The 55,708-nt window shown below is 68.5% G+C and carries 55 protein-coding genes (1 of these 55 cut by a window edge); 36 read left to right on the top strand and 19 right to left on the bottom strand.

Annotated features, from left to right (window positions below; genetic code table 11):
* Window positions 1–81, top strand: the end of a protein-coding gene (locus AXK60_RS10150; RefSeq protein WP_068571077.1) for a glycoside hydrolase family 3 N-terminal domain-containing protein. It extends 921 nt beyond the left edge of the window; the window shows 81 of its 1,002 coding nt (coding positions 922–1,002); the start codon falls outside the window, past its left edge; its stop codon occupies window positions 79–81.
* Window positions 82–118: 37 nt separating this feature from the next.
* Here the strand turns inward: AXK60_RS10150 and AXK60_RS10155 are convergent, their stop codons facing one another.
* The 4 genes from AXK60_RS10155 to AXK60_RS10170 all read right to left on the bottom strand — a co-directional run bounded on the left by AXK60_RS10155 (window position 119) and on the right by AXK60_RS10170 (window position 4,676).
* Window positions 119–2,347 (bottom strand): glycoside hydrolase family 3 C-terminal domain-containing protein, encoded by a 2,229-nt coding sequence (locus tag AXK60_RS10155; RefSeq protein ID WP_068571025.1) that lies wholly within the window; start codon window positions 2,345–2,347, stop codon window positions 119–121.
* 20 nt (window positions 2,348–2,367) lie between these two features.
* The gene (locus tag AXK60_RS10160) at window positions 2,368–3,234 is read right to left on the bottom strand and encodes a Sir2 family NAD-dependent protein deacetylase (protein WP_068571026.1); all 867 of its coding nucleotides are present in this window, start codon (window positions 3,232–3,234) and stop codon (window positions 2,368–2,370) included.
* A gap of 42 nt (window positions 3,235–3,276) precedes the next feature.
* Entirely contained in the window at window positions 3,277–3,528 is a 252-nt protein-coding gene (locus AXK60_RS10165; RefSeq protein ID WP_068571027.1) for a hypothetical protein, read from the bottom strand.
* A 107-nt stretch (window positions 3,529–3,635) separates the two neighbouring features.
* On the bottom strand, window positions 3,636–4,676 hold the full coding sequence (locus AXK60_RS10170) for a magnesium and cobalt transport protein CorA (RefSeq protein WP_244881085.1): 1,041 nt from the start codon (window positions 4,674–4,676) through the stop codon (window positions 3,636–3,638).
* A 116-nt stretch (window positions 4,677–4,792) separates the two neighbouring features.
* Between AXK60_RS10170 and AXK60_RS27620 the strand changes: the two genes are divergently transcribed.
* The 4 genes from AXK60_RS27620 to AXK60_RS10185 are packed head-to-tail and all read left to right on the top strand — an operon-like array spanning window position 4,793 to window position 8,301.
* On the top strand, window positions 4,793–4,948 hold the full coding sequence (locus AXK60_RS27620; RefSeq protein ID WP_244881086.1) for a hypothetical protein: 156 nt from the start codon (window positions 4,793–4,795) through the stop codon (window positions 4,946–4,948).
* A complete protein-coding gene (locus AXK60_RS10175) occupies window positions 4,942–6,162 on the top strand; it encodes an MFS transporter (RefSeq protein ID WP_244881087.1) in 1,221 nt (406 codons plus the stop codon). Before AXK60_RS27620 ends, AXK60_RS10175 begins: the two co-directional genes overlap by 7 nt.
* Before the next feature lie 25 nt (window positions 6,163–6,187).
* On the top strand, window positions 6,188–7,543 hold the full coding sequence (locus tag AXK60_RS10180) for an MFS transporter (protein ID WP_068571029.1): 1,356 nt from the start codon (window positions 6,188–6,190) through the stop codon (window positions 7,541–7,543).
* 44 nt (window positions 7,544–7,587) lie between these two features.
* Complete coding sequence (locus tag AXK60_RS10185; protein ID WP_139057866.1) at window positions 7,588–8,301, top strand: hypothetical protein; 714 nt, start codon at window positions 7,588–7,590, stop codon at window positions 8,299–8,301.
* A gap of 13 nt (window positions 8,302–8,314) precedes the next feature.
* On the opposite strand, the gene AXK60_RS10190 is transcribed toward AXK60_RS10185, so the two are convergent.
* Window positions 8,315–8,836 carry a hypothetical protein gene (locus AXK60_RS10190; protein ID WP_068571031.1) on the bottom strand — a complete coding sequence of 174 codons (522 nt, stop codon included), beginning with the start codon at window positions 8,834–8,836 and terminating at the stop codon, window positions 8,315–8,317.
* A 5-nt stretch (window positions 8,837–8,841) separates the two neighbouring features.
* Window positions 8,842–9,594 carry an isocitrate lyase/PEP mutase family protein gene (locus AXK60_RS10195; RefSeq protein ID WP_068571078.1) on the bottom strand — a complete coding sequence of 251 codons (753 nt, stop codon included), beginning with the start codon at window positions 9,592–9,594 and terminating at the stop codon, window positions 8,842–8,844.
* Between the two features lie 69 nt (window positions 9,595–9,663).
* Here AXK60_RS10195 and AXK60_RS10200 point away from each other — a divergent pair, with 69 nt between their 5' ends.
* Together AXK60_RS10200 and AXK60_RS10205 are read left to right on the top strand one after the other, a co-directional pair.
* Window positions 9,664–11,655, top strand: a complete 1,992-nt coding sequence (locus AXK60_RS10200) for an ATP-binding cassette domain-containing protein (protein WP_244881088.1) — start codon at window positions 9,664–9,666, stop codon at window positions 11,653–11,655.
* The gene (locus AXK60_RS10205; RefSeq protein WP_068571032.1) at window positions 11,652–12,422 is read left to right on the top strand and encodes a CbiQ family ECF transporter T component; all 771 of its coding nucleotides are present in this window, start codon (window positions 11,652–11,654) and stop codon (window positions 12,420–12,422) included. Before AXK60_RS10200 ends, AXK60_RS10205 begins: the two co-directional genes overlap by 4 nt.
* A gap of 76 nt (window positions 12,423–12,498) precedes the next feature.
* Here AXK60_RS10205 and AXK60_RS10210 read toward each other — a convergent pair whose 3' ends face one another.
* From AXK60_RS10210 to AXK60_RS10230, 5 genes are all read right to left on the bottom strand, one after another.
* Window positions 12,499–12,888 carry an ectoine synthase gene (locus tag AXK60_RS10210; RefSeq protein ID WP_068571033.1) on the bottom strand — a complete coding sequence of 130 codons (390 nt, stop codon included), beginning with the start codon at window positions 12,886–12,888 and terminating at the stop codon, window positions 12,499–12,501.
* Window positions 12,889–14,184 (bottom strand): diaminobutyrate--2-oxoglutarate transaminase, encoded by a 1,296-nt coding sequence (gene ectB, locus AXK60_RS10215; RefSeq protein ID WP_068571034.1) that lies wholly within the window; start codon window positions 14,182–14,184, stop codon window positions 12,889–12,891.
* 35 nt (window positions 14,185–14,219) lie between these two features.
* Entirely contained in the window at window positions 14,220–14,750 is a 531-nt protein-coding gene (gene ectA / locus AXK60_RS10220; RefSeq protein ID WP_068571035.1) for a diaminobutyrate acetyltransferase, read from the bottom strand.
* A 104-nt stretch (window positions 14,751–14,854) separates the two neighbouring features.
* On the bottom strand, window positions 14,855–15,364 hold the full coding sequence (locus AXK60_RS10225) for a Vgb family protein (RefSeq protein ID WP_068571036.1): 510 nt from the start codon (window positions 15,362–15,364) through the stop codon (window positions 14,855–14,857).
* The gene (locus AXK60_RS10230; RefSeq protein WP_068571037.1) at window positions 15,361–16,224 is read right to left on the bottom strand and encodes a ribokinase; all 864 of its coding nucleotides are present in this window, start codon (window positions 16,222–16,224) and stop codon (window positions 15,361–15,363) included. Before AXK60_RS10230 ends, AXK60_RS10225 begins: the two co-directional genes overlap by 4 nt.
* Window positions 16,225–16,264: 40 nt before the next feature.
* Here AXK60_RS10230 and AXK60_RS10235 point away from each other — a divergent pair, with 40 nt between their 5' ends.
* A complete protein-coding gene (locus AXK60_RS10235; RefSeq protein WP_068571038.1) occupies window positions 16,265–16,645 on the top strand; it encodes a VOC family protein in 381 nt (126 codons plus the stop codon).
* Window positions 16,646–16,719: 74 nt separating this feature from the next.
* Window positions 16,720–18,105, top strand: a complete 1,386-nt coding sequence (locus AXK60_RS10240) for an LLM class flavin-dependent oxidoreductase (protein WP_068571039.1) — start codon at window positions 16,720–16,722, stop codon at window positions 18,103–18,105.
* Here the strand turns inward: AXK60_RS10240 and AXK60_RS10245 are convergent.
* Window positions 18,092–19,702 carry an alkaline phosphatase D family protein gene (locus tag AXK60_RS10245; RefSeq protein WP_068571040.1) on the bottom strand — a complete coding sequence of 537 codons (1,611 nt, stop codon included), beginning with the start codon at window positions 19,700–19,702 and terminating at the stop codon, window positions 18,092–18,094. The genes AXK60_RS10240 and AXK60_RS10245 overlap by 14 nt on opposite strands.
* A gap of 262 nt (window positions 19,703–19,964) precedes the next feature.
* Between AXK60_RS10245 and AXK60_RS10250 the strand changes: the two genes are divergently transcribed.
* The 7 genes from AXK60_RS10250 (at window position 19,965) to mutM (ending at window position 25,521) form a co-directional block, all read left to right on the top strand.
* Entirely contained in the window at window positions 19,965–21,335 is a 1,371-nt protein-coding gene (locus AXK60_RS10250; protein WP_068571041.1) for an MFS transporter, read from the top strand.
* A 21-nt stretch (window positions 21,336–21,356) separates the two neighbouring features.
* A complete protein-coding gene (rsmD, locus tag AXK60_RS10255; RefSeq protein ID WP_068571042.1) occupies window positions 21,357–21,917 on the top strand; it encodes a 16S rRNA (guanine(966)-N(2))-methyltransferase RsmD in 561 nt (186 codons plus the stop codon).
* Complete coding sequence (coaD, locus tag AXK60_RS10260; RefSeq protein ID WP_068571043.1) at window positions 21,914–22,387, top strand: pantetheine-phosphate adenylyltransferase; 474 nt, start codon at window positions 21,914–21,916, stop codon at window positions 22,385–22,387. The genes rsmD and coaD overlap by 4 nt, the downstream gene beginning before the upstream one ends.
* A gap of 63 nt (window positions 22,388–22,450) precedes the next feature.
* The gene (locus tag AXK60_RS10265) at window positions 22,451–23,251 is read left to right on the top strand and encodes a DivIVA domain-containing protein (protein WP_068571044.1); all 801 of its coding nucleotides are present in this window, start codon (window positions 22,451–22,453) and stop codon (window positions 23,249–23,251) included.
* A 49-nt stretch (window positions 23,252–23,300) separates the two neighbouring features.
* Window positions 23,301–23,885: a YceD family protein gene (locus AXK60_RS10270; RefSeq protein ID WP_068571045.1), complete on the top strand. Its 585-nt coding sequence runs from the start codon at window positions 23,301–23,303 to the stop codon at window positions 23,883–23,885.
* Entirely contained in the window at window positions 23,882–24,661 is a 780-nt protein-coding gene (gene rnc, locus AXK60_RS10275; RefSeq protein ID WP_068571046.1) for a ribonuclease III, read from the top strand. Before AXK60_RS10270 ends, rnc begins: the two co-directional genes overlap by 4 nt.
* Entirely contained in the window at window positions 24,661–25,521 is an 861-nt protein-coding gene (gene mutM, locus AXK60_RS10280) for a bifunctional DNA-formamidopyrimidine glycosylase/DNA-(apurinic or apyrimidinic site) lyase (RefSeq protein ID WP_068571047.1), read from the top strand. The genes rnc and mutM overlap by 1 nt, the downstream gene beginning before the upstream one ends.
* A 27-nt stretch (window positions 25,522–25,548) precedes the next feature.
* Here the strand turns inward: mutM and AXK60_RS10285 are convergent, their stop codons facing one another.
* The gene (locus tag AXK60_RS10285) at window positions 25,549–26,787 is read right to left on the bottom strand and encodes an aminotransferase class I/II-fold pyridoxal phosphate-dependent enzyme (protein ID WP_068571048.1); all 1,239 of its coding nucleotides are present in this window, start codon (window positions 26,785–26,787) and stop codon (window positions 25,549–25,551) included.
* A gap of 93 nt (window positions 26,788–26,880) precedes the next feature.
* Between AXK60_RS10285 and AXK60_RS10290 the strand changes: the two genes are divergently transcribed.
* A complete protein-coding gene (locus AXK60_RS10290; RefSeq protein WP_068571049.1) occupies window positions 26,881–28,305 on the top strand; it encodes an aminotransferase-like domain-containing protein in 1,425 nt (474 codons plus the stop codon).
* A 135-nt stretch (window positions 28,306–28,440) separates the two neighbouring features.
* A complete protein-coding gene (locus AXK60_RS10295; RefSeq protein WP_068571050.1) occupies window positions 28,441–29,139 on the top strand; it encodes an LGFP repeat-containing protein in 699 nt (232 codons plus the stop codon).
* Window positions 29,140–29,169: 30 nt separating this feature from the next.
* Here the strand turns inward: AXK60_RS10295 and arr are convergent, their stop codons facing one another.
* The 3 genes from arr to AXK60_RS26360 are packed head-to-tail and all read right to left on the bottom strand — an operon-like array spanning window position 29,170 to window position 30,647.
* Complete coding sequence (arr, locus tag AXK60_RS10300) at window positions 29,170–29,592, bottom strand: NAD(+)--rifampin ADP-ribosyltransferase (RefSeq protein ID WP_068571051.1); 423 nt, start codon at window positions 29,590–29,592, stop codon at window positions 29,170–29,172.
* 15 nt (window positions 29,593–29,607) lie between these two features.
* On the bottom strand, window positions 29,608–30,102 hold the full coding sequence (locus tag AXK60_RS26355) for a DUF1648 domain-containing protein (protein ID WP_068571052.1): 495 nt from the start codon (window positions 30,100–30,102) through the stop codon (window positions 29,608–29,610).
* A 23-nt stretch (window positions 30,103–30,125) separates the two neighbouring features.
* On the bottom strand, window positions 30,126–30,647 hold the full coding sequence (locus AXK60_RS26360) for a hypothetical protein (RefSeq protein WP_139057867.1): 522 nt from the start codon (window positions 30,645–30,647) through the stop codon (window positions 30,126–30,128).
* An 89-nt stretch (window positions 30,648–30,736) separates the two neighbouring features.
* Between AXK60_RS26360 and AXK60_RS10315 the strand changes: the two genes are divergently transcribed.
* From AXK60_RS10315 to smc, 6 genes are read left to right on the top strand one after another with little or no spacing between them, the layout of a single operon-like run.
* The gene (locus AXK60_RS10315; protein WP_068571054.1) at window positions 30,737–31,174 is read left to right on the top strand and encodes an OsmC family protein; all 438 of its coding nucleotides are present in this window, start codon (window positions 30,737–30,739) and stop codon (window positions 31,172–31,174) included.
* Window positions 31,175–31,178: 4 nt separating this feature from the next.
* Window positions 31,179–31,460, top strand: a complete 282-nt coding sequence (locus AXK60_RS10320) for an acylphosphatase (RefSeq protein WP_269451180.1) — start codon at window positions 31,179–31,181, stop codon at window positions 31,458–31,460.
* Between the two features lie 3 nt (window positions 31,461–31,463).
* Window positions 31,464–32,291 (top strand): hypothetical protein, encoded by an 828-nt coding sequence (locus AXK60_RS10325; protein ID WP_068571055.1) that lies wholly within the window; start codon window positions 31,464–31,466, stop codon window positions 32,289–32,291.
* Window positions 32,291–33,496: a glutathionylspermidine synthase family protein gene (locus AXK60_RS10330; protein WP_068571056.1), complete on the top strand. Its 1,206-nt coding sequence runs from the start codon at window positions 32,291–32,293 to the stop codon at window positions 33,494–33,496. Before AXK60_RS10325 ends, AXK60_RS10330 begins: the two co-directional genes overlap by 1 nt.
* The gene (locus AXK60_RS10335; RefSeq protein WP_068571057.1) at window positions 33,493–33,942 is read left to right on the top strand and encodes a DUF350 domain-containing protein; all 450 of its coding nucleotides are present in this window, start codon (window positions 33,493–33,495) and stop codon (window positions 33,940–33,942) included. Before AXK60_RS10330 ends, AXK60_RS10335 begins: the two co-directional genes overlap by 4 nt.
* A 25-nt stretch (window positions 33,943–33,967) precedes the next feature.
* On the top strand, window positions 33,968–37,552 hold the full coding sequence (smc, locus tag AXK60_RS10340) for a chromosome segregation protein SMC (RefSeq protein WP_068571058.1): 3,585 nt from the start codon (window positions 33,968–33,970) through the stop codon (window positions 37,550–37,552).
* An 18-nt stretch (window positions 37,553–37,570) separates the two neighbouring features.
* On the opposite strand, the gene AXK60_RS25790 is transcribed toward smc, so the two are convergent.
* Entirely contained in the window at window positions 37,571–38,002 is a 432-nt protein-coding gene (locus AXK60_RS25790; protein WP_082777949.1) for a (deoxy)nucleoside triphosphate pyrophosphohydrolase, read from the bottom strand.
* A gap of 58 nt (window positions 38,003–38,060) precedes the next feature.
* Between AXK60_RS25790 and AXK60_RS10345 the strand changes: the two genes are divergently transcribed.
* From AXK60_RS10345 to gndA, 3 genes are all read left to right on the top strand, one after another.
* Complete coding sequence (locus AXK60_RS10345) at window positions 38,061–41,147, top strand: DEAD/DEAH box helicase (protein WP_068571059.1); 3,087 nt, start codon at window positions 38,061–38,063, stop codon at window positions 41,145–41,147.
* A gap of 319 nt (window positions 41,148–41,466) precedes the next feature.
* On the top strand, window positions 41,467–44,496 hold the full coding sequence (locus AXK60_RS25795) for a TrlF family AAA-like ATPase (protein WP_082777954.1): 3,030 nt from the start codon (window positions 41,467–41,469) through the stop codon (window positions 44,494–44,496).
* A gap of 153 nt (window positions 44,497–44,649) precedes the next feature.
* Entirely contained in the window at window positions 44,650–46,092 is a 1,443-nt protein-coding gene (gene gndA / locus AXK60_RS10350; protein WP_068571060.1) for an NADP-dependent phosphogluconate dehydrogenase, read from the top strand.
* Window positions 46,093–46,181: 89 nt separating this feature from the next.
* Here the strand turns inward: gndA and AXK60_RS10355 are convergent, their stop codons facing one another.
* Window positions 46,182–46,841, bottom strand: coding sequence for a hypothetical protein (locus AXK60_RS10355; RefSeq protein ID WP_068571061.1), 660 nt, complete (start codon window positions 46,839–46,841; stop codon window positions 46,182–46,184).
* A 166-nt stretch (window positions 46,842–47,007) separates the two neighbouring features.
* Here AXK60_RS10355 and AXK60_RS10360 point away from each other — a divergent pair, with 166 nt between their 5' ends.
* Genes AXK60_RS10360 through nicT form a run of 8 tightly spaced genes read left to right on the top strand, consistent with a single transcriptional unit; the run spans window position 47,008 to window position 53,196 of the window.
* The gene (locus tag AXK60_RS10360) at window positions 47,008–47,310 is read left to right on the top strand and encodes an urease subunit gamma (protein ID WP_068571062.1); all 303 of its coding nucleotides are present in this window, start codon (window positions 47,008–47,010) and stop codon (window positions 47,308–47,310) included.
* Between the two features lie 6 nt (window positions 47,311–47,316).
* Complete coding sequence (locus AXK60_RS10365) at window positions 47,317–47,670, top strand: urease subunit beta (protein WP_068571063.1); 354 nt, start codon at window positions 47,317–47,319, stop codon at window positions 47,668–47,670.
* Complete coding sequence (gene ureC, locus AXK60_RS10370) at window positions 47,667–49,394, top strand: urease subunit alpha (RefSeq protein WP_068571064.1); 1,728 nt, start codon at window positions 47,667–47,669, stop codon at window positions 49,392–49,394. Before AXK60_RS10365 ends, ureC begins: the two co-directional genes overlap by 4 nt.
* A 10-nt stretch (window positions 49,395–49,404) precedes the next feature.
* Entirely contained in the window at window positions 49,405–49,890 is a 486-nt protein-coding gene (gene ureE / locus AXK60_RS10375) for an urease accessory protein UreE (protein WP_068571065.1), read from the top strand.
* On the top strand, window positions 49,887–50,582 hold the full coding sequence (locus AXK60_RS10380; protein WP_068571066.1) for an urease accessory protein UreF: 696 nt from the start codon (window positions 49,887–49,889) through the stop codon (window positions 50,580–50,582). The genes ureE and AXK60_RS10380 overlap by 4 nt, the downstream gene beginning before the upstream one ends.
* Before the next feature lie 12 nt (window positions 50,583–50,594).
* Window positions 50,595–51,206, top strand: coding sequence for an urease accessory protein UreG (ureG, locus tag AXK60_RS10385; protein ID WP_068571067.1), 612 nt, complete (start codon window positions 50,595–50,597; stop codon window positions 51,204–51,206).
* A complete protein-coding gene (locus tag AXK60_RS10390) occupies window positions 51,203–52,039 on the top strand; it encodes an urease accessory protein UreD (protein WP_068571068.1) in 837 nt (278 codons plus the stop codon). The genes ureG and AXK60_RS10390 overlap by 4 nt, the downstream gene beginning before the upstream one ends.
* 11 nt (window positions 52,040–52,050) lie before the next feature.
* On the top strand, window positions 52,051–53,196 hold the full coding sequence (gene nicT / locus AXK60_RS10395) for a Nickel transporter NicT (protein WP_068571081.1): 1,146 nt from the start codon (window positions 52,051–52,053) through the stop codon (window positions 53,194–53,196).
* 120 nt (window positions 53,197–53,316) lie between these two features.
* Here the strand turns inward: nicT and AXK60_RS10400 are convergent, their stop codons facing one another.
* A complete protein-coding gene (locus tag AXK60_RS10400) occupies window positions 53,317–54,477 on the bottom strand; it encodes a cutinase family protein (RefSeq protein ID WP_068571069.1) in 1,161 nt (386 codons plus the stop codon).
* 348 nt (window positions 54,478–54,825) lie between these two features.
* On the opposite strand from AXK60_RS10400, the gene AXK60_RS25800 reads away from it, so the two are divergent.
* Window positions 54,826–55,708 (top strand): IS5 family transposase gene (locus AXK60_RS25800; RefSeq protein ID WP_425315212.1). Its coding sequence is split into 2 segments (ribosomal slippage), with 882 coding nucleotides annotated over them: window positions 54,826–55,254 and window positions 55,256–55,708; the frame shifts between segments, so codons are not numbered across the junction. This gene is flagged as partial in the annotation.

The following is a 55,708-nucleotide window of genomic DNA, read 5'->3' on the forward strand; positions in this document are numbered from 1 at the left end:
GCCGACCTGCTGTGCTGCTCCGCGCGGGACGTGGCCCAGGGCGACGAGGCCGCGCAGGCGCTCGCGCGCGCCGGCCTCTGACCGCACGCCCGCGCTGCGCGCGATGCACGGTCCGCGGTCACTGTGCAGCGATCGCGGCCTCCAGCCCGGCGCGGGCTTCGGCGCCCGCGGGACCGGGCAGCATGTCCAGCGCCTTGCCCAGGGGCATCGAGCCCGCGAGTTCCAGGAGCTGGTCGACGGACATGCCCCCGACGGATCCGGTGAGCGCGGCCCGGAAGCCCTCCCCGGCCACGGGGTGCGCCGCCCACTCGGCGATCGTCGAGTCCATGTCCAGGCGTTCGACGATCACGTCGCCGTCGAGCTCGATCTGGGCGGCACCGTCGATGTCCTCGCTGCTGCGGCCCACCTCGATGCGGTAGGCGCCGCCGGCGACGACCCAGTCGTTCCGCCGTGCGTCCCAGTACGCGAACGCGCGGCGAGGCAGGTCGAGCTCGACCGTCGTCGATTCACCGGGCCCGAGCGCGACCTTGCGGAAAGCGGCCAGGGACCGTCGGGGCCGGAAGACCGGACCGGCCTCCCCGCCGACGTAGAGCTGCACCACGTGCTTTCCCGCGCGGTCGCCGGTGTTGCGCACCCGCACCCGAGCGGTCGCGGTGTCGGGGCCGGTGACCGCCACTGCGAGGTCGTCGACGACGACGTCCGTGTAGCTCAGGCCGTGCCCGAACGGGTAGCGCGGCGTGATCCCACGGGTGGTGTACCAGCGGTAGCCCACGAGCAGGCCCTCGCCGTACCGGACGGTGCCGAGCTCGCCGGGGAAGTTCCCGAACGCCGGGGTCTGCTCGATGGTCCGGGGGATGGTCTCGGCCAGGCGGCCCGACGGTTCCGCCAGTCCGAACAGCAGGTCGGCGATCGCTGCGCCGCCGCCCTGGCCGAGCAGGAAGGCCTCGAGGATGGCGTCGACCTCGTCGTGCCACGATTCGAGCTCGACCACGCCGCCGCCCACGAGGACCACGACGGAGCGGGACGCCGCGGCCGCGACCGCGCGGATCAGGTCCACCTGGCGCGACGCGATCCGCAGGTCCGGGCGGTCGAAGCCCTCGGACTCCTCCGCCTCGGTGAGCCCGGCGAAGATCACCGCCGTGCCGGCTCGGGCGGCCGCACCGATGGCCTCCGCATGGAGCGCGTGGTCGTCGCCGTGCCCGGCGTCGTCACCGTCGAGCGTGTAGCCGGCCGCGAACTCGGTCGGGATGCCGAGTTCTCCTGCGCGCGCGACGATCTCGTCGAGCGGGACGTCGACGCGGGTGGCGTTGATGTGACTCGATCCGCCGCCCTGGTATCGCGGGGTCCGGGCGAGCTCGCCGATCACCGCGACGGACCCGGAGCCCGCGCCGAGGGGGAGCGCGGCGTGCTCGTTGCGCAGCAGCACGGCGCACTCCGCCGCGACCTCCCGGGCCAGTCGGTGGTGCGCCTCGAGGTCGGGCGCGGGCTCGTCGTCCGACGGTGCCCACCGCGCCAGGTCGATCACGCGCTGCGCGGCCCGGGTCACGGTCCCCTCGTCGAGGTCGCCCGCGGCGACGGCGGCGAGCACGCGCTCGGTACTGGTGGGGCCGTGCGGCATTTCCAGGTCCAGGCCCGCACGGACCGCGGCGACGGGGTCGTGCACCGCGCCCCAGTCGCTGACGACGAGCCCCTCGTACGCCCACTCCTCGCGCAGCAGTGAGGTCAGCAGCCAGTGGTTCTGCGAGGCGTAGACGCCGCCGATCCGGTTGTACGAGCACATCACGGTGGCGGGAGCGGCCTCGCGGACGATCCGCTCGAAGGCGGGGAGGTAGATCTCGCGGACGGTGCGCGGGTCCGCGTCGACGCTGACCCGCATCCGTTCCGTTTCCTGGTTGTTGAGCGCGAAGTGCTTGACGGAGGCGCCGGCCCCGCGGCTCTGCTGCCCCTGCACGAGCGCCGCCCCGAGCGCACCGGCGAGCAGCGGGTCCTCGGAGTAGTACTCGAAGTTCCTGCCGCACAGCGGGTGCCGCTTGATGTTCACGCCGGGGCCCAGGATCACCGAGACGCCCAGGGCGCGCCCCTCGACGGCGACCGCCTCGCCGATGCGCCGCGCCACCTCGGGGTTCCAGCTCGAGCCGACGGCCACGGCGGGTGGGAAGCAGGTGGCGGGGGCGGACGCGTTGAGGCCCAGGTGGTCCGACGCCCCGAGTTGGCGCCGCACGCCGTGCGGGCCGTCGGTGAGCACGATCGACGGCACCCCGGGGGCCGCGGCGGTGGTCCAGAAGTCCGCGCCCGTGAGCAGGCGGGCTCGGTCCTCGAGCGGGAGATCGGCGGCGTCGGTGCTCACGGGGTCCTCTCGGTCGGCGATCAGGGCAGGGCGAGACGCTGCAGGGCGGTGGCGACGTCCACGTCGACGGTGACGTCGGCGAGCTCGTCGCCGCGGGTGCGGCCGCGGTTCACGATGACGATCGGCTTGCCCTGCTTGTGCGCATGCCGCACGAACCGCAGCCCGGACATCACGGTCAGTGAGGTGCCGAGCACGAGGAGGGCCTCGGCATCGTCGACCATGGCGAACGCGCGGGCGACGCGCGGCTTGGGCACGGACTCGCCGAAGTAGACGATGTCGGGCTTGAGGACGCCGCCGCAGGCGCCGCAGTCGACCATCGTGAAGTCGCCGGTGTCCTCGATGACGACATCGGCGTCGGGGGCGACCTCGAGGGCGCCGCGCCCGGCGATCCGCGCGACGAAGCCGGCGTTGAGGGGTTCGAGCTGTGCGTGCAGACGGTGCCGGCTGATCCGGTTCTCGCAGCTCAGGCACCGCACCTGCGCGTAGTTCCCGTGCAGGTCGACGACGCCGCGCGAGCCGGCTTTGAGGTGCAGGAGGTCGACGTTCTGGGTGATCACGCCCGTCACACCGGGCAGCGCTGCGAGGCCGCGGTGCGCCGCGTTGGGCAGCGCCGCGTCCATGTGCCGCCAGCCGAGGTGGTTGCGCGCCCAGTACCGTTTCCGGAACTCGGCGGAGCCGAGGAACTGTTGGAGCGTCATCGGGGTGCGACGGGGCGCGTCCGGGCTCCGGTAGTCGGGGATGCCGGACGCGGTGGAGATCCCGGCGCCGGTGAGCGCGACGGTGCGGCGCCCCTTCAGCAGCTCCCGCGCCCGGTCGAGCCGGTCGGCCCAGTCCGCGTCGGGTGCGGTGGCCTCCGCGGGCTCCCAGGCGGGTATCGCAGTGCGCACGTCGTCCAGGCTACTCGCGGTCGCGAGGCGGACGGGGCGGTCTCACCGCGGCTGGTCGTCGGCCCAGGAGTGGCTCGGCCGCTGGCCGTGATCGACGACCCACCGGTACTCGCTGCACAGGATCCGGGTGCCGTCCGCGGTCACGGCCCGCTTGCCTACCTCGGCACCGATGCACGAGTCGCCGAGCCCGGGGCCCGCTGCCTGCGCGGTCGCGGCGCCGACGGTCGCGGCACCGCCGGCCAGGGCGAGGCCGAGCAGGGCGGTGGCGGTCAGTCGGCGCGGTGCGAACGACATTCGGGTCTCCTCCGTGGGGGCGCACGACGATCCGGTGCGCGTTCGAGCACAGTCTTCCCGGCGCGGGTTGGCGGCGGGTTGGCCCGCGCTTGCGCGGCGCGGATGCGTCAGGTGTGGGCTTCGCCCTTGTGCTGCCCGTGGTGCGTGCTGGCGAACGGATCGACCTCGGGCGCCTTGTTGCGGCGCAGCCACAGTGCCAGCGCTGTCAGCGGGATCAGGAGGCCGCCGATGCCGAGGATCATGAAGTGCCAGAAGCCGTCGATGTGCGAGGTCAGCCACTCGAAGTTCTGCCCGAAGAAGCCCGTGATGAAGGTCAGGGGCAGGAAGATCGTGGCCAGCACCGTGAGCTGCTCCATGGTGCTGTTCTGGCGGGCCGCCGAGTTCGCCTGCTGGACCGAGACGACGGCGATGTTGGCCTGGAGGATCGTGCCGAGGAGGTCGCGTTGGGCGGAGACCTCCTCGTTGATCAGTTGGAGCCGGTCGTAGACATCGCGCAGGTAGGGGGAGAGGCGCTCCTCGTCGAGGCTCTTCCCGACGGCGTTGACGACCGCGAGCAGGGGGTGCGCGGCGCGGTAGAAGTTGGTCACCTCACGGCGGAGGAGGTAGATCCGTTCCGTGGGGGCGACCGCACCGGAGAACACCGTCGCCTCGATCTGCTCGATGTCGTGCTCGAGGCCCGCGACGACGGGCTCGTAGCCGTCGACCACCTGGTCGAGGATGGCCCACAGCACCGCGTCGGTCCCCAGGGCGAGGAGCTCCGGTTTCTGCTCGAGCCGGGCCCGGGCCCGATGCAGCTCGCTCGCCACGCCCTGCCGCACGGTGATGACGAAGTCACTGCCGACGAAGACGCTGATCTCGCCGAAGTCGACCTCCTCGCGGTCGTCGTCGTAGCGTGCGGTCCGGAGGATGACGAGCTTCACCGAGGCGTCGAAGTCCTCGACCTTCGGTCGCAGGTGGTAGTCCTGGGCATCCTCGACGGCGAGCTCGTGCAGGTCGAAGGCCTGCCGGACGGACTCCATCTCCTCGGGCGTCGGTTCGAACAGCCCGAGCCAGACGAAGCCGCCGCCGCCGCACAACCGGGCGGCGTCGAGGGGAGGGAGGGCCGCCTCCGCCTGCCGGGCACCGTCGACGTAGTGAGCACAATCCACGATCACGGTTGGATTCAACCGCATCCGCGGCCCGCGTGCGGGGGTTCGCGCCGTGCGTTCGCCGATCGGACATGCTCGGTCCACATGAATTCGTACACCGAAGTATATTTCGACGGGTGACGACCGAGACCACGCAGGAGCCGTCGATCGCGGCACGGCTCGACAGGCTGCCGATGACGCGGCTGCATTTCGCCGCAGTGGGGGTGATCGGGCTCGGGCTGTTCTTCGATCAGTACGAGAACTTCCTGCCGCGACCATCGCGACGGTGCTGAAGAAGGACTTCGCGCTCGGCGCCGACGAGCTCAAGCTGCTGCTGGCCTCCGCGTTCATCGGCCAGTTCATCGGCGCGCTGTTCATGGGCCGCCTGGCCGACCGGTACGGCCGGCGCACCGCGTTCATGCTCAACCTGGCGCTGTACTCGGCGGCCTCGCTCGCGGGCGCGTTCAGCCCGAACGCGGCCTTCCTGGTGGTGACCAGGTTCATCGCGGGCATCGGCATCGGCGGCGAGTTCGCGCTCGCCGACTCCTACCTGTCGGACGTCCTGCCGAAGAACGTGCGCGGCAAGTACATCTCCCTGGCCTACGTCGTGTCCTTCCTCGGCGTGCCGGTGGTGGGCTTCGCCGCGCGCTGGCTCACGCCGCAGGTCTTCGAGATCGGGGGAGTCGAGGTTCAGGGGTGGCGGCTGCTGTTCGTGTTCGGTGCGTTCGGTTCGCTGCTGGTCTGGCTGGTCCGACGGGGCCTCCCCGAATCGCCCCGATGGCTCGAGGCGCAGGGGCGTTCCGACGAGGCCGACGCCATCGTCCGCCGGTTGGAGGCGCAGGCCGTGAAGGAGGGCGCGGTGCTGGCGGAGCCCGACGCGGCGCTGCGCCCGGTACGGTCGCGGTCGATCACGATCCGCGCGCTGTTCCGCCCGCCGTACCGGCGGCGCACCGTCATGATGTGGATCGTCTCCGCCCTGGAGGTGTTCGGCTACTACGGCTTCGGCACCATCGCGCCGCTCGTGCTGCTGGCCAAGGGCTACTCGATCCAGACCTCGCTGCTGTTCGTGGCGCTGTCGTACATCGGCTACCCGCTCGGTGCCGCGCTCGCACTGCCGATCGTGGAGCGGATCGAACGCCGCTACCTCGTCATCGGTTCGGCGGGGCTGATGGCCGTCTTCGGCCTGTGGTTCGGTTTCGCGGGCAGCCCCGCGCAGATCGTGGCGGCCGGCTTCTGTTACACCCTGGCCTCGAACCTGTTCTCCAACGCCTATCACGTCTACCTCGCCGACTCGTACCCCACGGCGATCCGCGGCACCGCGGCCGGCGCCGCCTACTCGCTCTCGAAGCTGGTGACCGCATTCCTTCCGTTCGTTCTGCTTCCGATCCTCGACGATCGTGGCAGCGTGTGGGTGTTCGCGGTGGTCGCGGCGGCGATGCTGCTGCTGATGATCACGGTGGCCGTCCTCGGCCACCGGAGCACCGGACGCTCCGCCGACGAGGTGTAGGCCGCATCCGGCCGGGAAGGCGATCATGAGGGAATCGAGTGCGACGGTGCCGGTCTCGTCCCGGGCGGACACCCGCCGGGCGATCTGGAACACGCTGCGCGGATCGAGCGGCAACCTCGTTGAATGGTATGACGTCTACGTCTACACCGTCTTCGCCACGTACTTCGAGAGCCAGTTCTTCGACAAGGCCGACAAGAACTCGACCGTCTACGTCTACGCGATCTTCGCCGTCACCTTCCTCATGCGACCGGTCGGCTCGTGGTTCTTCGGCCGTTACGCCGACCGGAAGGGGCGGCGCGCGGCGCTGACGATGAGCGTCTCGCTCATGGCCGGCTGTTCGTTCGTGATCGCGGTAGTACCGGGCCGCGAGACCATCGGTGTGGCTGCGGCGGTGGTGCTCATCCTGTGCCGGCTGGTGCAGGGATTCGCGACGGGCGGCGAGTACGGCACGTCCGCCACGTACATGTCCGAGGCGGCGACGCGGGAGCGGCGGGGCTTCTTCTCGTCCTTCCAGTACGTCACGCTCGTCGGCGGGCACGTGCTGGCGCAGTTCATGCTTCTGGTGCTCCTGGGGCTGTTCTCCAAGGCGCAGGTGTCCGACTTCGGTTGGCGCATCGCGTTCTTCGTCGGTGGTATCGCGGCGATCATCGTGTTCTGGCTGCGCCGGACGATGGACGAGTCGCTGTCCGAGGAGCAACTCGCCGCGATCCGCGACGGTGAGGACACCAGCTCGGGCACGATGCGCGAGCTGCTCACCGGGTACTGGCGGCAACTCGTGCTGTGCTTCCTCATCACGATGGGCGGGACGCTCGCGTTCTACGTCTACAGCGTGAACGCGCCCGCCATCGTCAAGACGGCCTACACCGACCACGCGCTGACGGCGACGTGGGTGAACCTCATCGGCCTGATCTTCCTCATGCTCATCCAGCCGATCGGCGGCATGATCAGCGACAAGATCGGTCGTAAGCCCATGCTGGTCTTCTTCGGCGTGGGCGGCGTGATCTACACCTACTTCCTCATCACGTACCTGCCGAACCTCCATGTCGCGGTCGCCTCGCTCGCGATGGTGTGCGGGGGCTACGTGATCATCACCGGCTACACCTCGATCAACGCACTCGTGAAGGCCGAGCTCTTCCCGTCGCACATCCGCGCCCTCGGCGTGGGAATCGGCTACGCCCTGGCCAACTCGATCTTCGGAGGCACCGCGCCGCTGATCTACGAGGCCGCGAAGAAGTCCGGCCACGTGCCCTGGTTCATCGCCTACGTGACCGTGACCATCGCGATCTCGCTGGTCGTGTACGTCTTCTTCCTGCGCAACAAGTCCGAGACCTACCTCGACCGGGAGCGCGGCAGCGCCTTCGCGGTCGACGGTGCGCGGTAGTCGCCGGCAAGCGCACGCCAAGGCCGGGCGAACATGCTGGGCACATGACATCGCGGTGGGGAGGACGGCCACGCACGGGCGTCGTGCGGTGTCTCGCCGTGGGCATGCTCGTGCTGGCGGCCGGTTGCGCCCCGGACGGCGGCGGGCACGCGCCGAGCTCGTCCGCGGGGCCGGGCCCGCCGACGGCTGTCGGGCCCGCGCTCGACGAGTACACGGTGCCGGCGATCGGTGACGGCGCCCCGGCGGTGGACGTCGCCTTCCGGGCGGTCGACGGTGCGGGGACCGTCTCGCTTCGCGTGCGCGGAGCCCCGGAGAGCGTCTCGGTCGGGTCGCGGCTTCCGATCGACGGCGCACGTCCCGCACGTGCGGTCTACCGATCCCTGCTCGGCGACGCCGACCACGACCTCCTGGTGCCGGTCGGCTGGGGCGGTTCGTCGGGCGCGATCGAGTACCGGGTGTACCGGGCCGGCGGCGGCCGCCTCATCGACCGCGGGCAGATCTCGACCCGCGAGTTCCGGGTGGTCGACGGGTATCTGCGGACGTCGGGTGCCGGTGGTGCTGGCGCGATGCACTACGTGTTCTACGTCGTACCCGCGGGAGCAGCGCCACTGCGGGCGTTGGCGGGCACCGTCGTCGGACGCGACGGAACGGGCCGCACGACCTGTGCGCTCGAGGCGGACCGAACCGACCTGGCCGCACTGAGGACGAGCCGCGAGGCTGCGCTCGCCTACTTCTGCGGGTCAGGGCGTAGCGGGTGATTCCTGCAAGCGCTTACGGGCCCGTCTCTCGCAGCACGCGATCGCGCAGCGCGCCGAACTGCTCGCGGGAGATCAGGCCGCGGTCGAGCAGTGAGGCGAGCGCGGTGAGCCGGTCGACGGGATGTGGCGGCGCCGCGAATGCGCCGATCGTGCTGGGGGACAGGGGCGACGGCGTACCGTCGGGCAGCGTGCCCGGCGGTGGCGCCTCCGGTGACCCCGTGCAGTAGAGGAACGCCGCGCGGGCGCTCTCGTCGCGCGTGGGCACGATCTCCCACTCGATGCGGACGGGCTCGTGGGTCTGCGGGTCGAGCCAGGCGGGCACGGTCATGCCCACCTCGGGGTACCGGTCTGACTTCAGCATCGAGGCCCGGGCCTTCCGGTAGAACGGCCCGATCCCCGGCGCGGAGACCGCGACGTGCACACTGCGCCCCATGTAGCCGCGCGCGTCCTCGGCGTCGACGGGCACGCCGACCACGGTGACGGATCCCGGGATCAGGCCGGCGGTGTCACGCGGCCCGCTCGAGAACAGTCCCACGGCGGTCAGCGCCAGCGGGCGAGCAGTTCGTTCGATCGTTCGGTGAGCTGCATCTGCCAGATCGGTCCGAAGCTGATCCGGCCCGCGCCGGCGGCGGCGAGAGCAGCCAGATCGTCGGTCGCGGGGTTCGCGATCGCGTTCACGGGGAGAGGCAGGGCGTCCGCGAGGTGACGGAGCGTGGCCGCGTCGTGGAAGGCGACAGGGTAGAGCGAATCGGCGCCGGCGTCGGCGCACAACTGCATCCGCGCGATGGCGCGCTCGACCCGATCCTCCGCCTCACCCACCTGGTTCTTGAAGATGTCGGTGCGGGCGTTGATGACGACGTGCACGCCCGCGGCGTCGGACGCGGCGCGGAGCGCGGCGACCAGGTCCGCGTGTTCCTGGGCCTCACGGAAGCGGCCGCCCTCGCCGTGCACCGTGTCCTCGATGTTCAGGCCCACCGCACCCGCACCCAGCAGGCCCTCGATGATCCGCTCGGCGGACTGCCCGTAACCGGACTCGATGTCGACGGAGACGGGAACAGCGACCGCGGAGGTGATCTGGGCGACGCGGGTCATCGCCTCGTCGAAGGTCATACCCTCGCCGTCGGGCTTGCCGACCGAATCGGCCATCGGGTGCGATCCGACGGTGAGTGCGGCGAACCCCGCCGCGACGGCGGTGTTCGCGGACCAGGCGTCCCACGTGGTGGGCAGGACGACGGGATCGCCCTTGCGGTGCAGGGACGTGAGAGTGACGGCCAGATCGGCGAGCGAGGTCATGCCGCCAGTCTGGTGCATCCGCGGCGCGGGCGCCACGGTTCGGGTCGAGATCGCGGATAGGGTGATTCGATGTCAGAGAGGTACTCGGGCCCTCTGCGGCCCGTCGAGTTCGCGCACGCCGCGATCACCGCGGCCCTCATGTCCGCGATCGCGGTGCTGTCGATGGTCGTGCCCGGCGCCGTCGTCTTCGCCTGGGCCGGTGCGGTTCCCATGGGTGTCCTGGCCTTCCATCACCGCGCGCGGGCCGCGGTGGCCACCGCGATGGCCTCGGGCATGATCTCCTTCCTGCTCGCGGGTTTCGGCGGCCTCGTCTCGGCGTGGACCTGCGTGTACATGGGCGTCATCTGCGGTCAGGTCCGCCGACGGGGCCGCGGGCGCGGGACCATGCTCGCCGTCGCGGGCCTGTGGGGGATCGTCGTCGCGTCCGCCGTGTTCACCTTCCTCGCGGTGCTCGCCGATCTGCGGACCGTCGTCCTCGGCGCGTTCGCGGCGAACGTGCACGGGCTGGGCGCGCTGTTCGAGACGGTGCCGGGCGGCGCGGGGGCGGGCGCGGCGCTGCACCGGCTCGCCGATGTCGGTCTGGAGCGGTGGCCGGTCTTCGTGTGGGTGTCGGTGTGGTTGATCGTGGTGTTCGGCTGTTCCTTCGCGTGGCGCATCCTCACGCCGGTGCTGCGACGGGTCGTGGCCACCAGCGCGGCGCCGCAGGACCTGTTCCCGGTGGAGCCGGACGACGGAGCGCCGCAGCCGCTCCCGATGGCGCTGCGGCACGTCGACTTCCGCTACCCCGGCGCCGACCGGGACACGCTCAGGGATCTCTCGTTCACGGTCGGACCGGGTGATCATGTGGCGGTGACCGGCGCCAACGGCACCGGCAAGTCCACGCTGATGCGCCTGTTGGCGGGCGTGGCGCCGACGGGCGGCACCGTCGAGCGGCCCGGTCCGGTCGGCCTCGGGAAGGTGGGTGGCACCGCTCTCGTGCTGCAGCACGCCGACAGCCAGGTCCTCGGCATCCGTGTCGCCGACGACGTCGTGTGGGGCCTGCCGCAGGGGATCGAGGTCGACGTCGACGGGCTCCTGACCGAGGTCGGCCTCGCGGGTATGGGGGACCGCGACACATCGGGGCTGTCCGGCGGCGAGGCGCAGCGCCTCGCGGTCGCGGCGGCGCTGGCCCGGCGCCCGGCGCTGGTCGTCGCGGACGAGGTGACGACGATGGTCGACCGCGCGGGCCGGGCCGACCTGCTCGGGCTGCTCGGTGGGCTGAGCAGGCATCACGACCTCGGCCTGGTGCACATCACCCACTACCCCGAAGAGGCTGCGGGCGCCGACCGCACCGTCGACCTCGGAACCGCGAGGCGGGCATCGGCCCCGGCCCCGTCGGCCCGGACGACCGCGCGTCCCCCGCTGGGCGCGCCCGTGCTGACGCTGCGGGACGTGCACTACGAGTACGACGCCGGGACTCCCTGGAGCAGAGCCGCTCTGCGGGGCGTCGACCTCACGGTCGGCGACGGCGAGGCGGTGCTGCTGTGCGGCGGGAACGGGTCCGGCAAGTCGACGCTCGCGTGGGTGATGGCGGGGCTGATCGAGCCCACGGCCGGCAGCTGCGAGCTCGACGGTGCGCCGGTCTCCGAGCACGTCGGTGCGGTCGCGCTGGCCCTCCAGGCGGCACGACTACAACTGATGCGCGGGACCGCCGGCGACGCCCTCGCGGCGCTCGCCGGGTACCGGAGCGACGACGGTGCGGCGATCACCGGGGCGCTCGCCGCAGTCGGGCTCCCGGCCGACTCGGCGGACCTGCTCGTGGACCGCCTGAGCGGCGGCCAACTGCGCCGGGTCGCCCTCGCCGGGCTGCTCGCGCGGAACCCGCGGCTGCTGATCCTGGACGAGCCGCTCGCGGGGCTCGACCTGACCTCCCAGCGCGAGCTCATCGACCTGCTCGTGGTGGTGCGGGACGGAGGCCAGGCGATGGTGATCATCTCGCACGACGTCGATCATCTCGACCGGCTGTGCGACCGCACGGTCCATCTCGCCCGCGGCGTCGTCGATGCGGAGGAGATCGTATGAGCCGGTCCTCGTCCCTCGTGCTGCGGCCGCTCCCGCAGCGCTCCTACCTGCACGAGCTGTGGGCCGGAACCAAGCTCCTCGCGGTGGCGGCCCTGTCTCTCGTGCTCACCGTGAATCCCGGGTGGCCGGTCGTCGGGCTGTTCGCCGTGTTGCTGGTGCTCGCGGCCGCGGCGGCGCGGATCCCGCTGTCGGTGGTGCCGTCGGTGCCGCGGTGGGTGCTCGTCGTCGTGGTGATCGGCGGGTGCCTGATGGCGGCCAGCGGCGGCGCCCCGCACGTGGACCTCGGCCCCGTCTCGCTCGGCCTCGGCGGGCTGCTGAACCTGCTGCGGGTCGTGCTGCTGGGGCTGGTGCTGCTGGGCGCGGGCGCGCTCATCGCGTGGACGACCGACCCCGCCGATGTCGCCCCGGCGGTCGCGCGACTGGGACGGCCCCTGCGGCGTCTGCGCGTCCCCGTCGACGAGTGGGCCGTGACGATCGCGCTGGCGTTGCGCACCTTCCCGCTCATGATCGACGAGTTCCGCACCCTCGCGGCCGCCCGGCGGCTGCAGCCGGCGTCGCCGGTGAAGCGTTCCCGCCGAGCGGAACTGGTGGACCTGTGCGTCGCCGCGATGGTCGTGGCGCTGCGCCGGGCCACGGAGATGGGGGAGGCGATCGCCGCTCGCGGTGGCACCGGTCGGCTCGTGGCCCGCGCCTCGGGGCCGGGCCGCCGGGACGCGGTGGCCGCCGTCGTGGTGCTGATCGTGTGCGCGCTCGCGCTCGTCCTCTGAACGCAATTGAACACCGTTATGGAGATTCTGACCTGCGGTTTTCCGCTCCATAACGGTGTTCAATTGAAGGGGGAGATCAGTCGACGGCGACCAGGGGGTAGACGCCGTTCTCGTCGTGGACCTCGGTGCCCACGACGGGCGGGTTGAACACGCACAGCATGCGCATCCGGGTCCGCGTGGTCACGGTGTGCCGCTCGTTGCCGTCGAGCAGGTACATCGTGCCGGGCGCGAGTGGGTACTCGACGCCGGTCTCGCGGTCGAGGAGCGTGCCCTCGCCCTCCACGAGCCATACGGCCTCGACGTGGTTGGCGTAGTGGAACTCATTGACGGTTCCGGGCTCGATCACGGTCTCGTGGAAGGAGAACCCGACCCGGTCGCCGCCGAGGACGATGCGCTTACTGCGCCAGTGGCCCGCGGCGACATCGCGCTCGGTGCCGGTGATCTCCTCGGTGGTACGAACGATCATTTAGGACAGCACCTTTCGGGTCGCGGTGGCCAGGATGTCGAGGCCCAGATCGAGATCGGAGTCGGTGATGGTCAGCGGCGGCAGCAGCTTGACCACCTCGTCCGACGGGCCGGAGGTCTCCGCGAGGAGACCCTGCTCGTAGGCGGCGGCGCAGACCTCGCCGGCCTTATCGGCGTCGGCGAAGACCAGGCCCTGCACCATGCCGCGGCCGCGGTGGCTCAGCTGCTCGGGGAACTCGGCGCACAGCTCGTCGAAGCGCTTCTCGATGTGCGCACCCTTGCGGAGCGTCTCCTTCTCGAAGCCGTCGTCCGACCAGAACTCGTCGATCGCGTGCTTCGCGGTCACGAACGCGGGGTTGTTGCCGCGGAAGGTGCCGTTGTGCTCGCCGGGGCCCCACACGTCCAGCTCGGGCTTCATCAGGGTGAGCGCCATCGGCAGGCCGTAGCCACCGATCGACTTGGACAGGGTGACGATGTCCGGCGTGATACCGGCGGCCTCGAAGGAGAAGAACGGTCCCGTACGGCCGCAACCCATCTGGACGTCGTCGACGATCAGCAGCATGTCGTGCCGCTCGCACAGATCCGCGAGAGCGCGCAGCCACTCGGGCCGGGCCACGTTCACGCCGCCCTCGCCCTGCACGGTCTCGACGATGACGCCCGCGGGCTTGTTCAGGCCGCTGCCCGAGTCGGCGAGCACGGCCTCGAACCACTGGAAATCCGGTGCGACACCGTCGAAGTAGTTGTCGAAGGGCATCGGCGTGGCGTGCACCAGCGGGATACCCGCGCCGCCGCGCTTCATCGAGTTGCCGGTCACCGACAGCGCGCCCAGCGTCATGCCGTGGAAGGCGTTGGTGAAGTTGATGATCGACTCGCGACCCTTCACCTTGCGGGCGAGCTTCAGGGCAGCCTCGACGGTGTTGGTGCCGGTCGGGCCGGGGAACTGCACCTTGTAATCGAGGCCGCGCGGGCGCAGGATCTTGTCCTCGAAGGTCTGTAGGAACTCGCCCTTCGCCACGGTGGACATGTCGAGCGAGTGGGTGATGTGCCCCTCGGAGATGTACTCGACGAGGGCCTGCTTGAGCTTCGGGTGGTTGTGCCCGTAGTTGAGGGCGCCGGCGCCCGCGAAGAAGTCCAGGTAGCGGCGGCCGTCGCGGTCGATCAGCCACGATCCCTCGGCCCGGTCGAAGACGGCGGGCCAACCGCGGGAGTAGCTGCGCACCTGCGACTCGCGGGTGCTGAAGATCGAGGGCTGCTCGAAATCGGCAGTACTGGTGTTCTCGTCGGTCAGGGTGGACATGGTGATCCTCCTAGTGGGCCTGCAGCCCCCGCCGGTCAGGCGGGGTCGATGACGTACAGCTGCTCGGGCTCGTGGGGGTCGGATTGCGTGGGGGAGATGTGGTGCGAGGCGAACAGGTCGCGCACCGTGAGAGTGGAACCGCGCTTCTTCGCCACGGAGCCGAACAGCTCCTGGGACGCGGTGTTGGAGGCGGTGATCGTGGTCTCCAGGCGTGAAACGCCCGCCACCGCAAGATGATCCAACAGATCGATGAGCATACGCGAGGCGATGCCGTGGCCGCGGTGCGCGGCGTCCACCGCGACCTGCCACACGAACAGCGTGTCCGGGCGGTCGGGTCGGCGGTAGCCCGTGACGAAACCCGCTACCGCACCGTCACGTTCGGCGACGATGGTGGTGGCGGCGAAGTCACGGCACAACAGCGTGTACGCGTACGTCGAATTGAGATCCAGAACCTCGGTGTCCCTGGCGATCTCCCACAGCCGGATCCCATCGTCGATCGACGGGCGTCGGGTGGTGACCCCCGATTTCGCGGGGGCGGTGGGATCGCTCTTGTGAGACGGGCTCATCGCTTTCGACGCTAACAACCGGCCCGGCGGAAGTCACCCGCGCTCCGAAATCGGTCACTGGAACACCGGTGTATCCCCAGCGAGCCGGGTGAATGTGAGATGGGTCACATCATGGCTGTGGAGGGGCCAGCCGCGCGAGCGACCCGGCCTCCAGCGCGGCCCACAACGCACCGTCGGGGCCGAGGGCGATCCCGTGCGGCTCCGCGCCGGGCATCGGTAGCTCGTACCTGTGGATTCGCCCCTCCGAATCCACCGATCCGACCGCGTTCCCGGCCCATTCCGTGAACCACATCCGGGCGTCCGGTCCGGCGCAGATGCCGTGGGGCCGTGCGGCGGGGTCGGCGAGGGGGCACGTGCGTGACGGCCCCGTCGGGCGTCATCCGGCCGATCCGGCCGGCACCGATCTCGGTGAACCACAGCGCGCCGTCGGGGCCCGGGACGATGATGGTGGGCCCGGCGTCCGGCCCTACCGGATAGAGCGCGGTCTCCCCGGTCTCGACGTCGTACCGACCGACCTCGCCGCTACCGACCAGGGTGAACCAGAGGCCGCCGTCCGGGCCGGCGGTCAGCGCGTAGGGACCGGAACCGGGGACGTCGTGGATCGTGATGCTCATCGAGCGGCCTCCTGCGCGGCGAGAAAGGTGTCGATCTCGGGTGCCGACGGCGCTGCGGACGCGCCTGCGCCCGTGGCGGTGAGCGCGCCCGCCGCGTTCGCCCTGCGCAATCGCTCGGCCGGTGGGAGCTGCCAGTTCGCGGCGAGCGCGCCCGCGAAGGCGTCGCCCGCGCCGGTGGTGTCGACGACGCGCACCGCGAATCCCGGTGTCGCGACCTCGCCGTCCGGCCCGGACGCGCGGGCCCCGTCGCCGCCCAGGGTGGTGACGACGTGCGGGACGCGGCGCACGACCTCGGCGAGCGCCTCCGCCTCGTCCCGGTTGACGATCACCCCGTCGAGCAGGTCCACGAGTTCGTCGGGGAGGTCCTGCACGGGAGAGGGATTGAGCAGGACGACGGTGCCCGCCTCCCGGGCGGCACGGGCGGCGTCGACGACCGTCTCCAGCGGGATCTCGAGCTGCAGCAGCAGCACGTCCGCAGCGGCGATGGCCTGCCGCGCACCGTCGTCGACGCGGACCTGCGCGTTCGCGCCCGGCACCACCACGATGTGGTTCTCGCCCGACGCGTCGACCGTGACGTTCGCGAACCCGGTGCTGCCCGGCACCCGTACCACGCGCGTGACATCGACACCCGCCGCCGCGAGCGAGTCCAGCACCGTCTCGGCGGCGACGTCCTCGCCCACCGCGCCCACGAACACGGTCGAGCCGCCCGCGCGGGCCGCCGACCTCGCCTGATTGGCGCCCTTGCCGCCCTGTCCGAAGATCACCGAGCGTCCCGTGATCGTCTCTCCCGGCCGGGGAAAACGCTCGCACACGGTGACCGCATCGAGATTCACACTGCCCACCACGACCACTGATGTCATGTCCGCACCCTACGACGCACCGTCGCCGTAGGCTCGGCCCATGACCATGATTCGTCCGTTCCTCATGTTCCAGGGCGGCACGGCTGCGGCCGCGATCGACCTGTACGTCTCGGCGTTCGACGGTGCCGTCCTCACGTCGGTCCCGCACGCGGACCCGGCGCAGGGCATCCAGTTGGCCGAGCTGGTGATCAAGGGCGAGCACGTGTTGATCAGCGACAGCGCGGTGAACCACGCCTTCGACTTCACCCCGTCGACGTCACTGTTCGTCGACTGCGACGACCGTGTCGAGTTGGAGCGTCTGACCGCGGTGCTCGGCGCCGAGGGAAAGACGTACATGCCGCTGGGGGAGTACGGCTTCTCGACGGCCTTCGCCTGGGTGGGGGACAGGTTCGGCGTGTCCTGGCAGCTCAACCTGGCCTGATGTCCGCCGGGTGATCGCGTCACGCTGAGCGCAAGCCTGTGCGGGCCGGAGCGACCGGCATACCGTCGCCCATCATGACCCGCCAGATCCGCTTCAACGCCTTCGACATGAACTGCGTCGCCCACCAGTCCCCGGGGCTGTGGCGCCACCCGGAGGACCAGTCCCACCGCTACAAGGAACTGAGCTACTGGACCGATCTCGCGAAGCTGTTGGAGCGCGGCGCCTTCGACGGCATCTTCATCGCCGACGTTCTGGGGATCTACGACGCGTACAACGGCAACGGCGATGCGGCGATCAAGCACGCCGCGCAGGTGCCGGTGTCCGACCCGATCCTGCTGGCGTCGGCGATCGCCGGCGCCACCGAGCACCTGGGTATCGGGATCACCGCCGGCACCGGCTTCGAGCACCCGTTCCCGTTCGCGCGCAGGCTGACCACGCTCGACCACCTGACGAACGGCCGGATCGGCTGGAACGTGGTGACCGGCTACCTGCCGTCGGCGGCCAAGAACATGGGGCAGCTGGACCAGCTGCAGCACGACGAGCGCTACGACCACGCCGACGAGTACCTGGAGGTCCTGTACAAACTCTGGGAGGGCTCCTGGGAGGACGACGCCGTGATCCGCGACCGGGAGAGCGGTGTGTTCACAGATCCGTCGAAGGTGCACCCGATCGGCCACCACGGCAAGTACTTCGACGTGCCGGGCATCCATGTGGGCGAGCCCTCGCCGCAGCGCAGCCCTGTGATCTACCAGGCCGGCGCATCGCCACGAGGCCTGAGGTTCGCGACGGAGAACGCCGAGGCGATCTTCGTGGCCGCGCCGACCAAGGCGATCCTGAAGGACGTGGTGCGGACCGTCCGCGAGGGCCTCGTCGCCAACGGCCGGGACCCGTACTCCGCCAAGGTCTACACCCTCCTGACCATCGTGACCGACGAGACGGAGGCGAAGGCGCAGGCGAAACTCGAGGAGTACCACCGCTACGCGAGCGTCGAGGGGTCGCTCGTCTTCATGTCCGGCTGGATGGGCGTGGACCTGGGCGCCTACGACCCGAGCGATCCGGTGGGTGACGTGCAGTCCAACGCCATCATCTCCGCCGTCTCCAACTTCCAGCAGGCGGACCCGTCCGGGAAGGACTGGACGGTGGAGGACATCGGCAAGTGGGGCCGGATCGGCGGAATGGGGCCGGTGCTCGTGGGGTCAGCGCAGCGCGTCGCCGACGAGCTGCAGGAGTGGGTCGAGGAGACCGACGTCGACGGCTTCAACCTGGCCTACGCCATCACGCCCGGCACCTTCGAGGACATCGTCGAGTTCATCGTGCCGGAGCTGCGCAGGCGGGGCGTGTACCCGTCCGAGTACACCCCCGGCACGCTGCGCCACAAGCTGTTCGGGCAGGGTGACCGGCTCCCCGCCGATCACCCCGCCCAGCGTCACCGCTACGCGGGCGCGGTTACGCCGGCGTGAGTTCCTTGGTGTAGAGCGAGGCGCCCTTCGCGTCGCGCAGGTTCACCGTGAGCGCCCGCGAGCCCGAGTCGATCGTCACCTCGCCGAAGTGCTGGAAGCCCTCGGCGGGGGAGACGTTCGGCTTGTCGGGGGCGTGCACGAACTCGTACTGCGCCCCGAAGGTCCCGTCCAGCGGGCTCTTCGGGAAGGCTCCGGCGTTGAGCGGGCCCGAGACGAACTCCCAGAACGGTGAGAAGTCCTGGTACGCGGCCCTGTCCGGGTGGTAGGAGATCGCGGCGGTGTAGTGCACGTCGGCGGTGAGGTACACGACGTTCTTCACGTCCTTGGTCCGGGACAGGATGCGGGAGAACGCGATCTCGCGTCCCAGCGGCGCGCCGTTGTCGCCCTGCGCCACCGCCTCCATCGACTTCGGGCCGTCCTTGGGATCCGAGAGCGAGTCCGGCACGACGATGCTCAGCGGCAGGTCGTTCGCGACCACCTTCCACGTGGCGGTGGAGCCGTTCAGGCCGTCGATCAGCCACTGGGTCTGCTTGGCGCCCAGGATGCCGCCGTCGTCGGTGGTGGCCCAGTTGTTCGGGTTCGGATCCTTGTAGCTGCGCATGTCCAGCACGAACACGTCGAGCAGCGGGCCGTAGGAGATCTTGCGGTAGAGGCGACCGTCGGCGGCCTCGGTCGGCTGCACGGGCTGCCACTCCCGCCACGCCTGATAGGAGGACCCGGCCAGCTTGTTCACGTCGGTCTCGGTGTAGCCCTTACGGTTCTGCCCCGCGAGCGACTCGCCCGGGTACCAGTTGTTGACCACCTCGTGGTCGTCCCACTGGATCAGCTGCGGCACGGTCGCTGCGAACCGGCGGTAGTGCTCGTCGAGCAGGTTGTAGGCGAAGTTGCCGCGGAAGTCGTCCAGGGTCTGCGCGACCTGGTTCTTCGCCGCAGCGGTGACATTGCGGTAGATGTTGCCGTCGTTCTGCTTCTGGGTCTCCGGCACGGGGTTGTCGGCGTAGATCGCATCCCCGGAGTGGATGAAGAAGTCCGGCCGAGCGTCGGCCATCGCGCCCATGATCGCCATGCCGCCATCGCGATTGATGCCCCAGCCCTGGCCCACCACGTCACCGGACCACAGGAACTTGACGTTCCCCGCCGCCGACGGTGCCGTGCGGAACGTGCCGGCCACGGGCTCTGACCGCGCGCCGTTCTCGCCCTCGAGCGTGACGCGGTAGTGCACCGTCTGCCCCGGTTCGAGGCCGGTGATGCGGAACCGTCCGGCACCGTCGGAGGTCGGGTCCAGCTTCGGGCCCTCGAACCGGCGCGGGTCGCTGAAGGACTCCGACGAGGCGGTCTCCACGATCATCCGCGCGGGTGCGTCCGAGCGGGCCCAGACGAGGGCACCGTCGGTCCGCGGATCGCCCGAGGCGATGCCGTGGGTGAGGCTGGGGCGGCCGCGCACCAGGCCGGTCGAACCGGCCGACGACGAGGCCGCGGCACCGTCGGACGACGTACCGCAGGCGGACAGCAGTGCGCCTGCTGGGACGAGCAGCGCGCCGGCGGCACCGGCGCGGAGGGCGGTGCGACGCGAGAACGGGGAATCACTGAGGGGCATGGACAAGACGATGCCCGGATCGGGTTCCCGCCCGGCGAACGCAGGGTTACCAGCGGGGATGCCGGACGGTGTCCACCTGATGAACCGGTGGCGGTGGATGGATCGTTCGATTCTGTTAACGTCGAACGCGCGGTAATCACACGTCCGGTGGGCCCAGCAGTGTCTAGCCACAGGCAAGCCCGGTCCGCACGGTGACCAACGCCAGGGGCTGATCTGCATGCCTGATAATTCAACATCGCCTTCCGCGGATTCTCCGTTGTCCATGACCGGACTTCAGGAGACCGAGCAACAGCGGAAGAAGACGCTTCACAAGGCCATCGGCGCTTCCGCGATGGGCAATTTCACTGAGTGGTTCGACTACGGCGTGTACGCCTCGACGGCGGTCTACCTCGCGAACGCGCTGTTCCCCGAGGACTCGGGCAACTTCGGAACACTCCTCGGCTTCGCCATCTCGTTCGTACTTCGGCCGCTGGGCGGATTCGTGTGGGGTCCGTTGGGCGACAAGATCGGTCGCAAGGCGGTTCTCGCCACGACCATCCTGCTGATGGCGGGTTCGACCGCGCTGATCGGCTTCCTTCCCACCTTCTCCTCGGTGGGCTGGCTCGCGCCGATTCTGCTGATCCTGCTGCGTGTGGTGCAGGGGTTCTCGACCGGCGGCGAGTACGGCGGCGCCGCGACCTTCATGGCCGAGTACTCGCCGGACCGGCATCGCGGTAAGTACGGAAGCTTCCTCGAGTTCGGCACCATGTGCGGTTTCGCCGGCGGTACCGCGATCGTGCTGCTTCTGCAGGTACTGCTGTCCGACGACCAGATGCAGTCGTTCGGCTGGCGCATCCCGTTCCTGTTCGCGCTGCCGATGGGCCTGATCGGCTGGTACCTGAGGAGCCAGATCCACGACAGCCCGGTCTTCGAAGAGGTCAAGGAGCAGAACGAGAACCAGGACTCGGTGCTCGGCGGCATCAAGCAACTGCTGACGCAGCAGTGGCGCCCGATCCTGATCCTGTTCGGCCTGGTGATCGCGCTCAACGTGTCGAACTACACGCTGATCGCCTACATGCCCACGTACCTGCACAGCGCAATTGGAATGGACCCCGAGTCCGGGTCGAAGATCCTGCTGGTGGCACAGGTGATCATGGCGGCGCTCATTCCGTTCTTCGGCGCGTTGTCCGATCGCACCGGACGAAAGCCGATGTGGTGGCTGTCGCTGATCGGTCTGCTCCTGTTGGCTTGGCCGATGTTCGAGCTGATGAAGCAGGGCGTCGTGTGGGCGATGCTGGCGCTGGTCGTGCTCGGTGTTCTGTACATCCCGCAGCTCGCCACGATCACCGCGACCTTCCCCGCGATGTTCCCCACACCGGTTCGCTTCGCAGGCTTCGCCATCGCCTACAACGTGGCCACCGCGGCTTTCGGCGGTACGGCGCCGCTGGTGAACGAGGCTGTGGTCGATGGGACCGGGCAGTCGATGTTCCCCGCCTGGTACATGATGGGCGCCTGCGTGATCGGCCTCATCGCGCTGCCCTTCCTGCAGGAGACGAAGGGCTGCTCGATCCGCGGCACCGAGGTGCCGGGGCCCGATACCGACGCCACCCGGCTCGCGCAGATCGAGGAGGCGAGGCTCGCCCGCGCGAGCTGACGCCGCCGTTAGGCTGGTGCGATGACCAGGATCATCGCCGGGGCGGCCCGCGGGCGCAGGCTCGCGGTGCCGCCCCGCGGCACCCGCCCGACCTCGGATCGCGTGCGGGAGGCGCTGTTCAGCGCGCTGCAGTCGCGTCTGGATCTCGACGGGCTGGCCGTCCTCGACCTGTACGCGGGCTCGGGCGCGCTGGGGTTCGAGGCATTGTCCCGCGGCGCCGCGCGCGCCGTCCTCGTCGACTCGGATGCCAAGGCGGTCATGGTGATCAACCAGAACGCGCGGACCGTCGGGCTCGACGGGGCCGTGGCGCACCGTCGGGCCGTGCGGGCGTTCCTGGACCTCCCGGCCGAGCCCTTCGACCTGGTCCTGCTGGACCCGCCGTACGACGTGCCGGCGGAGGTCGTCGACGGTGACCTCGCCGCGCTGTCCGGCGGCTGGCTCGCGCCCGGCGCCCACGTGGTCGTGGAGCGCTCGGCACGGACGCCCGCCGCGACCTGGCCGGAGGGATTCGAGCTCGACGTGTCCCGCGACTACGGAGAGACCCGCGTCGAGATCGCCGTCTGGCAGGATGACCTGGTATGAGCAAGGCGTGCTGCCCCGGGTCCTTCGACCCCATGACCAACGGCCACCTGGACATCTTCCGCCGCGCCGCAAGGATCTTCGACGAGCTCGTGATCACCGTCGTGGTGAATCCCAACAAGCAGGGCATGTTCTCCATCGACGAGCGGATCGCGCTGATCGAGGAGAACGTCGCGGACCTGCCCGGGGTCACCGTCGACCGGTGGACGGGGCTGCTCGTGGACTACGCGCGCGACAACGGCGTGGCGTGCATCCTCAAGGGGCTGCGCAACTCCACCGACTTCGACTACGAGCTGCCGATGGCCGGGATGAACATGCACCTGACCGGCGTCGAGACGGCGTTCCTGACCACCGCGCCCCGGTACTCGTACGTGTCGAGCTCGCTGGTCAAGGAGGTCGCGAAGCTGGGTGGTGACGTCTCCGAGCTGATCCCGCCCAACGTGCAGACCGCGCTGGCGGCCAAGCTGTCGTAGCTCCCTCGACACGCGGCGGCGGCGTTGCGGCGAAACACCGGTCCCACGCGTCACAATGGGTGTATGTACCGCGTATTCGAAGCACTGGACGAGCTGGGCGCCATCCTGGAGGAGGCGCGCAGCGTCCCCATGACCGCCGGATGCCTCGTGCCCCGCGGGGATGTGCTCGAGCTCCTCGACGACATCCGCGACGCCTTCCCGGCCGATCTGGACGACGCGCAGGACGTGCTCGACCAGAAGGATCGCCTGATCAGCGAGGCGCGCACTCACTACGACACGACAGTGACGCAGGCGAACTCCGAGGCGGACGCCACGCTGAGCCGCTCGCGCGCCGAGGCGGACCGCCTGCTGGCCGACGCGAAGGCCCAGGCCGACCGCATGGTGGCCGAGGCGCACCAGCACGCCACGGGGCTGGTCGCCGAGGCCCGCGCCGAGGACGAGCGGGTCCGACGGGGCGCCCAGCGCGAGTACGAGGCCGTCACCGGCCGCGCGCGGTCCGAGGCCGAGCGCGTCGTGGCCGACGGCAACGCCGCCTACCAGCGCTCGGTGGCCGAGGGCATCGCCGAGCAGGAGCGCCTGGTCTCGGACACCGAGGTCGTAGCCGCAGCCAAGGGCGAGTCGGATCGGATCATCGACGCGGCCCATGCCGAATCGGACCGTCTCCGCGGCGAGTGCGACGTGTACGTCGACACCAAGCTCGCACAGTTCGAGGAGGTCCTCGGGGCCACCATGCGCTCGGTGAACCGCGGCCGTCAGCAGCTGCGCACCGCCGCCGGCGTGCACGACTACAGCGACCACGGCGCCGCCGACGGCTACCTCGAGGAGTTCGCCGAGTCGCGCGCGGATACGCACCGGGCTTCTTGACGTACAATCGGGTGTTTGGCTCGACCCCCGACACTTTCCGAGGTTTGTTGTGAACGAAACCAGTGCCGCCGTGCGCCAGCCGGCCGGCAAGCCGTACGTCCTCGACGTCCGAGCCTTCGGTCGTCGTCCGGGCACCTCAGCGCAGGTGCACCGCACCGTGGCCGCCCCCGAGCGCATCGGTGTCGACCTGGTCGGCATCGAGGCCGGCGAGGAGATCGACCTCGACCTGCAGGTCCAAGCCGTGTCCGAGGGCGTCCTCGTGACCGGCACCGTGAGCGCCGACACGACGGGGCAGTGCGCGCGCTGCCTGGGCGAGGTGTCCGGCGCCCTGAACCTGTTCCTCACCGAGCTGTACGCCTACCCGGACAGCGAGACGGCGAAGACCACGGACGACGACGAGATGTACCGCATCGACGACGATCTGATCGACCTCGAGCAGGCCATCATCGACGCCGTCGGGATGGAACTGAACCTCGATCCCACCTGCTCCCCGGACTGCCGGGGCCTGTGCCAGGTGTGCGGCGAGCGGCTGGCGGATCTCCCGGCCGACCACGCGCACGAGCAGCTCGATCCCCGCTGGGCGAAGCTCGCCCAGTTCTCCTCGGCCGCCGAGGGCGAGGCCGACGACAAGTGAGCAAGCGCCTCCCCGCGCCGCCCGCCACGGACCGCGCCCCGCTGCTGGAAGCACTGGGCGTCGGCCTTGAGGAGGACCTGCTCACGCTCGCCCTCACGCACCGGTCCTACGCGTACGAGGCGGGCGGCCTGCCGACCAACGAGCGGCTGGAGTTCCTGGGCGACAGCGTGCTGGGGATCTCGGTGACCGAGTGGCTCTACGTGACCCATCCCGACAAGCCCGAGGGCGAGCTCGCGAAGATCCGCGCCAGCGTCGTCAACATGCACGCCCTGGCGCGCGTCGCTCGCGGGCTGGGGGAGGGCGGCCTCGGCGCGCACCTGTTCCTCGGCCGCGGTGAGGAGCTCACCGGCGGTCGCGACAAGGATTCGATCCTCGCCGACGGGACGGAGGCGCTGCTCGGCGCCGTGCACATCGAGCACGGCATCGACGTCGCGCGCGAGGTGGTCCTGCGCCTGTTCCTGCCGCTGCTGACGGCGTCGTCGTCGATGGGTGCCGGCCTGGACTGGAAGACCTCGCTGCAGGAGCTCACCGCCGAGCGGGACCTGGGTGCGCCCGCGTACCGGGTCAGCTCGACGGGGCCCGACCACGACAAGGAGTTCACCGCCGTGGCGGTGGTCGACGAGCACGACCTCGGTGAGGGCGTGGGGCGCACCAAGAAGGAAGCCGAGCAGCGGGCCGCCGCTGCAGCGTGGAAGTCCTTGGACGAGGACGACTCCGACTCATCGGCTGCGGAAGCCGGCACGGTCGCTGCGGAGCCCGCACCCGAGTCGGCCTGATGCCCGAGCTTCCCGAGGTCGAGGTCGTCCGGCGCGGCCTCGTCGATCACCTGGTGGGTCGCGGGGTCACCTCCGTCGAGGTCCTGCACCCGCGGGCCGCGCGTCGGCACGCCGCGGGCGAGGCCGACATGATCGGCCAGATCACCGGCGCCGCCGTCGAATCCGCGCAGCGGCGCGGGAAGTTCCTGTGGTTGCCCCTGACGCGGGGTGGCGATTCCGCGGACGCCGCGATCGTGGTGCACCTGGGGATGAGCGGGCAGATGCTGGTGGGTCCGGGCGACGACCGGCACCTGCGCATCCGGGCCGGGCTTTCCGACGGTGCCGTGCTCCGCTTCGTCGATCAGCGCACCTTCGGCGGCTGGGCGGTGGACCCGCTCGTCGAGGTCGCCGGCACGCTCGTCCCGGAATCGGTGGCGCACATCGCCCGGGATCCCTTGGACCCCTTGTTCGATCGCGATGCCGTGGTCCGGCGGATGAAGTCCAAGGACACCGAGATCAAGCGGGTCCTGCTGGACCAGACCGTGATCTCCGGCGTGGGCAACATCTACGCCGACGAGGCCCTGTGGCGCTCCGGCATCCACGGCCGGCGGCGCGCCTCGGCCCTGACGAAGCCCGCGCTCGGCCGGCTGATCGACGACGCCACCGACGTCATGCGGTCCGCGCTGGATCAGGGCGGCACCAGCTTCGACTCGCTGTACGTGAACGTCAACGGGCAGTCCGGGTACTTCTCGCGCAGCCTCGACGCCTACGGGCGCGACGGTGATCCTTGCCGACGATGCGGGACGATCATGCGGCGCGAGTCCTTCATGAACCGGGGCTCGCACTTCTGCCCGAAGTGCCAACCGCAGCCACGGGGGTAGTCGCGCCGCGAGCGCACCGGGTAGTCGTCACGCGGCCATGCGCCGCCGGCGATCGAGGTAGTCGCCGATCGAGGAGACGGCGCGCTCGAGGATCGATACCTCGGGCAGGCAGACGATCCGGAAGTGGTCGGGCTCGGGCCAATTGAATCCGGTCCCGTGCGTCACGAGGATGTGCTCGGTGCGCAGGAGGTCGAGGACGAACTCCTCGTCGTCGTCGATGCCGAACATCTCGCGATCCAGCCGCGGGAAGCAGTACAGCGCGCCGCGCGGCGGAACGCAGCTGACACCGGGGATGGCGTTGAGCGCGTCGGCCGTGACCGCGAGCTGCCGCGCCAGCACGCCGCCCGGATCCACGATGTCGCCGGACAGGGGAGAACCGGGTCGCCCGGCCTCCAGCGCGAGCGGGATCGCGTACTGGCCCGCCACGTTCGGGCAGACCCGCATGTTGGACAGCAGTGTGATGCCCTCCAGCAGGTCGGCGGCCTGGGAGAGTGCGCCCGTCGCCATGACCCAGCCGGCACGGTAGCCGCACACCCGGTACGCCTTCGACAGCCCGCCGAAGGTCAGGCACAGCACGTCGTCGCCGGCCGCGCGGGCCGCGTGATGATGCCGGGCGCCCCCGAAGACCAGTTCCTCGTAGATCTCGTCGCTGAGCAGGACGAGGCCGTGCCGCCGCGCGACATCGGCCATCCCGCGCACCGTCTCCTCGCTGTACACGGCGCCGGTCGGGTTGTTGGGGTTGATCATCACCAGCGCGGTGGTCCGCGGCGTCACCTTGGACTCGATGTCCTCGATCGACGGGTTCCAGCCGTTCGCCTCGTCGGCCGCGTAATGCACGGGGACGCCGCCGGTGAGGTTCACGGCGCCCGTCCACGTCGGGTAGTCGGGTGCAGGCACCAGGATCTCGTCGCCGGGGTTCACGAACGCCTGCAGCGTGAGCGTGATGAGCTCGCTGACGCCGTTGCCGAGGAAGACGTGCTCCGCGGAGGCCGCCTCGATGCCGCACCGCCGGTAGTGCTCGGCGACCGCCTCGCGGGCCGGAGCGATGCCACGCGAATCGGAGTACGCCTGCGCGGCGCCGAGATTGGCGGCCACCGCGTCGACGATCTCCGGCCGCGCGTCGAGGCCGAAGGGCCGCATGTTGCCGAGGTTGAGGCGGAGCACGTCGTGTCCCTCGCGCTCGAGGCGCATCGCCTCGGTCAGGATCGGGCCCCGCACGTCGTAGCGCACGTCGCGGAGGCGGTCGGACTGCCGGTAGATCGTCATGGGTCCATCCCATCGTCTATGCGGACCGATGAGAAGCTCCACTTTCGTCGATTCGGCAGGACCACTTCGTCGCGAGCGGCCTACACTTCCCCCATGACTCGCACCGCCGCCTCCGGCTCCCTCGTCCTGGGCGAGATCGCCGGCGCGACCGAGCTGGTGGGGGCGATCGTCCAGCGGATCGCGGACGGCGCACTGTCCGACGGTGACCGGCTCCCGTCGAGCCGCGCCCTCGCCGAGCAGGCCGGCGTCTCGCGGGGCACCGTCGTGCGGGCGTTCGACGAGCTCGCCGCGGCAGGATTCATCGTCGCCCAGCACGGCTCGGGCACGCGGATCAGCGACGGTGCCGCCGTCGCCGCGCGCGCCGGGGCGCGGACCCGCGGTGTCGCGCCCACGCCGTCGACGCCCGACCCCGCTCCGCGGCAGGGGCGCTCCCCGCGCGACCTCCGGCCGGGCATCCCCGACGCGGCGCTGATCGACGAGCGGGCATGGCGGCGCGCGGTTCGGGCGGCGGCGGGTGGGATGGCCGGCGTGAATCCGTGGGAGGAGCCCAGTCCCACGCTGGTGGCCGCGCTGTCCGGGCACCTGCGACGGCATCGCGGCATCGCCGACGCGCAGCCGCTGCTCTTCGACAGCTCGCGGTCCGCGGTCGCCGCGCTGTACGCGGCATTCGTCGACGCCTCGCCGGGTCGGTCCGCGGTGGTGCACATAGAGGATCCCGGGTACCGCGGCGCGCTGCTCATGGCCCGTGACCAGGGCCTCGACGTGAGATTCCACGCCGCCGATCCCGACGGGCTGTCGACTGCGGCGCTCGGCGACGACCCCGCGATCGTCTTCACCACGCCCGCGCACCAGTACCCGCTGGGCCACCGGATGAGCGTCGAGCGCCGCGTCGCATTGGCGGAGTGGGCCGGCCGGACGGGGTCGCTCGTCATCGAGGACGACTACGACGGCGAGTTCCGCTACGGCGTCGCCCCGCTGCCGGCACTGGTGACGCTTCCCGGCGCGGCCGATCACGTGGCGTACGTGGGGACCTCGTCGAAGTCGCTGGCACCGGACCTGCGGGTCGCCTGGTGCGTGCCGCCGGCCGGACTGCGCAGGCCCGTGGAGCGCTGGCTGGCGGTCCACCGACGCGGACCGTCGGCGCTGCCCGCCGACGCGCTGGGGGAGTACATCCGCACCGGCGCGATGGATCGGCACCTGGCGCGCGCGGCCCGCGTGTACAGCGACCGCCGGATGCGGCTGGTGACGGTGCTCGGCGAGCACTGCCCCGAACTCGTGGTGACCGGTGTGGAGGCGGGGCTGCACCTGTGCGTGCTGCTGCCCGGGCATGACGACGAGGCGGTGGTCGGAGCGCTCAGCGAACGGGATTGGCGCACGCGATCGTTGAGCAGCCAGTGTGCGGCGGAACCGGTCCCGGGGCTGGTACTCAGCTATGCGAGGCTCCACGGTCGCGATGCCGATGCGTTCGGCGCATCGCTCCGGGAGGTGCTGACCGGCCTGGCCCTTCCCACGCGATGAGGCGGGTCGTTCACGATGACGCGCAACGGATTCCGCAGTCGCCCGGTGGAGCACTGCCTGCGTCGCTAGAGTCGTGGACGCCGAATGTTCGAACGAGCGGCCGATCGTGCCGCGGTAGGGACTGAACACGACCTCATGAGCACGAGATTCGCAGATCGGCGCGCCGTCGGCGCCGCAGTGGCACTGACCGCGGCCCTGTTCATCGCCGCGGGATGCAGCAGCACCGCGGACACCAAGGACGTCGCATCGACGACCACCGCATCCGCAGCTGCGTCGACCACCACGGCGGGATCCTCATCGTCCGCCGGCGCCTCCGCGTCGCGCCCCGCATCGTCGGGATCGTCCGCGGCGCGGTCGTCCACGGCGGCCAAGCCGTCGGGCACGGTCACGGCCAAGGGCACCGACGGCAGCGAGGTGAAGCTGACGGGCCCGATCGCCGTCAAGTACGCGTCCGCGACCGAGGCCCAACGCAAGGGGCTCGGCCCGGTGCTGATGGGCTCGCACAACGCCGGCACCCGCGACAGCGGTGTGATCTTCCAACAGTTCAAGGGCGGCGTGATCACGGCTAAGAACGCCGACGCCGGAACCCCCGCCTACATCACCTGGGGCAAGATCCGCGACGCCTGGAACATTGAGCGCGACGCCGAGGGCAAGCCCCAGAAGGTGGGCGGCGCGAACGGCTCCGCCGGCCCGCTCGGCGCCGTGACGAGCGACGAGACCACCGTCGGATCGGTCAAGCAGACCACCTTCGAGCACGGCAAGATCACCTTCAACCCCCAGACCGGCAAGGTCGAGGTCACCGTCAACGGCAAGGTCGTGCCCGCGGGGCTGTAAGCCCGGCCACGACCGGACCCCGCGCGGCGCTCAGTTGATGATCTCGCCGCGGTCGGCGGGGGCCTTGGAGACGATGGTGTCGCGCCACATCCGCAGGGCCTCGGGCGTCAGCCGGGTCCAGTCGTGGACCTCGGCGACGACGCGCAGCGGCTCCGTGCTGCGGAACGAGCGGGTGGGGTTGCCCGGGAACTTCTTGTCGGTGACGTTCGGGTCGTCCTCGAACGCACCCGTCGGCTCGACCTCGTAGACGTGCGGGGCGGCACCGTCGGCCTTGAGTTCCGCAGCGAGCTCGGCACCCAGACCCGCACCGTCCCGCAGGGCCGTGAAGTAGATGTGGTTCATGACCACGTCCGGGTTGTAGTTGGAGCGGAACCCCGCGCGGAGGAGGTCCCCGGGCCGGAGTTCGGCGGTGGTTCCGTGGAAGAACGGGCCCTCGCCCGGCGCCTGACTCATTCGCCCAGCGTAGCGCTACGCCGCGCGCTTCGGCGCCGTGACGAGCGTTCGGATCAGGTGCACGACGCCCGCGAGGATCAGTGCGAGGAAGACCCACACGGCCACGGCCAGAACGGGATTCGATCCTGAACCGAGGATCGCCCCCGCGATCGTGATGGTCAGGAGGAGTAGCACTCCGGAGCCGATCATGAGCAGCCAACGCTGCAGAAGAGCGTCGAACTCCGCGCGGTGCTCGGCATCGAGCCAGTAGGCCCGGGTGCCCGGTGGGAGGTTGATCATCGCATCGGGGATCGCCGATACGAACTTCGCCAGCAGGGCGAACAGCACCGCGACCCCGGCCGCTCCGGCCGCGTTGATCGCCAGCGCCCTGCCGCGGGGCGAGAACGAATCGCCCGCGCCGTTCAGGCCCCAGTGCGTCGGGAACGGATCGGGGCCCGACGATGCCGCCCACGCCAGGGCCGCCGCGCACAGGATCAGTGAGCCGACGAGGATCCACCATCGAGGTCTCATGATTGCAAGGTTACTGCTGCGAACTACCTGGGGTGGGGAGCGGCGCGACGGGGCCTGACGGCGGGGGAGCGCGGCGGATGCGACAGCGTCCAGAACAGGTGGATCACCGAAGCGGCGACCGTCAGGACGAACAGCACCAGCAGAGCCGACCGGGCGGCGCTCTCGCGCGCGTCGATCACGGACAGGGCGGTGGACGCCGCGCCGAGGAACAGGACGACGCTGCCGATCAGGAGGAAGAAGTCCGCGATGATCCGCGAGAACGCCGGACGGTGCGCGTCCGTCAGCCAGTAGTCGCGGCGCGGGGTGTTCACCAATGACGCCGGCAGCCGCGGCGCGACGTACGACAGGCAGGCGAAGAGGACGGCGAGGCCGCCGGTGACGAGCGCGAGCTCGACGACCGCGGACCCCCGCGGCCGCCAACTGTCGGCCCGGCCGCCCAGCCCCGTGTGGGTGGGGAACGGGTCCGGACCGGACGCGGCCGCCCAGGCCAGAGCGGCCGCGCACGCGAGAACGGCGACGACGAAGATCCACTGGCGGGCCCGCATGATCCGCACGGTACGCGCGTTCGGTGAACGGCACCGGGCGCGGGAACCGGATGCGGTCGAGATGCCCGGATCTGCCGTAGATTGGTCGCATGGCCGACGATACGAACGCGCAGGCACCGTCCACGGAACTCTGGGTCGAGCGCACCGGCGTGCGCCGGTACACGGGTCGCAGTTCGCGCGGTGCGGAGGTGCTGGTCGGTTCGGTGGACGTCGAGGGCGTGTTCACCCCCGGCGAGCTGCTCAAGATCGCGCTCGCGGCGTGCAGCGGCATGTCCACGGACCACGTGCTCGCCCGCCGGCTCGGCGAGGACTACGACGCGGTCGTCCGGGTCTCCGGTGACGCGGACCGGGAGAACGAGGTCTACCCCGAGCTCAACGAGATCCTGGAGCTGGACCTGTCCGAGCTCGACGAGGCCGCGCGGGAGCGCCTGGTCACGATCGCGCGCCGTGCGATCGATCAGGTCTGCACCGTGGGCCGCACGCTCAAGGCCGGCACCGTCGTCAACCTCGACATCACCACGGACTGACTCGGTGACCGACGAGCAGGCGCGGATGACGGCGTGGGTCCACGGCAGCGTGCAGGGCGTCGGCTTCCGCTACTGGACCAAGACCCAGGCTCTGGAACTCGGCCTGCTCGGCTACGCGGCCAATCAGCCGGACGGTCGCGTGCGGGTCGTGGTCGAGGGCGGCCGCCCGGCGTGCGACACTCTGCTGCAGCGCCTCTGGTCGGGGCACACACCGGGCAGGGTCGACCTGGTCGTGGAACTGTTCGGGCCCGCACGCGGCGGGCTCCCGTCGTTCGAGGAGAGGTGAGGCATGCAGCCGCCCGTTCCTGAGAACCGTCCCGCGGGTTTCATCCCCGGGCCGGAGTCGAACCACCTTCCCGTGCCGGGCATGCCGCCCGAACTGCACCTGCCGGACACCGGTGACGCTCCGCGGCGACCGGGCCGGATGCGCGAGCAGGACGAGAACACGCAGGCACGCCCGGAGACGGTGGCCGAGGCCCGCGCCCGGCAGCGCGCGCAGCGCCAGCGTGCCGAGGACCAGGAGCGCGAGGCCGCGGAGGCCGCCGCCGCGGCCGCGAAGAAGAGCCGGCGCCGCAAGCAGATGATCGGCGCGGGCGTCGGCGTGGGTGTGGTCGGTGCGATCGCCCTGCTCTACGTCGCCATTCCGGACAACGACGGTGCGCGCAACGTCAGCACGCAGACGGCGTACTGCACGGTGGACGGGCAGCAGGTGGTCTCCGACGACTACTGCTCGCGCGGCACGTACAACCCGGTGACCGGGTTCATCCTGCTCAACGGCCTGAGCTATCGGTACAACTACGGCGGCACCGTCAACAACGGCCGCCTCACCGGCGGCAGCTACGACCGGCCCGCCAACACCGCGTTCCGGACCTCGTCGGGGTCGGCGATCGACCCGGCCAAGACCACCTCCTTCGGCACCAACGGCCAGACCAACGCGGCGAGCAAGCCCGCGCCGCCCGCCGCCGGATCGAAGGGCACGAGCAACAAGGGCGGGTCTGGAAACACCAACGCGGGCAGCAACAGCGGCTCGAGCGGCAAGAACATCGATCGCGGCGGCCTGGGCACCTCCAGCAAGGGCGGGAGCTCCAAGGGCGGCTCCGGATCGAGCGGTTCCTGATGCGGCGCATGCGCGGAACGCCCCGCGAGGGCTGGCAGCGGACCGTCGAATCGCAGGGCCTGGTGTTCGGCACCCCGGCGCGCGACGGGGCCGGCGACAGCCGGAACTACTGGGACGAGTCCGTGTTCTACGAGTTCGACATGGACGAGGTGCTCGCCCTCGAGGCGCAGGTGGAGGTGCTGCATTCGATGTGCCTCAAGGCCATCGAGAACGTGATCCTCACCGAGCGGTACGCCGATTTCGGCATCCCCGAGTGGGCGTGGGGCCCGATCGAGGAGTCGTGGAAGCGGCAGGACCCGCACGTCTACGGACGGTTCGACCTGCGCTACGACGGCCGGCGGCCCGCGAAACTGTTGGAGTACAACGCCGATACGCCCACCTCCCTGCTGGAAGCCGCTGTGGTGCAGTGGTACTGGTTCCAGGACACCGCGCCGGATAAGCGCTCCTGGGACGAGGGCGGCTACGACCAGTGGAACTCGCTGCACGAGGCGCTCGTCGCGCGCTGGGGCGAGATCCGCAATGTCATCCCGGCGTCGGAGCTGCACTTCACCTGGTCCGGCGCCGACGCGACGGGCGAGGACCACGTGACCACCGGCTACCTGCAGGAGACGGCCGCCGAGGCGGGCTTCGACACCGTCGGGCTGCCCATCGAGGACATCGGCTGGGACCACGACCTGAAGACCTTCGTCGATCTCGAGGACGCGCCGATCCATTCGGTGTTCAAGCTGTACCCGTGGGAGTGGATCCTCGAGGACGACTTCGGCAAGCGGGTCGTCGAATCGATCCCCGCCACCACGTGGATCGAGCCGCTGTGGAAGACGATCCTCTCCAACAAGGCGATCCTCGCGGTGCTGTGGGAGATGTACCCCGACCACCCGAACCTGTTGCCCGCCTTCATCGACAGCCCCGGCTTCCTCACCGAGTACGTGAAGAAGCCGAAGCTCGGGCGGGAGGGCGCGAACCTCACGATCGTGGACAGCGGTCGGGAGACGGCCACCGGCGGCGTCTACGGCGCCGAGGGCTACGTGTACCAGATGTTCGACCCGTTGCCCGAGTTCGACGGCTACCGTCCCGTGATCGGGGCGTGGGTCGTCGGTGACGAGTCCGCCGGCATCGGCATCCGCGAGACCTCCGGCCTCATCACCGACGACGGTGCCGCCTTCATCCCGCACCGCATCACTCCGAAAGGTACGACCGCATCATGAACACGACCTTCCTCGCCGCCGCGGACATGGGCACCCTGGGTAAGGGCGTCGGCGCGATCTGCCTGTACGCCCTCGTGGGCCTCGTGCTGATGGTCGCCGGCTTCTACGCCGTCGACCTGTCCACGCCCGGCAAGCTCCGCGAGCTCGTCAAGGCGGGCAAACCCAACGCCACCTACGTGACCGCGGCCGGCATGCTGTCGATGGCCTTCATCATCGTGGTCGCGATCTACGCCGCGGGCGGACGGCTGGCGGAGGGCGTGACCTACGCGGTGGTCTACGGCCTCGTCGGCATCATCGCCCAGATCGTGTCCGTGCGCGTGTTGGACCTGGTCACGGGCGTGGACATGGAGGAGCTCATGTACTCCGAGGTGTTCCTCCCGCAGGCCCGGGTGATCGGCGCGTGCCACATCGCCCTCGGTCTGATCGTGGCGATGGCGGTCCTCTGACGGGCACCGCCTAAACTGGCGTTTCGTGTATCTCAAGTCGCTGACGTTGAAGGGCTTCAAGTCCTTCGCTTCGGCGACGACTCTTCGCCTCGAACCGGGCATCACCTGCGTCGTCGGGCCCAACGGCTCGGGCAAGTCGAACATCCTGGACGCGCTGCGCTGGGTGATGGGCGAGCAGGGCGCCAAGGGGCTGCGCGGCGGCAAGATGGAGGACGTCATCTTCGCCGGCACCTCCGGCCGGGCGCCCCTGGGCCGCGCGGAGGTCACGCTCACCATCGACAACTCCGACGGTGCGCTGCCCATCGACTACTCCGAGGTCTCCATCACGCGGCGCATGTTCCGCGACGGCGCCGGTGAGTACGAGATCAACGGCACCAAGTGCCGGCTCATGGACGTGCAGGAACTGCTCTCGGACAGCGGCATCGGCCGCGAGATGCACGTCATCGTCGGGCAGGGCCAGCTCGCCGCGATCCTCGAGTCGAAGCCCGAGGAGCGTCGCGCCTTCATCGAGGAGGCGGCCGGGGTTCTCAAGCACCGGCGCCGCAAGGAGAAGGCGGTCCGCAAGCTCGACTCGATGCAGGCCAACCTCGCCCGACTCACCGACCTGACGACGGAGCTGCGCCGCCAGCTCAAGCCCCTGGGGCGGCAGGCCGAGGTCGCGCGGCGGGCGCAGACCATCCAGGCCGACCTCCGCGACTCACGGCTCCGCCTGGCCGCGGACGACCTGGTGCGACGTCGCGCCGAACTCGCCGACCAGAGCGGCAACGAGGCCGCGGTGCGCGAGGAGCAGAACCTCGTCGCCGAACAGCTGGACGAGGCGAACGCGCTGGTCACGTCGCACTCCGAGGCCGTGGCCACGCTCGATCCGGCGGTGAAGGCCGCGGGCGAGGGCTGGTTCTCGCTCTCGGCGCTCGCCGAACGCGTCTCGTCGACGGGCCGCATCGCCTCCGAACGCGCCCGCCTGCTGTCCGAGCCCGTGCAGCACGCCCCGGGCCGGGACCCGGACGAGCTCGAAGCCGAGGCCGAGCGCGTCGCCGAGGAGGAGGCCGAGCTCATGGAGGCCCTCGAAGAGGCCGCCATGATCCTCGAGGGCGCCACCGACGAGCTCGCCGAGCGCGAGGAGTCGGCCCGGGAGGCCGAGAAGGCGCACATGGCCGCGGTCGCGGCCATCGCGGACCGTCGGGAAGGGTTGGCGCGACTCGCCGGCCAGGTGGAGACCCTGCGGACCCGGGCGGAATCCGTCGAGGCCGAGTCCGGCCGGCTGACGTCGGCCATCGCCGAGGCCGTGGAGCGCGCCGAGGCCGCCGAGTCCGAGTTCGAGCAGGTCCAGGGGCAGATCGCCGAGCTCGACGCCTCGGAGGCGTCGCTCGACGAGCACCACGAGCGCAGCGTTGCGGCCTTCAACGCCGCGACCGCGCGGGTCGAGGAGCTGCAGGCCTCGGAGCGCGAAGCGGAGCAGAAGGTCGCCTCGCTCGCCGCACGCATCGAGGCGCTGTCGATGAATCTGGACCGGGGCGACGGTGCCGCCTGGGTCGTCGAGCACGTGGACGGCGTGACCGCTGCCGTCGCCTCGCGGCTCGCGATCAGAGCCGGGTACGAGAAGGCCGTCGCGGTGGCGCTGGGGCCTGTGGCCGAGGCCGTGGCGGCGGACTCTCGGAATCTGGCCGTTTCGGCCATTTCCGCGCTGCGCGACGCGGACAGCGGACGGGCGACGGTCGTCGTCGAGGGGCTCGCGTCGGGCTCGTTGCCGGGCGGCCCCCTGCCCGACGGTGCCGTCTGGGCGGCTGACTGTGTGGAGGCACCGTCGTCGCTGGCGGGGGCGGTGACGGCGGCGCTGGCCGGATGCGTGCTCGTCGGGTCCGTTCCGGAGGCAGTGGCAGTGGTCGCGGAGCGGCCCGAGCTGCGGGCCGTCACGTCCGACGGTGACGTGATCTCCCACGGGGTGCTGACCGGCGGTTCCGCGGCGCGGCAGTCGACGCTGGAGGTGCAGAAGTCGATCGACACGGCGGAGTCGTCGCTGGGGGAGACCCGGCGGTCGGTGGAGTCGTTGTCGGCGGCGCTGGCGGGTGCTCGGGAGGAGCTGACCGCGCGGCGCGAGGTGACGGAGGCGGCGCTGGCGGCCCTGCACGAGTCGGACGCGCAGTTGGGCGCGATCTACGAGCAGCTGGCGCGGCTGGGGCAGGCGGCGCGGAGCGCGCGCGACGAGGCCGAGCGTCTGGTGGCGCAGCGAACTCGGATCGAGGGCTCCCGGGACGAGACGCGGGCGGCACTGGTCGAGCACGAGGAGCGGCTGCGGCTGGCGGAGGCGCTGCCGTCCGAGTCGGTGACCGTGGGGACCGAGGAGCGTGACGCTGCCGCTTCGGCTTTGGCCGCAGCGCGTTCGGTGGAGATGGAGGCCCGGCTCGCTCGGCGAACGGCCGAGGAGCGTGCGGCCGGCGTGCGGGGCAAGGCCGAGGGGCTTCGACGGGCCGCCGCGGCCGAGCGTTCGGCGCGCGAGCGGGCGGAGGCGGCGGCTGCTTCGCGGTTGTCCGCGGCTGCGGTTGCGGCGTCGGTCGCCGAGGGGGCCTCGTTGGTGTCGTCGCGGCTTCTGCGGGCTGTCGGGCGGGCCGCGGCGCACCGTGATGCGTTGGAGGCATCACGGGCCGAGCGTGCCGGGGCGTTGGATGTGGCTCGGCAGGAGAGCTCGTCGTTGGCCGCCCGGTTGGCCCAGTTGACCGATGCCGTGCATCGCGACGAGGTGGCGCGGGCGCAGGCGGCGCTGCGGATCGAGCAGCTCGAGGAGCAGGTGCTGTCGTCGTTCGGCATGGCGCCGGACGATCTGGTGGCGGAGTACGGGCCGGACGTCCCGCTGCCGCCGTCGTCTCTGGAGCTCGAGGAGTACGAGGCCGCGCGCGAGCGGGGCGAGACCGTGATGAAGCCGGTGGGGCTGCCGTTCGAGCGCGCGGCGCAGGAGCGGCGGCTCAAGCTCGCGGAGAAGGACCTGGCGACGCTGGGGCGGGTGAATCCGCTGGCGCTGGAGGAGTTCGCGGCGCTGGAGGAGCGCTACAACTTCCTCTCCACGCAGCTCGAGGACGTGAAATCGGCCCGCGAGGACCTGCTGAGCGTGGTCGAGGAGGTGGACGCCAAGATCCTGCAGGTGTTCACCGAGGCGTGGCTGGACGTGGAGCGCGAGTTCGTGGGCGTCTTCGAGACCCTGTTCCCCGGCGGCGAGGGTCGGCTGATCCTGACCGACCCCTCCGACATGCTCGCGACCGGCATCGACGTGGAGGCCCGGCCTCCGGGCAAGAAGGTCAAGCGGCTCTCGCTCCTGTCCGGTGGTGAGAAGTCCCTGACCGCCGTCGCCATGCTGGTCGCGATCTTCCGCGCCCGACCGTCTCCGTTCTACGTGATGGACGAGGTCGAGGCGGCTCTGGACGACACCAACCTGCGGCGGTTGATCTCGTTGTTCGAGCAGCTGCGGGACAAGAGTCAGCTGATCGTGATCACGCACCAGAAGCCGACGATGGAGGTCGCCGACGCGTTGTATGGCGTATCGATGCGGGGTGACGGCATCACCCAAGTCATCTCCCAGCGGATCCGTGGCCAGGAGTTGGGCGCGCTTCCGGTGTAGGCATGGCGCCGACCCGGGCTAAAGAGTCCAGGACGCGAGTCGCGACTGGATACTGGCGATAGCTCCGGTATCGGAAGGCAGCCAATCAAGGGTGTCGAGGTTGGCCGGCGCTAGCCAGCGGAGCTGGTCGTGAGAGTCTCCGGCGGTCAGTTCGCCGTCAGTGACTGCGGCGAAAAAGAGACGCATCTCGTATTTCTCCGAGATTGGCCATGCGCCAGACGCATGGGGCACCTCGGGCCCGACCTGGATGGTCGCTTCGAGTTCCTCTTCGATCTCACGAACGAGGGCGGTTTCGGGTGTCTCGCCGCTCTCAGCCTTACCTCCAGGGAACTCCCACAGGCCCGCGAGTGACGCCGGGCTCGTTCGTCGTGCTGCGAGGACGCGGGATGGTTGATCCAGGTCGTCGACGATGATCGCACCGACTACGAGTCTCGGAGCGTCAGAAGGCATGCGGCGATTCTGACACCTTTGCCCATTCTTGTCAGAGGGAGGTGCCAGACTGACGCCCATGGAAGAGGGGATCTACGAGTCGCTCAGCACTGCGGAGTTCCGTGATCGGATCAAAGCGTCTGGGCTGCAGAGCGATACCCGTGCGGTGGAGAAGGCAGATCAGCCTCACGTGCTGGCCCGCCATGTCGCAGACATTGTGGAGCGAGCGATCGCGGGGGAGACGAACGAGTCCGAGCGGATCAACCTGGCGAATCGTCTGCTCGCGATGGCAGGTGAGACAGAGAATCCCGTGCTCGATCCCGCCACACAGGTCGCCCGGTTGTACCGAGCGGCCGGACCCGGAGTGCTCGACCGGACCTCGACTCGCCCCGAAACACCGCTTTCCGAGGTAGCCCTGCTGACGAACAGCGGCCGGGGAGAGCCATCGATTGGCCATGAGCTGAAGGCGGAGATTGCTTCGGCAGATCGTGTCGACCTGCTCTGTGCGTTTATCAAGTGGAGTGGCGTCCGCCTGCTCGAGTCTGAGCTGCAGGCACTCGCGGACGCAGGCAAGCCGTTTCGCGTCATCACCACCACCTACCTCGGATCGACCGAGCGAAAGACCCTCGATCGGCTCGCACAAAAGTACGGCGCCGAGGTTCGAGTCCAATACGACGCGCTGCGGACTCGCCTTCACGCCAAGGCGTGGATGTTCCACCGCGACTCTGGGTTTGACACCGCTTATATCGGCTCGTCTAACCTCTCGAACGTCGCTTTGATCGACGGTGTCGAGTGGAACGTGCGCCTGTCGAAGGTGGCCACTCCGAGCCTGCTCAACAAATTCCGTGCAACCTTCGAGACATACTGGAGCGAGGATCCCGGCTTCGAGGAGTACATCCCGGATCGGGACGGCGAGCGCCTTGATCGTGCATTGCGCGAGGCTGCCGGCGGCACGGCATCTGGAAACGTCACGATCAACGTCTCGGGTCTAGAGGTGCGCCCCTATCCGTACCAGCAGACGATGCTGGACGAGTTGCAGGCTGAGCGCGAGGTACACGGCCGCCACCGGAACCTAGTCGTCGCGGCGACGGGAACCGGCAAGACCGTGCTCGCTGCGCTCGACTACCGCCGTCTCGTGCCGCCCGATGGGAAGCGTCCGCGTCTGTTGTTTGTCGCGCATACCCGCGAGATCTTGGTGCAGGCACAGCGGACGTTCCGCGAGGTGCTCGGTGACGGTGCATTCGGAGAACTCTTCGTCAATGGCCAGCGACCGCAACGGTGGGACCATGTCTTCGCGAGCGTCCAGTCGCTCAGGCAGGACGTTCTGGACACGTTCGGTTCGGACTACTTTGAGGTGATCGTCGTGGACGAGTTCCACCACGGCGCGGCACCGACCTACAGACGGTTCGTCGATCACTTCGCGCCCGCACAGCTGGTCGGCCTGACCGCCACGCCTGAGCGCGCTGACGGCCTAGACGTTCGCAAGTACTTCGACGGCCGCATCGCTACGGAGCTGCGCCTCTGGGACGCGCTCGGTGCGGAGCTGTTGTGCCCATTCCACTACTTCGGCATCGCCGACGGCACCGATCTCACCGCGATCGCATGGAAGGCTGGCAAATACGACCAGACGGCACTCGGGCAGCTCTACACAGGTAGCGATGCACGAGTTCGGATGGTTCTGAAAGCTGTCCAGGGCAAGCTCGCGGACCCAGCGCAGATGCGCGCGCTAGGATTTTGCGTTTCGATTGAGCATGCGCGGTACATGGCCGACAAGTTCACAGAGGCCGGCATCCCGTCTGTGATGGTGTCGGGCCAAACCGGTGACGACGCACGAAGGCAGGCTCTGTCGGATCTGCGTGATCGCCGAGTCAACGTGATCTTCTCCGTCGATGTGTTCAACGAGGGCCTCGACATCAAGGAAGTCGACACGGTGCTCATGCTCCGCCCGACTGAGAGCGCGACGATCTTCCTGCAGCAGCTCGGTCGCGGACTCCGTCGCACGCCGGACAAGGCAGTGCTCACGGTGCTCGACTTCGTGGGGCATCAGCGCGAGGAGTTCCGGTGGGACAAGCGTCTCCGGGCATTGACCGGGATTCCGCGCGGCAAGCTGGTGAAGGAGGTCGAAAACGACTTCCCCTACCTGCCTTCGGGTTGTCGCATCGAGCTCGATCGCCAGACCCAGGCGAACGTCCTTGAGAACATCAAGCGCCAGCTCAACTTGCGCCGGCCGCAGCTTGTCGCCGAAGTCCGATCAGCGGGCGAAGGGACTCTCGGCGGCTTCCTCGAGTCCACCGGCATCGACTTGTCCGCGGTCATCAGAGGCGACCGCTCGTGGACTGCGCTCCGACGTGAGGCGGGAATCGACCTCGCATTTCCGCCGGGGCCGCGCGAGGCGGAGCTCCTCCGTCGCAGCCAGGTGTTCGCCCACGTCGACGACGAAGTCCGAGTCAGCGGCTACAAGCGCATCATCGCGAGTGACACCAGATACGACGACATGAGTAAGACTGATCAACTGCTTGCGAAGATGCTGTTCTTCACGATCTGGCCGGATGGTGGCAAGCCCACTTTCGTCAGCTACGACGCAGGTTTGGATGCCCTCCGACGGGAGACGGCAGCGACGAGCGAGTTCATCGAACTCATGGATCTCGCGAAGGATGCCTCACGGCACGTCACCTATCCACTTGATGGCGAGCTCGCAGATCTGCCGCTCCGTGTGCACGCTCGGTACTCGCGAGAAGAGATCCTCGCCGGCCTTGGCCAGGCATCACTGTCGGACCGTCCAGCCACCTTCGTTGCGGGCGTCAAGTGGATCCCTGAGCGAAACATCGACGCCCTGTTCATAAATCTCGTGAAGACGGAGGACTCGTTCTCCCCAACCACGATGTACCACGATTTTCCAGTGAGCCGCTGCGAATTTCACTGGGAGTCTCAATCGAGGGCTACGGTCGGTTCAGCCACAGGACAGCGCTATATTAATGGAACAAGTCGAGTTCTGCTGTTCGTTAGAATGAACAGAACGTACGAGTTTGGCGCAGAACCGTATGTTTTCCTTGGTCGGGTGAAGTACGGGCACCACAGTGGTGAGCGTCCAATAGCGTTCTCGTGGACCATGCACGTACCCATGCCCGTTGAGTTCCTCCAAGGCGCGCAAGCTGCGATATCTTGACGATCCTTCAAGGGGCTGAACTGATTCTCGTCACGTGCTGCTGCGAACGCCGCACGCAAGCTCTCTGAATCAATACAAGATGTAGCGAGACCGCATTCGAGACGGTGCATCTGTGGGCGGCGACACGCTGTTGACCCTCTCATATTTGCTGCTCGCAATCCATTGAAGTATCTAGCAATACGCTTTGAAGCCTGGATTGCATTCCTCTCCGAAGCTGGCTGGTTTGCGATACCGTTGCGAAGGTGAGCGATCGCCGTAGGTAGGGGAGCCATGCCTCGCATCGTCGGGGCATCGACCGAGTAAATGCGAGGAAATGAGTATGGCCAGCCTGAACGCAAATCAAGCCCGTGGTACTTCATGGCGGATCTGGGATTTACATGTACACACACCAGCGTCGCTAGTGCAAGGCTACGGTGGCGACACCGACAAGGCCTGGGCGAAATTTCTCGATGATCTTGAATCCCTACCTCCGGATATTGGTGTAATTGGAATTAATGACTATTGGTTCTTGGATGGCTACAAGCGTATTGTTGCTGAGCGTGACAACGGTAGACTCGGGAACCTAGACGCAATATTTCCAGTTGTTGAGTTGCGGCTGGATCAGTTCGGCGGCACCGATAGTCGCCTATCGAGGGTTAACATGCACGTGATATTTGACCCCGATCTTGATGCGGCCACTATCGAAGCGCAGTTTATTAATGCGCTTCAACCAAAGGTTAAACTCTCGCCGGAGCATCGACTACTCGATTGGTCTGGAGTCATTACACGAGAATCGCTTGCTGACCTCGGACACAAGATCAAGCACTCGGTACCTGATAGCGAGAAGCGCAAGTACGGAACCGATCTTGAGGAGGGGTTTAACAACCTCAACGCCTCACTCGATGATGTACTGTCTGCACTTGATACCCCCTTCTTCAAAGGCAAATCTATGCTTGGAGTCGGCAGGGCGGAGTGGGCTGACATAAAATGGAATGGGCAATCAATCGCAGCAAAGAAGAATGTAATAAACCAGGCGTCTCTGATTTTTACGGCCTTCGAAGATGCGTCGCGCTGGAAACGAGATGTTGACAGTCTTCGAGCAAGCAATGTGAACTATCGACTCTTGGACTGCAGTGACGCTCACCATTTCTCGGATTCAAACCAGTATATGCGTCTCGGGGCGTGTCAAACGTGGATGAATACAGTTCCCACATTTGCCGGATTGGTTTACGCGTTAGAAGAGTTTGATCGTCGTGTGTATGTCGGATTGGAACCGTCGGCGATATCCCGTGTTCGCACGAAGCCAGAACAGTTCATGGCGAAGGTTCGGGTTACCTCGAATAGCGACGACCATTCGCTTTTCGACTATGAAACTCCGCTCAACTCCGGTTTTGTAGCGGTGGTGGGAAACAAGGGGCAAGGCAAGTCTGCTCTGTTGGACTGTATCGCCCTCGCTGGAAACTCCTCACGTAGCAGCGAGTTTGCGTTTCTAAACCGCTCCAGATTCCTGAGTCCGGCAAGCTTGAAGCGTGCCCGAGAATATCGGTCCGAGGTGGAATGGGAGACCGGTGGAGTGCGGGGTGTGCAATTATCTGACGATTACGATAGGTCGGCACCCGTGATGATCGAGTATCTGCCCCAGGCGTTTGTCGAGCGAGTTTGTAACGTCGACGATATTGCGGGCGAAGAGGATGAGTTTGAGCGCGAGCTAAGGGCGGTCCTATTTACTCATATTCCTGAGTCTGATCGCGCGGGCGAAAAGAGCTTCGATGATCTTCTCGCGCAAAAGGCGCGAGTTTCGGAGGAGAATATTGAACGTCTACGACTCGCGCTCCGGTCGCTCGCGCGCTCGTACTCTGAACTTTCCTCATTTCGAGCCGCGCATCAACTACAAGAAGTTGAGGGTCGGCTAGCCTTAAAGGAGCGCGAAGTCGATGATGCGAAAGAAGCGCTAGCCATCGAACGCGGGTTGTTTGAGCAGGTTGATTCGGCAAGTAGCGCCGATGGGCAACTGGTCGAGCTAAGGCACCGGTCTGACGAGTTGCAGCGCGCGCGCAGTGAGCTACTAGCGCAGCGGGCCGAGAACCAGCGCAACCAAGCTGATGCGCAGCATTCCCTATCTGAGATGGATCTGGTGTTTCAGAGGGCGTCGATACTACTCGCAGATACCGTTGAGCTAAATGCTCGAGCAGCCGAGTTGATGTCGGGGTCGAATACTCCACTCGTAGTGGCTACGGTGAATACCGGGCATTACGATAGCTGGCGCTTGTCTGTGGAAGCTGAATTACTTGCAATGAGGAAGCGTAGTGAATTGATTGAATCCGAGTTGGAGGTACAGGACGCCCTGCGCCAATCGAACTCAGAAGAGCTTGCATCTATGGACAGTGCGCGGGAACGTGCCCGCAGGCGGGTGAACCAGTGTGAGGAGCGAGTGGCGACCCTTGTTGGGGAGCAGGGGGATGGTGACTCGTTGGAGGGTATCAAGCACCTCCGGAATCGAGTTGCCCAAGCACCTGACGAAATTGATCGAATTCGAGGCAAGCTTATTGAGAATGCTGGTCTGATTCACCGCGAGCTACGTGCTCAACTCGGTGCTGTCGAGGGGTTGTACGCCCCCGCTTCCAAGTTTATTGCGGAATCCGAGGTTGTGCGGAATGCTGGGCTTGAGTTCAATGCTGAACTCCGAGTGCTGCCAACTTGGCGAGACGTTTCCATAGGTCTTGATGGTCGGCGGAATGGCGACTATTCTGACTGGCTCGCGGAACTTCCTGCAAGGATTGAGGATACGAGCTGGGGTCAAATCGGTCCGCAGTTGGAGGAGTCGATCGATCGTCTAGAACACGAACGAGGTGACCTGAAAGAGTCGACTCGAAATCCAGCGACAGCGCTGCGGAGCAATACAAGCGTGGAAGATTTTCTTTTCGATATCTTGGATCTTTCATGGCTTGAAGTTCGGTTTGGCCTCACTGGCGAGGGGCTTCCGCTGTCGCAGTTATCGCCCGGGCAGCGCGGACTGGTACTTGCATTGTTCTATCTTGTTGTTGATCGCCGTACAACACCGCTTCTTCTAGATCAGCCTGAAGAAAATCTTGACAACGAGACTATTGCTTCGAAACTGGTCCCGGCTATCCATGAGGCTGTCGGTCGGAGGCAAACGATTGTTGTTACCCACAACGCGAATCTTGCAGTTGTTGGCGATGCTGACCAGATTGTGCATTGCCAAATGGTTGATAATTGTTTCACCATTAGTAGTGGGAGTATTGCAGAGCTGGATGTTGCGCAGTTTGCTCTAGACGTTCTAGAGGGGACGAAGCCCGCGTTCGATAATAGGCGTCACAAGTACGAAGCTTTTCCTGAATTGCGGACGTAAAACGTTAATGTTTAGATTTGACGCGTTGGGGCCTCCGGACCGGCGACGCTTTGGAATCGGCCTTGTGAGGGTGAGGTGGGGGCACCGTCGGGCATGGGGACGTAACGTAGGGGCCGAGTGTGGACCGGCACCAGGAAGAGGGACGAACGAGCGATGAGCAGCAACGACGCCAAGGCGAACATCGGAGTGGTGGGGATGGCGGTGATGGGCTCCAACCTGGCCCGCAACCTGGCGTCCCGTGAGGGCAACACCGTCGCGATCTACAACCGCTCGCCGGAGAAGACGCACGAGGTCGCCAAGAACCACCCCGAGGCGAACTTCGTCGCCAGCGACACCATCGACGAGTTCGTCGCCAGCCTCGCCAAGCCGCGCACCGCGATCATCATGGTCCAGGCCGGCGCGGGTACGGACGCGGTGATCGAGCAGCTCAAGGAGCGGTTCGAGCCGGGCGACATCATCGTCGACGGCGGCAACGCGAACTTCCACGACACCATCGCCCGTGAGGCGAAGATCGCGCCGACGGGCATTCACTTCGTCGGCGCCGGCATCTCCGGCGGCGAGGAGGGCGCGCTCAAGGGCCCGTCGATCATGCCCGGGGGCACCCCGGAGTCCTACGAGACCCTCGGCCCGATCCTCGCGTCGATCGCGGCGGTCGCCGAGGGGGAGGCCTGCGTGACGCACGTGGGCACCGACGGCGCCGGACACTTCGTCAAGATGATCCATAACGGCATCGAGTACGCCGACATGGAGCTCATCGGCGAGGCGTACGACCTGCTGCGCAACGTCGCGGGCCACTCGCCGGCGGCGATCTCGGACATCTTCAAGACCTGGAACGAGGGGCCGCTCAACAGCTACCTCATCGAGATCACCATCGACATCCTCAAGCACGTCGACGCCGAGACGGGCAAGCCCTTCGTCGACATCGTCACCGACCAGGCCGGCAGCAAGGGCACCGGCGTCTGGACCGTGCAGACGGCCCTGGACCTGGGCGTGCCGGTCGGCGGCGTCGCCGAGGCCGTCTTCGGCCGCGCAGTCTCCTCGAAGCGCAACCAGCGCGACGCCGTCCGCGCGCTGGACATCCCGCGCCCGGCGGCACCGTCGGTGGACGACAGCTTCGTCGACGACGTGGCCAAGGCCCTTTACGCCTCCAAGATCGTGGCCTACGCCCAGGGCTTCGACGCGATCATCGCCGGCGCCGAGAAGTACGGCTGGAACATCGATAAGGGCGCGGTCGCCAAGATCTGGCGCGGCGGCTGCATCATCCGCGCGCAGTTCCTCAACGTGCTCGCGGACGCCTACGAGACCAACCCGAACCTCGCGACCCTGCTCGAGGCCCCGTACTTCGCGCAGGCGATCCGCGACGGCCAGGACGCGTGGCGGCGCGTCGTCGTGACGGCGACCCAGGCGGGCGTGCCGGTGCCGGGCTTCGCGACGGCGCTGAGTTACTTCGACTCGCTCAACGTCGATCGTCTGCCGGCCGCTCTGGTCCAGGGCCAGCGCGACTTCTTCGGCGCGCACACCTACAAGCGCGTCGACAAGCCGGGCGTCTTCCACACCCTGTGGTCGGGCGACCGCAGCGAGGTCCAGACGGACTGAGTCCGGCAACATCCCCGACGGTGACCGTGGCTGCGCGCCGCGGTCACCGTCGCTTTTGCAGGGCCCCGGTCATCTCGGCTGGCCCGGAGCTACGCCGGCGCTGCCTCGCGCCGTTCGGTCGACGGTGTCGCCCCGCTGCAGCGCAGCCTGCCCTTGAGGATGAAGCTCACGGAGAAGGCGATGACGCACACCGACTCCAGCCAGAAGAACAGGTGCGTGCTCCGGTAGAACTCCGGCACCAGGGCGTTCAGCGCGACCATCGCCACGATCGCCGCCCAGATCGTCACCCCGAGCGCCCGGTACGTGCGGGCCTGCCACGCCTGCGCGGGCGGGACGTCGCTGGGGAACAGGAACACGGCGATGGCACCGAGGAGCGTGAACAGCACACCCGCACAGGTCAGGTGGATCGCGGCCAGCACGTTCTGCGTGGTACTCGGGTTCGTCGGGGCCGCGTGGAAGAACGCGACGCCGAGCGCCGCGATCCCGGCGATGCTGGTGAGCAGGTTCTCCACCGCCGCGTCGCCGAACCGGTACGCCAGCAGGAACACCCCGATCACGCACACCGCGCCGGTGAAGTACGGCCCGACGGCGGTGTAGTAGTACGCGCTGAGCGACTGTTGCACGTGCCCGTCGACGATGCCCGCCGCGAGCAGGACGACCGGCAGGCTCAAGCCGATCCAGCCGATGAGCACGCGCAGGCGCCGATAGGTCATGGCACTGTTCTCGCCGCGAGCGATGTTCCTGTCCATCGCCGATCACCTCGTCTCGTGCCGGTCGAGCGGATGCCTCCGTACCTTCCAGACTAGGTCGCCGCGGGGCGCAGCGTCGGCGCGAGGTTAACTTCGTGTTTCGACGTTGTTGCGCCTAACGATCTGGCTTGACTGCCACGGGGGCAAAGGATTTGAGTGAATTCTCATGCACCTCTTGCCCCGAGAGCAGGACAAACTGCTCATAGTGGTCGCCGCGGACCTGGCGCGACGGCGCCAAGCGCGTGGGCTGAAGCTGAACTATCCCGAGGCCGTCGCGATCATCACGTACGAGCTCGTCGAGGGCGCCCGCGACGGTCGGAGCGTCGCCGACCTCATGGCGTACGGCGCCACCGTCCTGTCCCGCGACGACGTCATGGAGGGCGTCGCCGAGATGATCCACGACGTCCAGGTCGAGGCGACCTTCCCCGACGGCACCAAGCTCGTCACCGTCCACCACCCGATCCGGTAGGCCCGCATGATCCCCGGAGAACTCCGCCTCGCCGCCGCGCCGATCACCGGCAACGTCGGCCGGCCCACGCGCACCGTCCGCGTCGTCAACACCGGCGACCGCCCGATCCAGGTCGGCTCGCACTTCCACTTCGCCGAGGCGAACGCGGCCCTGGACTTCGACCGTGCCGCGGCGTACGGGCACCGTCTGGACATCCCCTCCGGGACCGCCGTGCGGTTCGAACCGGGCGACGGTAAGACGGTGCGCCTGGTCGCCCTCGCGGGGACGCGCGAGGTCCACGGGCTCGCCAACCGCGTCAACGGCCCGCTCGAGACGTCCGACGGTACGCCCGCCGCGCCCGGGGACGGGGGAGCGCGATGAGCTTCGACCTGAGCCGGCGGGAGTACTCCGACCTCTACGGCCCGACGGTCGGCGACGCCGTCCGCCTCGCCGACACCGAGCTGTTCGCGGTCGTCGAGCGCGACCTCACCGTGTACGGGGAGGAGGTCGTCTTCGGCGGCGGCAAGGTGATCCGCGACGGCATGGGCGAGAACGGCGTGCTCACCCGGGAGGGCTCGACGGCCACCGGCCCGATCCCCGACACCGTCATCACCAACGCGCTGATCATCGACCACACGGGCATCGTCAAAGCCGATGTCGCGCTGCGTGACGGGCACATCCTGGCGATCGGCAAGGCCGGCAACCCGCAGATCTCCGACGGGGTGAGCATCACCATCGGCGCCGCGACCGAGATCATCGCGGGGGAGGGGCGCATCCTCACCGCCGGAGGCATCGACACGCACATCCACTTCATCAGCGCCCAGCAGATCGACACCGCCCTCAACTCCGGCGTCACCACCATGATCGGCGGCGGCACCGGCCCTGCCGCGGGGACCAACGCCACCACCGTGACGCCCGGGCCCTGGCACATCGCGCGCATGCTGCAGGCCCTCGACGACGTCCCCATGAACATCGGGCTCCTCGGCAAGGGGCATGCGGGCGCGACCGAGCCGCTCGCCGAACAGATCCGGGCCGGTGCCATCGGCCTCAAGGTGCACGAGGACTGGGGCTCGACGACCGCCTCGATCGACAACTCGCTGACGGTCGCCGACGAGTACGACGTACAAGTCGCGATCCACACGGACACCCTCAACGAGTGCGGCTTCCTCGAGGACACGGTCGCCGCGATCGACGGCCGCGTGATCCACACCTTCCACACCGAAGGTGCGGGCGGCGGCCACGCGCCCGACATCATCGCGATCGCGGGGCACCCGAACGTGCTTCCCGCGTCGACCAATCCGACCCTCCCGTTCACGCAGAACACCATCGTCGAGCACCTCGACATGCTCATGGTGTGCCACCACCTCAACCCCGACATCCCCGAGGACCTCGCGTTCGCCGACTCCCGCATCCGCCCCGAAACCATTGCGGCCGAGGGGGTGCTGCACGACATGGGCGTCATCTCCATCACCTCCTCCGACTCGCAGGCCATGGGTCGCGTGGGCGAGGTGATCACCCGCACCTGGCAGCTCGCCGACTCGATGAAGCGCCAGCGCGGCCCGCTCGACGGCGATCCCGACGGCGGCGACAACGCGCGGATCAAACGGTACGTTGCGAAGTACACGATCAATCCGGCACTCGCGCAGGGCATCGCCGAGTACGTGGGCAGTATCGAGGAGGGCAAGTTCGCCGACCTCGTGCTGTGGAATCCCGCCTTCTTCGGGGTCAAACCCGACCTGGTGCTCAAGGGCGGCCAGATCGCCACCGCCCTCATGGGCGACGCCAACGCCTCGATCCCCACGCCGCAACCGCGCACCATGCGCCCCCAGTTCGGATCGATGGGCTCCGCGGTGCACGACGCCGCGATCACCTTCCTCTCCACCGCCGCTGCGGAATCCGGGGTGGCCGCGGAGCTCGGGCTCCGCAAGCGCACCCTGCCGGTCCGTGGGATCCGCACGTTGCGCAAGCAGGACCTGCCGCACAACGGCGCCACGCCCGACATCACCGTCGATCCCGAGACCTACGTCGTCACCGTCGACGGTGCCCCCGTCCGGTCCGAGCCCTCGTCGTCCCTGCCCATGACACAGCGCTACTTCCTGTTCTGAGAGGTGGAACGTGATCATCGAGACCATCACCGGGAACCTCGCCGACCTGGCACCGTCCGACCTCGACGGCGTGCACGTCGAGCGGGTGCCGCTCGCCGGCGCGGACCTGGTCAAGCGGATCCAGCGCGTGCGCACCGACCACGACCGGGAGATCGGGCTGCGACTGTCCGCGCCCGCCGGACCTGACGGCGACCTGCGCGACGGCGACATCCTGCACCGCGACGCCGCGAACATCATCGCGGTGCGGGTGCTCTCCACCGACGTCCTGGTGATCGCGCCGCGCACCGTCACCGAGATGGGCCGCACCGCACACGGACTCGGCAACCGGCACCTGCAGGCCCTGTTCTTCGACGCCGACTCCGAGTACGGCGCCGAGGTGATGGTGGTCCAGTACGACCACACCGTCGAGGACTACCTCGCGCACCACGGCGTGCCGTTCACCCGCCAGCACCGGGTGCTCCCCACGCCGTTCCGGCACGCGGAGCACACGCATTGACGGCCGCCCCGAGCTATCTCCTGCCGCTGCTGCAGCTCAGCGACTCCGCCCTGCCGACGGGCGCGTTCAGCCACTCCTTCGGGATGGAGGCGTACCTCGCCGACGGAACGATCGTCGACGAGGCGAGTTTCGCGGCGTGGTTGCGCGCGTACGTCTCCCGGCAGCTCGCGTACGCCGACGGTGCCGCGATCCGGTTCGGGTACGAGGCCCTGCACCTCGGCGATCTCGACGGCGTCTGGCGGCTCGATCGGCTCCTCGCGGCGCTGACGCTGCCGGAGCAGGTCCGCGCCGCGGCGGCCACGATCGGCCGGCGCACCGCCGAGGTCGGCACCGTCGTGGCCCCCGAGTCGTTCCTCGTCGACTACCTCGTCGAGCTGGACGCCGGCCGCTGCCACGGGCACCCCGCGGTGGCGTTCGCGTTGCTCGCGCACGCGGTCGACGCGCCCGTGACGACCGCGATCGAGGCGCATCTGTTCGCGGCCGTCACCTCGTTGACCCAGAACGCGGTGCGTGCCATCCCGATCGGTCAGACAGCGGGCCAGAGGGTGCAGCGCGGGATGCACGACGTGGTGGCCGACGCGGTCGCCACCGTCATGACCCTGACCGAAGACGACCTGGGCGCGACACCGCCCGGGCTCGAGATCGCCCAGATGCGGCATCGGCGTCAGCGGGCGCGGATGTTCATGAGCTAGGAGGAATTCGACATGACGACGATCCGGATCGGTGTCGGCGGCCCTGTCGGGGCGGGCAAGACACAGCTGGTCGAGCGCATCACCCGCCACCTCGACGGCGCGGTGTCGATGGCGGCGATCACCAACGACATCTACACGACGGAGGACGCGAAGATCCTGGCGCGCAACAGCGTTCTGCCCGGCGACCGCATCGTCGGCATCGAGACGGGCGGCTGCCCGCACACCGCGATCCGGGAGGACACCTCGATGAACGAGGCCGCGGTCGCGAAGCTGGTGCGGGAGCACCCCGACCTGCAGATCGTGTTCATCGAAAGCGGCGGCGACAACCTCTCCGCCACCTTCAGCCCCGAGCTCGTGGACTTCTCGATCTACCTCATCGACGTGGCGCAGGGCGAGGAGATCCCGCGCAAGGCCGGGCAGGGCATGATCAAGTCGGACCTGTTCGTGATCAACAAGACCGACCTCGCGCCCCATGTCGGCGCGGATCTCGCCGTCATGGCCGCCGACTCCAAGGTCTTCCGCGGCGACCGTCCGTTCTGCATGACCAACCTCAAGACGGACGAGGGACTGGACGGCGTGCTGGACTGGATCCGCCGCGACGTCCTCATGCTCGACCTCGCATGAACGGTGCTCCCGCGCAGGCCCTCACCGGCGAACTGGTCCTGACCCTCGCGCCGCGGGGGCCGCGCACCGTCGCCGTCCGGCAGCGGCACGGGGGCACCCTGCAGACCCTGCGTCCCCTGTACCTCGACGACTCCGGGCAGGTCACCTACCACGTGGTGAACCCCGGCGGCGGTTGCCTGCGCGGCGACACCTACGCGATCGACATCGACCTCGAGGCCGGCGCCCGCGTCGTGGTCACCACGCAGTCGGCGACGAAGGTCTACCGCACGCCCGACGGCGCCGCGGCCCAGCACATGCGGATCCGGCTGGGCCCGGACAGCGTGCTCGAGTACGTGCCGGACGCGCTGATCCTCTACCGCGAGGCCACCTACCGGCAGACCTGCACCGTCGAGCTCGACGAGTCCGCGTCGCTCGTCCTCGCCGAGATCGTCACCCCCGGATGGTCGCCCGACGGTGCGCGGTTCCGCTACGGCGAACTGCGCATGCGCACCGAGATCCACCGCGGTGGCAGGCTGCTCGCGGTGGACAACCTGCTCATCGAGCCGGGCAGCGCGGACCCGTCCGGGGTCGGATTCCTCGACGGCCGAACGCACGTCGGGTCGCTCACCGCGGTGGATCCGCGCGTCGACGAGACCCTGCTCGACGACGTGCACGCGCTCACAGAGGCCGAGGGTGCGGTGCGCAGCGGACTCACCGCGCTCGCCGGACCGGGGTTCGTGCTGCGCTGCCTCGGTGACGACACCGCCGAGCTCGCGCGGCTCTTCGACACCGTCATCGCGCTGCTGCGGTCCCGATGGACCGGACAGGCGCCCCTGAACCTGCGAAAGTACTGAAGGTGGAATCCGTGACGAACACGAGCACCGCGCACCGCGTGCGCACGGCGTGGGCCGCCCTCGGGGCCGGCGATCGACGGTCGCTGTCCGGCATGACCGCCGCGGTGGTGGCCCTCCATGTCGTGGGCTTCGGAGCCCTGGTGCTGCTGATCGCGCCCGGCCATTACCGGATCGGCGGCGGCGGCGAGTTCACGATCGGGATCGGTCTCCTGGCCTACACCTTCGGCCTCCGCCACGCGTTCGACGCCGACCACATCGCCGCGATCGACAACACCACCCGCAAGCTCCTCGCCGATCGGGAGACGCGGATCGCCGCAGGGGAGCGGAATCCGAGACGGCCGTTGTCCGTGGGCTTCTGGTTCTCGCTGGGGCACTCGACGGTGGTCTTCGGGCTGTCCGCGCTGCTGGCACTCGGCGTGCGCGCGCTCGTCGGCCCGGTGGAGGACGAGAAATCGACCATGCAGACCGTGCTCGGCCTCATCGGCACGTCGGTGTCCGGGGTCTTCCTCTGGATCCTCGGCATCGTCAACCTGGTGGTGCTCGTCGGCATCGTGAGGGTGTTCCGCGACATGCGGTCCGGCCGCTACGACGAGGCGGAGCTCGAGGACCGGCTGAACCGGCGCGGACTCATGAGCCGGCTGCTGCGCGGGGTGTCCGGATCCGTCCGCAAGCCCTGGCACATCTACCCGATCGGCGTCCTCTTCGGCCTCGGCTTCGACACCGCCACCGAGGTGGGCCTGCTCGTGCTCGCCGGCGGCATGGCCGCCTTCACGCTGCCCTTCTACTGCATCCTCGTGCTGCCGGTGCTCTTCGCCGCGGGGATGTCGCTGTTGGACACCATCGACGGCGTCTTCATGAACGCCGCCTACGGTTGGGCCTTCGCGAAGCCGGTGCGGAAGGTCTACTACAACATCACGATCACGTCGCTCTCGGTCGCCGTCGCGCTGGCGATCGGCACCGTCGAACTGCTCGGCGTGCTCGCCGAGCGGACGCACGTGGACTCGGGGCCACTCGCCTGGGTGGCGTCGATCGACCTGGACTACGCGGGCTTCCTCATCGTGGGCCTGTTCGTCGCGGTGTGGGCCGCGGCGCTCCTGATCTGGCGGTACGGGCGGATCGAGGACCGGTGGACGTCACAGGGCACTCGGCGGTGCTGAGAGTATCGATGAAGACGGGCAATCGAATCCGATGCGCCGGGCGCATCCCCGTTCCCGCATTTCATGAGTACGAACTGCGGTGAGAGGGATGCGCCCGGCGCATCGGGCGATGGATCACTGTCAGCTGACCTTGAGCAGTGCCCCGGTCGCGTGAGTCGACCCTGTGTGAACGTCGTACGTGAGTTGGCCGACGACGCTTCTGAGCTCGATCGTCACGATCGGCACGCAATTCTCGCGGCCGCTGGTGATCGTCTCCTGAACATATAGCGCGCCGTCTCTGATGACTCCGTCGCTGATGACCCCGGAGCATCGCAGCTCGGGGTAGGCGACGGTTCCGACGAGTGTGCCGTTCGACTCTCGCAATTTCAGTTCGGTGGCGTATGAACTGGTCCGGCTGCCGGGCTGCTTGATTCGGCCGACCCAGGTCCCCGTATAGGCGGCGAATCTACCGGGCACCGAAGTGCTCTCCGCGGGTTTGGGCTCGGTCCGCTTGGAAAGATGCGGGGAGACAAGGTCGAACAACGGTCGACGCCACGTCGCTGCGGAGTAGGTGTCGTGAACGTCCTTGTCGGCGATCACGCGCTTCAACGTCTCCGGTCCTGACACTGTGTCGCAAACCGGGTCTTTCGAGTTGCACACGCTGATGGTCTTCGAGCCCACATTGCCCGGCAACTTCGGGAGGTAGAAGGCGCCGAGTGTAGGGCCGATGCCGGCGCCGTTCCCGCCGCCTTGACGCGCGGTACCGTAATTGCGTGTCGTATCGGGGTTGTTCCTGGTGCCGTCGGCGACGAGGACTGCGGCGAGGATCCTTGGGTCACGGCCAATCTGGCTCAACACCGCGTGCATCGCCATCGCACCCTGCGAGTACCCAACGAGTACGACTTTCGCGCTGGATCCGCATCGCGCCAGGTACTGATTGACCTGCGTCAGCGCGTTCTGGGCGCCGGTGCGAACCGATGTCTTGAACAGCTCGATATCAGAGATTTTCGACGGAATGGCCTGTGCGGGGTAGCTTATCGGCTCACGAGAGACTTTCTCGCTGTACTGGGCTCGATCGATGTCGAGGCCGAGGTTGTCGATGGTCGTGTTCGCGTACTTCCCGACTCCGCGATGCTGTGCGACCTTCGCAGTATCGTCCAATTCCCCAGAGCCCGCCGCGCCGAAGATGCGGACGCTGTCGCACTGGGTGCCAGCAGGTTCCGCTTGGGCGGCGGGTGCCGACAGCGGAATCAATGAACTGGCGACTATCGGCAGAACGCCGGCAATTACGGTTCGCTTCACTCCGTGTTCCTTTCCTGGATACGGGAACGACGATACTGAACGGACATTTCGGTGCATATCCTCTGTTTGGAGGACAGTGAGATTGTGGAGCCGGGCGCGTAGCTCGTGCCGGACACTCGGGGCCCGGTGGATGTCTCGGACGGACCGGGCAAGTTCGTAAGTTGGCGTGGACCGCGTGAGCGGTATCGAGGTCCGGCCGACGCCGCGCGAGCGGTGGTCGGCCCCAAGGAGGAGACGTCCAGCAACGATTTCTGTCTCTCCCACGGTATCGGCTCGACGGAGAGTGATACCTTACGCGGCTAGGGCGTGTCTCCCAATCATGGACTGCTGATCGGGGATAATCGTTCCGTGAGTTCATCTCGGTACGAAGCGATTTCGGATGAGCAGTGGGCTCGGATCGAGCCGTTGTTGCCTTCGAGTGTTGGTCGGCCTGGGCGTCGGTTCGAGAACAACCGGCGAGTGGTCGAGGCGATCATCTACCGGTATCGAACCGGGATTCCGTGGCGGGATCTGCCGGTCGAGGCATTCGGTTCGTGGAAGACGGCCTGGAAGCGTCACCGGCGTTACGCCCAGGACGGAACCTGGGACAAGGTTCTGGCTGCGCTCCTCGCCGACGCCGATGCGGCGGGCAAGATCGATTGGACGGCGGTGTCGGTGGACGCCACGATCAACCGTGCGCATCAGCACGCGACGAACACTGTTCGCCCTGATCAGGACACAGGGGGCCCGGTCGAATTACACAAATCCTCCACCCGGGTTCGTCGCGAGTCCGCTCGGCGGTGATCGTGAACCGGCCGGCCACGGGATCGGCCGTTCGCGGGGAGGCCTGACCACCAAGATCCACGCAGCAGTCGACGGTCAGGGGCGTCCGCTCGCGGTGGTCGTCACCGGCGGACAGCGCAACGACGGCGCCATGCTCACCGAGGTCCTCGCCGATATTCGGGTACCGAGATGCGGGGCTGGGCGTCCCCGCACTCGCCCGGACGCGGTCGTCGCCGACCGGGCCTACACCAGTGGCGTGAACCGGCGGATGCTCGCCGGCCGGGGTATCAAGGCAGTCATTCCGCAGAAGGTCACCGAGATCGACGCCCGCCGCCGCAAGGGCGCCGCGGGTGGTCGGCCACCGACATTCGACACCGATACCTACAAGGGCCGCAACGTAGTTGAGAGATCATTCAACGACACCAAGCAATGGCGCGGACTGGCCACCCGCTACGACAAACTCGCCATC

The organism is Tsukamurella pseudospumae (genome assembly GCF_001575195.1).
Lineage (GTDB): Bacteria > Actinomycetota > Actinomycetes > Mycobacteriales > Mycobacteriaceae > Tsukamurella > Tsukamurella pseudospumae.

Excerpts from the sequence above, each read along its gene's own strand:
- AXK60_RS10365 (WP_068571063.1), top strand. The coding sequence starts at position 47,317 with ATGATCCCCGGAGAACTCCGCCTCGCCGCCGCGCCGATCACCGGCAAC.
- AXK60_RS10325 (WP_068571055.1), top strand. The coding sequence starts at position 31,464 with ATGCAGCCGCCCGTTCCTGAGAACCGTCCCGCGGGTTTCATCCCCGGG.
- ureC (WP_068571064.1), top strand. The coding sequence starts at position 47,667 with ATGAGCTTCGACCTGAGCCGGCGGGAGTACTCCGACCTCTACGGCCCG.
- AXK60_RS10335 (WP_068571057.1), top strand. The coding sequence starts at position 33,493 with ATGAACACGACCTTCCTCGCCGCCGCGGACATGGGCACCCTGGGTAAG.
- AXK60_RS25795 (WP_082777954.1), top strand. The coding sequence starts at position 41,467 with ATGGCCAGCCTGAACGCAAATCAAGCCCGTGGTACTTCATGGCGGATC.
- AXK60_RS10165 (WP_068571027.1), bottom strand. The coding sequence starts at position 3,528 with ATGTCGTTCGCACCGCGCCGACTGACCGCCACCGCCCTGCTCGGCCTC.
- AXK60_RS10230 (WP_068571037.1), bottom strand. The coding sequence starts at position 16,224 with ATGACATCAGTGGTCGTGGTGGGCAGTGTGAATCTCGATGCGGTCACC.
- AXK60_RS10245 (WP_068571040.1), bottom strand. The coding sequence starts at position 19,702 with ATGCCCCTCAGTGATTCCCCGTTCTCGCGTCGCACCGCCCTCCGCGCC.
- AXK60_RS10290 (WP_068571049.1), top strand. The coding sequence starts at position 26,881 with ATGACTCGCACCGCCGCCTCCGGCTCCCTCGTCCTGGGCGAGATCGCC.
- AXK60_RS10205 (WP_068571032.1), top strand. The coding sequence starts at position 11,652 with ATGAGCCGGTCCTCGTCCCTCGTGCTGCGGCCGCTCCCGCAGCGCTCC.
- AXK60_RS10185 (WP_139057866.1), top strand. The coding sequence starts at position 7,588 with ATGACATCGCGGTGGGGAGGACGGCCACGCACGGGCGTCGTGCGGTGT.
- coaD (WP_068571043.1), top strand. The coding sequence starts at position 21,914 with ATGAGCAAGGCGTGCTGCCCCGGGTCCTTCGACCCCATGACCAACGGC.
- AXK60_RS10315 (WP_068571054.1), top strand. The coding sequence starts at position 30,737 with ATGGCCGACGATACGAACGCGCAGGCACCGTCCACGGAACTCTGGGTC.
- ectB (WP_068571034.1), bottom strand. The coding sequence starts at position 14,184 with ATGTCCACCCTGACCGACGAGAACACCAGTACTGCCGATTTCGAGCAG.
- AXK60_RS10180 (WP_068571029.1), top strand. The coding sequence starts at position 6,188 with ATGAGGGAATCGAGTGCGACGGTGCCGGTCTCGTCCCGGGCGGACACC.
- ureG (WP_068571067.1), top strand. The coding sequence starts at position 50,595 with ATGACGACGATCCGGATCGGTGTCGGCGGCCCTGTCGGGGCGGGCAAG.
- arr (WP_068571051.1), bottom strand. The coding sequence starts at position 29,592 with ATGAGTCAGGCGCCGGGCGAGGGCCCGTTCTTCCACGGAACCACCGCC.
- AXK60_RS26355 (WP_068571052.1), bottom strand. The coding sequence starts at position 30,102 with ATGAGACCTCGATGGTGGATCCTCGTCGGCTCACTGATCCTGTGCGCG.
- AXK60_RS25790 (WP_082777949.1), bottom strand. The coding sequence starts at position 38,002 with ATGCCTTCTGACGCTCCGAGACTCGTAGTCGGTGCGATCATCGTCGAC.
- AXK60_RS10235 (WP_068571038.1), top strand. The coding sequence starts at position 16,265 with ATGACCATGATTCGTCCGTTCCTCATGTTCCAGGGCGGCACGGCTGCG.
- AXK60_RS10295 (WP_068571050.1), top strand. The coding sequence starts at position 28,441 with ATGAGCACGAGATTCGCAGATCGGCGCGCCGTCGGCGCCGCAGTGGCA.
- AXK60_RS10390 (WP_068571068.1), top strand. The coding sequence starts at position 51,203 with ATGAACGGTGCTCCCGCGCAGGCCCTCACCGGCGAACTGGTCCTGACC.
- AXK60_RS10360 (WP_068571062.1), top strand. The coding sequence starts at position 47,008 with ATGCACCTCTTGCCCCGAGAGCAGGACAAACTGCTCATAGTGGTCGCC.
- mutM (WP_068571047.1), top strand. The coding sequence starts at position 24,661 with ATGCCCGAGCTTCCCGAGGTCGAGGTCGTCCGGCGCGGCCTCGTCGAT.
- AXK60_RS26360 (WP_139057867.1), bottom strand. The coding sequence starts at position 30,647 with ATGCGGGCCCGCCAGTGGATCTTCGTCGTCGCCGTTCTCGCGTGCGCG.
- AXK60_RS10195 (WP_068571078.1), bottom strand. The coding sequence starts at position 9,594 with ATGACCTCGCTCGCCGATCTGGCCGTCACTCTCACGTCCCTGCACCGC.
- AXK60_RS10250 (WP_068571041.1), top strand. The coding sequence starts at position 19,965 with ATGACCGGACTTCAGGAGACCGAGCAACAGCGGAAGAAGACGCTTCAC.
- AXK60_RS10355 (WP_068571061.1), bottom strand. The coding sequence starts at position 46,841 with ATGGACAGGAACATCGCTCGCGGCGAGAACAGTGCCATGACCTATCGG.
- ectA (WP_068571035.1), bottom strand. The coding sequence starts at position 14,750 with ATGAGCCCGTCTCACAAGAGCGATCCCACCGCCCCCGCGAAATCGGGG.
- rsmD (WP_068571042.1), top strand. The coding sequence starts at position 21,357 with ATGACCAGGATCATCGCCGGGGCGGCCCGCGGGCGCAGGCTCGCGGTG.
- gndA (WP_068571060.1), top strand. The coding sequence starts at position 44,650 with ATGAGCAGCAACGACGCCAAGGCGAACATCGGAGTGGTGGGGATGGCG.
- AXK60_RS10225 (WP_068571036.1), bottom strand. The coding sequence starts at position 15,364 with ATGAGCATCACGATCCACGACGTCCCCGGTTCCGGTCCCTACGCGCTG.
- AXK60_RS10285 (WP_068571048.1), bottom strand. The coding sequence starts at position 26,787 with ATGACGATCTACCGGCAGTCCGACCGCCTCCGCGACGTGCGCTACGAC.
- AXK60_RS10265 (WP_068571044.1), top strand. The coding sequence starts at position 22,451 with ATGTACCGCGTATTCGAAGCACTGGACGAGCTGGGCGCCATCCTGGAG.
- AXK60_RS10210 (WP_068571033.1), bottom strand. The coding sequence starts at position 12,888 with ATGATCGTTCGTACCACCGAGGAGATCACCGGCACCGAGCGCGATGTC.
- AXK60_RS10200 (WP_244881088.1), top strand. The coding sequence starts at position 9,664 with ATGTCAGAGAGGTACTCGGGCCCTCTGCGGCCCGTCGAGTTCGCGCAC.
- AXK60_RS10345 (WP_068571059.1), top strand. The coding sequence starts at position 38,061 with ATGGAAGAGGGGATCTACGAGTCGCTCAGCACTGCGGAGTTCCGTGAT.
- AXK60_RS10240 (WP_068571039.1), top strand. The coding sequence starts at position 16,720 with ATGACCCGCCAGATCCGCTTCAACGCCTTCGACATGAACTGCGTCGCC.
- AXK60_RS10330 (WP_068571056.1), top strand. The coding sequence starts at position 32,291 with ATGCGGCGCATGCGCGGAACGCCCCGCGAGGGCTGGCAGCGGACCGTC.